A 54,458-nucleotide genomic window follows, 5' to 3' on the forward strand; every position below is an offset into this window, starting at 1 on the left:
CTCATCATCCCGGACGGGCTCCACTCACTCGACGCCATCGAGGACTCAGTCATCCTCCTGACCGTCGTTAAGAAGCACTGAAGCAGGTTGCGTACGGATCCTGGGAACTCCGCAGTACGGCCGATCGTCGACGAACACACCCGGGAGTGCATCGGCGGCCTCGTGGAGCGCTCGATTACCGCCGACCGACTCACCGCCCACCTCGAGGACCTCGTCGCCGCCCGGGGCGCCCCGGCGGTGCTCAGGTCGGACAACGGGCCGGAGTTCATCAGCGAGGCGATGGCCGACTGGGCCGGCACCCGCACCGGCCTGTCCTACATCCCTCCGGGCTCGCCGTGGCGCAACGGGTACGTCGAGTCGTTCAACAGCCGGATCCGCGACGAGTGCCTCAACATCAACAGCTTCTACTCGCTGCTGCACGCGCAGGTCATCATCGGCGACTGGAAGGACGAGTACAACCACCACCGCCGGCACTCCTCGCTCGGCTACCTACCCCAGCCGAGTACGCTCGACAGTGCACCCATCAATGGAAACCGACGACTCACAGAACGTCCGGACCGAATGAAGGGGGCGGCTCACGATCACAGGCGCCCGGGGCGCAGACGTCACCATGCCACTCCCGCTGCACCTCGACTGCATGGCGTCCTTGACGGCGACCGGCCCGCGGGGATCGCAAGCAGCTCGGAGCCTGGCGGCTGCCTCCGGAGCAACCGCGCTGCCAGTCCCATCGGACGGCGATGCCCGGCGACGCGCTACGGAAGGTGCCTGCGCCAGCTCAGAGCGACGATGCTGAAACTGATGAGCGCAAGAACCGCGCCGATGACGAACATGACCGTGTACGGGAGCCACGCACCCACTAGCGCAAGAACGGCCGGGATGAAGAATCCGATGTAGGTCAGCGAGTAGTACACGGCCGTGAGCCCCGCGAGATCGTCGGGGCCGGCGATACGCTGGATCTCGCGGAGACCACCAACGAGCAAGAGTCCATACGCAGCCCCGAGCGCGGCAGCGGCGACGACGACCCACGCCAACGAGTCGAGACCGACCGCGACGGCCGCCAGCACCATCCCCACGACGGTGACTGCGAGCGCCAAGCCGACACCGCGGGCCGAGCCGGGGTCATCGAAGCGGCCCGCAATCCGCTGCGCGCCGACGCCGCATCCTAGTGCGATCACACACAGGAGCCCGCTCATCGCGATCTCCAAGCCCGGAGCCTTCGACATCATCAGGCCAGGCAGTATCGCGTAGGCACTGGCCGCTGTGCCGAAGACCCAGGGCGCCATGGGCACGACGACGAAAAGGAAGCGACGATGCACAGCGGACGGAATCTTCAAGTCCTCGAGTAACGGCCGACCGTCATCACTTGTCCGCCTACTCTCCGGCACCCGCCACAGCAGCGAGAATGATGCGATGGCTAGCACGATGTGCACGAAGTATGGGCTCTGCTGCGGTGCGGGCCCGAATTGCGCGAGCGCCGCAGCAACCCCCGCGCCCAGGGCAAAGCCCGCTGTGAGGGCGAGCGCCGCGCGCCCTGCGCCGCTCCCTTCCCGGGCTCCGGTGTCGAACGGCGCCTGCGACAGCTCCTTCACCCAGGCAGTCCCCACCGCCATAACCAACCCCAGCGCCACACCCGAGAGAACTCGCCCGGCGAACAACACGGTCGGCGATGAAGCGCCCAGCGCGAGCAGAACGCTCCCAGCGACAGCGACGAGCGGAGCAGGAAGGAAGAACGGCCGGCGTCCGAATCGGTCGGAGAGAGGGCCTCCGAGGATCAGAGCGGGCACGATACCGAGAACGTACGCACCGAGCAGAACGTCGAGCACGAGAGGCGTCATCTCGTCCTCCTGTCGGTACATCACCAGCAGGGGGGTGAATTCGTTACCACCCCACGCGACCGCGAAGAGCGCCGCGCACACGGCCATCCAGGGGCGGATGCGGTGCCGAGGACCCGCATCCGGGATCGGGAGGGAGTCCGTGATACTCATGGCAACAGCTCCCGATGTGTACGCCGGATGTGAGATTCGAGCGCGATTCGGAATGCGTCGCTATGCGCACCATCGATCAGCCGCGCGAGCTCGGTGTGGTCGTCGAGGACCCCCTCGAGGCGGTCCGCGCGCTTCCACAGCGATCGCGCCGTCATCCGCCTCTGCCGATCGCTCAACGACGCGAAAAAGTCCGATAGCAGACGGTTTCCGCCGGCATCGACGACCGCAGCGTGAAAGTCCGCGTCCAGGACCGCGAAGCCGTGAAGGTCTTCCCGCGCAGCGGCATCACGCTGCCCCCCGAGGATCGTCTGCAGTCGCTCGACAAGTTCGGAACGCAGCCGGGCATCGCCCGAGACCCGGGAGACGGCATCCGACTCGAGGAGAACGCGCGCCCGCACGATCTCCTCGCGTTCGTGTGGCCTCACCTCAACGACGAACGCACCGCGCTTGGGGTACAAACGCAACCACCCCTCGCCCTGCAGTCGCAGGAACGCCTCACGCACCGGAGTGCGACTCATACCAAGCTCGTTGGCCACCATCCCCTCGCTGATCATGCTTCCCCCAAGTAACGCGCCATCCAAGATCTGGGCACGCAAATGGTGGTAGGCAACCTCGGACGCGGATGCATGGCTAGCGGCACCAGATTCGGTCACGCTTGCCCCCCCTTGTTTCTGAATACAACATAGATACTAGTCGCATACTCTACAAAAGACAACAAGAGAATGGCGGGGTGTTTTTACGGCGCGGCCTGAGCCAGCCTGGGCACAGGTTGTGGGAGTGGACCTGCCGAAAACGATCGTTTGCGGCTGGCCGCATCTTGACTGCTCGGTTTAGCCGCCGGTAACGCTCTCCGAAAGATGGTTCTGGCGGGGTGTTTCGGTGGGTGGTGGATCGAATCGGGCGCGGAAGCCCGAGCATCAGCGAGTTCGTGTCTTGCGCATGTGGGGTTCTTGAAGTGTGCTTCTTCTACCCGGTTTTTCGATTCGTCATAGACGGAGTGGTTGCACCGTCCCCCTCCTTGGTGCCCACTCCGAGCGGGGTGCCTCGACCTGTATGGCGGGCACCCCGTGCTTCACGCGATACCCGGCACATGCGGTCAGAGCTGCCGGGCACTCTCCGCAGCCGATTGTGATCGTGCTGGCGAGGCTGAGATCCTGTCGAAACGACCGTCCGATTCGTGCAGACCACGAGGCGTGTGTGGGGGATACTGGTGATGCACACACGGCAGGAAGGTCGATCATGGGTAAGTTCACGTACGAGGGCGGCCAGAAGGTCGAGATTGAGGACCGCGCTCTGACCCATGTGCAGCTCGTGATCACGGCGAAGTTGCGTCGCGGGGAGCCGTTCGCGTTCACCTGGCGCGAAGATGTCAGTATCGGCGGCGGTCGGACGACGGTGTGGATCCACCCGGGTAGCAACCTTGTGTTCAAGTACTACGGGAGCCGCACACCCCCGGTCAATCGCGCGTGGGTGGATGCTCTGGCTTTCGCGGCGAACTCCCCGGCGGGCCTCTTCGTGGTTTCGGAGCCGGCGGAGGGCACCAGGCTGGAACAGGATCTGGAGCCTGCCTCAACGTAACCCAATCGCGCAACCCCTTTCATCGACGAATGGGGGGCGTCGTACGGTGCTCTTTATGCATGAGCGGACGGTGGAGCAGACTCACGTCACAATTGACGGCTCTCGTTTCGTGCTGTCCCCGTCGCAGGACGTGGATGCGCTGTGCGAGCAGCTGGAAGCTGCTGTGGCGACGGCGGGACTGGTCGTGCGATTCACGACGATGGAGGGCCGGCAGGTGAGGGCGTTGATCACGCCGCGGAGCCGGGTGCTGATCACCGATGAGAGCGTCACGTACGAGTCGGACGACTCGGTACTGTCGCTGAGCGCGTCCGGGAACTGGGATCTGCTTTAGGCTTTGCTGGCCTCGAGCTCGGGCGTTTCCAGGACTTCGTCGACGAGCTGGATCCCGCCGCTGGAGTTCGCGGTGTGCATGAGCTGCTCCACCCACTTCACGTTGATCTGGGGCGCTTCGGGTTCATCGAAGACGAACCGCAGCGGGATCGAGGGGTGAACCCAGATCGTGGAGCGCCCGCCGGGCTCTCCCTCGGGGTGCTTCCAGGACAGAGTGAACGACTCGTTGCGGCGGAGCTTGGTTGCGATGACGATCTTCAGGTGCGCGAGAGCACGGTCATCGATGTGGATCGCGTCGTCGGATGCCCCGTAGTGAAGAGTCGCCATACGCTCACCATAGCCGCAGACGCAACCGGCGACACACGACATCGCGCCGCCGAACTCGGCATGCGTCGGGCGGCTCGACATCAGAGGGCGCCGCGTTCGGTGCGCCCGGACGGGGCGGGTGATCGGGCGGTTGCTGAAGACTCTGGGGGGAGGGAGAGCAACCGCCCGACCGCGTCGAAGATACCGGTCCCCAGAAAGGTGCCCCCACCCATCGATGTCGCAGACGCGAACCAACAGTCCCACCTTTCCCCCAGGTCGCACAAGACGAATCTTGCGCCAGGGGGCTGCGCGACGAGGGGGACAGAGTATTCAGGGGAGCTGGTCGAGGACGAGTTCACCCCGGGAGGCGACGTGCTCCATCATCCGTTCGATCCGTGCGGGGTCGCTGGGACGCAGCAGGGCATCGTCGAAGGTGAAGATGAGGGGGATGCTCGGATGCATCCAGATCGTCAGACGACTGGCCGGAACCTCATCGCGGGGGAGCCACGTCATCATGAAGCTCTCCTGACGGCGCAGCTTGGTCCCGATCACGATCTTCAGATGCGTCAGCGTCTCGTCGTCGATTTCAATCGGCGGCCGGGAGCTGTTGTATTCGAGTGTGCCCATGACGTGAACCTACTCGGTCCCCGCGCATATACGAACCGGCCACGAGATGTGGCACAGTGCTGGAATGTATCCCGATCACTCCCTTGCCGTCCCCCTCAGGATCGGGGTGGTGGGCGTGGGCCGCATGGGGGAACCAATCGCCCGGACGCTGACCCGCTCTCACTGGGTGCAGGTCTTCGATACGGATCCGGCCCGAAAGGTGGCGGCGCCGGACCTGGCGTGGGCGGACACTCTGCAGGAGCTCGCCGCCGCATCGGACGTCTTCGTCACGGTCCTTCCCGGGCCGGGCGAGCTGCGCCAGGTCATGGCCGAGGCGCTTCCGCTGCTGCCTTCCGGCGTGCTCTGGCTGGATCTCACCTTCGGTGACCCTGCCGTCACCCGGGATCTCGCAGCCCACGCCGCACAGCATGACGTGTCAGTGGTGTCCGCACCCATGGGCGGATCGGTCGACGAGGCCGCGCAGAACACACTCGTATTCTTCGTCAGCGGCGAGGAGTTCGCCGTCACCCGGGCGCTGCCGATCCTGGACACGCTCGCGACAGACGGTGGGATCCGGCGAGCCGGGGCACGCGCGGAGGACGGTCAGATCGTGAAGCTGCTCGCCAATGGACTCTGGTTCGCCCACGCCGTCGCGGCCGCGGAGGCGCTCCTCATCGGCCAAGGCCTTGGTTTCTCGCCCACGCAGCTCCACCATCTTCTCCGGGACAGTGCGGGAGGGAGCCGGTTCCTCGACGAGCATGCCGACCGGCTTCTCCAGGGCGACTACCTCACCACCTTCGGCGTTGACCGGGTCGTGGAAGAGCTTGACACCATCACCACCATGGCGCAGGTTCCCACGCCGGTGCTCGTTGCGTCCTCGAGCCTGCATCACGCAGCCCTCGACCACTTCGGGCCGGAGCTGGGTGAACTGCTGGCCGTGAAGCTGCTCGAGCACCGCACGGGGCGACAATTACGCGCCGACTGACGCGGAAGCGATTTTGTCGCCTGCAAGCAATCCCGCGGCGTATTACCCGATGCCTCGCGCTGGATCAACCCCTCTTCCGGAGATCCGGGAGCGCACTATCTTCGGCGTACCGGGGGTGTCCCCAGCATCCTCGGGCACTACCGGTGGCCCTGCACGGACCCCAGCCCTCGCGGAGGTCGCCGGTCCCTTCTAAAGGGTTTGCGGATAAAAGTCGATCCCCCTCATGCGCGGGGGCGTATGAGGGGGATCCGACATCTCACTCCGCGGAAGCGAAGGGCACGCGCTGACTGCTCCCGGTATCCCCAGATCCCGGTTCACCGACTCCCCAGAAGGTAGTGCGAGAAAGCGCAACCCACCGTCGGGAGACGTCACCATCCTGTCAGATCGGTTTCGCCGGGGCACGTCCTTAGGGCGCGGTCACAAGGACGCGCCCGACACGCCGATGTGGACTTGTAGCTAACCCACTATAGACAAACGTCTAGGTGCAGGCGCACCGCTGCCGGGGAGCTAATGCGCAGTGAAGGCCCGCCTGGGGGTGTTGCTCGGGAACCAGTAGTGGGACGCTAAGTATCTCCACATCGCAGCCAGTCCGGTTGCGATCACGGGCCGCCCGGGGAGGCAGAGCAAAGGCGCACCATGGGTACGTTCATCTACGAGGGACATCAGAAAGCGGAGATTGAGGACCGCGCTCTCATCCACCTCCAGCTCGTCATCACCGCGAAACTCCGCCGAGGCGAACCCTTCCCCTTCACCTGGCGAGAGGACATGAGTATCGGTGGCGGCCGCACGACGGTGTGGTTGCACGAGCACAGCTCGATCACCTTCAAGTACCGCGGCAGCCGGCAGCCTCCCATCAACCGGGCCTGGACCGACGCGCTCGCTTTCACCGCGAACGCACTCTCCGGTCTGTATCTGACACCCGAGCCCCGCGAAGGGACACATCTCGACCCCGGGACGAGCGCTCCGGCCTTCGCTTGAGCCGAGTGCAGGCTCGCGGTCGCGGGCGGTCGACGTCGCCGTGGGTCGCTGAGACGTGAGCACCGAGGTCCGAGCACAGAAGTATCCGGTGCCCGCGGGGGCGGGGGCACCGGATACGTGGGGAACGCGAGGCCTGCTAGTTGTCGGACAGGGCGTCCTTGACGTTCTCCCCGGCTTTCTTCGCGTTGGCCTTGGCCTGGTCGGCGTGACCGTCGGCTGTGGTCGACTTGTCGTTGGTTGCTTTGCCGACGGATTCCTTGGCTTTGCCTTTCAGATCCTCGGTGGTGTTCTTGATGTCATCTCCGATACCCATCGGTATCTCCTCTCAGTAAGCCGACAACGGGGAGTTGTCAGCGACCAGTGCGGGTGTCGCCCTCGAGCTCGATCTCTTCCTTGCGGACTTCTGCGCTGACCTGCTCGGTGTCGGTCTTGGTCTCGGTGCCAATGCGGACACGCTCGACCGGGACGGTCTCCTTCTCGACCACAGGACGCTCCTCCGTGAGGACGACTTCATGCTCCTCCTCGCTGATGTCCGGACCATCCAGCGCGTCTCCGACGTTCGCCTCCGTGATGGGCTCGCGCTCAACACGGACCTCCTCGTGGCTGACGGGGACCGTGACAGTCTCCTGCTCGGTGACGACATACTTGCGGAGGCGGGCTCGACCGGTCTCGACGCGTTCCGTGCCGACGTGCAGCTGCTCCTCGGAGCGCGTCATCGCGTCGTCAGTCGTCGGACCCGAGGTGTCGTACCCGTCGGTCGATGCCACGCCCCGGTCCGTGGGGGCATTGTCCGGGGCGGCGCCGGTTGCGTAGTAGGTGTACAGGTCGTCTTGTTCGGTGTCGGTGAGGTCGGTGCCAGCATCGATGCGAGGTGCGTCCTTGACGAAGTCTTTCGTGTACGGGACTCGGAGATCTCCGTCGACGGCGTCGGCCTGGTCGAGCGGGACGAACGATTCCGAGGTTCCGAACAAGCCCGTAGCGACGGTGGCCCAGTTCGGCCGGCCGCTGGTGGGGTCGACATAGATCTGGCCGACCTTTCCGATCTTGTTGCCGTCAGTGTCCGTGACGGTGGCTCCGATGAGGCTGGCGATGTTCTGTTCGCTGATCATGAGTGATGCCCTTCGTTTCTGTCGTGCGGTGGATGGTGGAGAAGATCTGGTGTGTTGGGGTTGTGGCTGCGACCGGGGTTAGCGGCCGAGTCCGACGCGGTCGACCCGGCGGTGGTACCGCATCCCCGCAAGGCCTCCGAGAATCGCTCCGATCAGGGCGACAACGGCGGCGCCGAGAGCGGTGAGGATGCCGGTGAGGGTGGCCGTTTCCGGGGTGACGGGGATCCGCGGGAAGCTTTGCAGGTTGGCGAGGATGTCCCACTGGGAACCGGCGATCGCGGTGACGATGGCGAGAATGATCGCGATCGCGATCGCCCAGAGCCACACCGCGATACCCTGCTTGGCTCCACTGAATCGAGCCATTCGTCCGGCGACGTAGCCTCCGGCGAAATAGGCGATGAGCAGGACGAGGCCGATCGCAATGGCGCTGATGATGCCGGTCGCGCCGACGTTCTCTGTCGCGGCGTCCGCGGCCTCTTCCGGGGTGGTTCCGTTGCCGAGCCCGATAGCGGCGCCGAGCGCAGCGACCAGCGCGGTCAAGAGCACGGTGGTGCCCATCGCGGTCAGCCACCCGAAGAACGCGGATCCGAATTTGAACCCGCCAAATTCTGCTTTTTCGCGTTCGTGGACGTCGGTGCGGAGAGTGTGATTCGCATCGACGGGAACCGCAGCGTGGGGGAGCTTCTGTCGTACACGGGTGCTCCGGGTTCCCGGGGCTCGGGGGAGTCGTTGCTGTTCATGCGGCGAAACTAAGCCGAAGCAACAGAGTGTAGGAGGTGGTTGTCTCGATGGCTTGAGGCGCGTACTGTATGCGAACTTACAAAGTAAGTCTGTGTCTGATCCCGGACTAGATACACCGTAAGTCTGCTCGGAACAAGGGTCCTGGCGAAGAAGGGGGAGTAGGTCTAGAACGGGTTCCACCGACTGTTCGGTCGGTCCGCGAGAGGAGCACTAATGTCGGACAACTATGAGACGACCAGCCCGAGCGGCTCGGGCGTGAACACCCCCGGTTCTTCGGGCAAGGTGGACGCTGCCAAGCAGGAAGCCGCCGACCTGAAAGACACGGCGGCGACGCAGGCGAAGGACGTTCTTGGCACGGCCAAGGATGAGGCTGCGACCGTCGTAGGGGAGGCGAAGACGCAGGCGAAGGATCTGTACGCGCAGACCCAGCGGGAGTTGTCGGAGCAGGCACACACCCAGCAGCAGCGTCTGGCCGGCGGCCTTCGCTCTGTGAGCAACGAGCTCGGCTCCATGGCCACCAACTCGGAAGGCAGTGGCGTCGCCAGCGATCTGGTCCAGCAGGTGTCGGGCCGTTTGTCTGCTGCCGCGACCTGGCTCGGCGACCGGGACCCTGGTTCCGTGCTCACGGAGGTCAAGCGCTACGCGCGTCGTAAGCCCGGCACCTTCATCCTCGCCGCAGCGATCGGCGGCATCGTTGTGGGACGCCTCACCCGCGCTCTCGCCGCGAACGCCTCCGACGAGAAGGACGCCGCCCCAACGCCCGCCCCAACGCCCGCTCCCGCGCCGGCACCTCGACAGGTCCACCCAGACCCGTCCGTGCCCGTCCCGGTGGGCAACGACACGGGCACCGGGACACCCCTCTACTCGCAGGCGGACGCAAGCCGTCCGGACATTCTGGGGGAGGACGGCTATGACCGACCCCACACCGTCTGAAGCGAAGGCCGCATCGACCTCGATCGGAGATCTGCTCGGAGAAGTGTCCCGCGACATTTCGACGCTGATGCGCCAGGAGGTCGCCCTCGCCAAAGCAGAGTTGAAGGACTCGGCCACGAAGTCCGCCAAGGGTGCGGGCCTGATGGGTGCCGCCGGCTACGGCGCACTGATGACGGTGTTCTTCCTGTCCGTCGCGCTGTGGTGGGCTCTGGGAACGCTGATGGGCGGCGGCTGGTCCGGCGTTGTCGTCGCGGTCCTGTGGGCAGTCATCGCCCTGATCCTGTTCCTGGTCGGGCGCAGCCAGATCAAGCAAGTGAAGGGCGTCCCGCAGACCGTGGACACCCTCAAAGAGATCCCCGAAACGCTGAAGAGAAATGAGGAGAACCGATGAGCGATTCACCCGACGAGATCCGTGCCGACATCGAGCGGACCCGCCAAGACCTCGGCATGGACGTTGACGCCCTGGCCGACAAGGTCTCCCCGTCGAAGATCGTGGACCGACAGCTCGGCAAGGTGCGCGGTGCGTTCACCTCCGTGCGCGAGCGCGTGATGGGCGCCGCGGACGACGCCGGCTCATCACTGTCGGATGCGGGCTCTCACGCGGGAGAGCTGAAGGACCGGGCGGTCGCGAAAGCGGAAGGGAACCCGCTCGCTGTCGGACTGATCGCCTTCGGCGCCGGCCTGCTCGCGGCGTCGCTCATCCCCGCATCATCGAAGGAAAAGGACCTCGCCGCTACCGTGAAGGAGCAGGCACAGCCTCTCGTTGACGAGGTCACCGATGCGGCGAAGGAAGTCGGCGAGCATCTGAAGGAGCCGTTGCAGGCGTCCGTCGAATCCGTGAAGGCGTCCGCCCAGGACTCCGTCGCCACAGTCAAGGACGAAGCCCAAGGCGCGGTCGGCGACGTGAAAGACCAGGCTCAGCACGCTCGCGAGAACATCTCCGACAGCTGACCCCGCACGAATCGGGCGGGCCCGTCACACGACGGGCCCGCCCCTTCACGAAGGAACCTGCAATGACCAGCACAGCCCCCTCCACCCCGCGCAACGCCCCAGACCCCGAAGCATCAGGCAAGCCCGATTCCCCAGACGATCTGCACAAGAGGTCCTGGAAGTACGTGTTGCGCAAGACGATCCGCGAGTTCTCCTCGGACCAGTGCACGGACATCGCTGCGTCGCTGACGTACTACGCGGTGCTGTCGCTCTTCCCTGGCCTGATTGCGATCTTCTCGCTGCTGGGTGTCTTTGGGCAGGGAAAAGCCGCCAGCGATGCGGTGCTGGGAATCATCGAGCAGGTCGCTCCCGGCGACACGGTTGACACGATCCGCGGGCCGATCGAGCAGATCGCGGAATCCCCCGGTGCCGGATTTGCCCTCGTCACCGGCATCCTGCTGGCCATCTGGTCAGCATCCGGGTACGTGGGAGCGTTCAGCCGTGCGATGAACCGGATCTACGAGATCGAAGAGGGCCGGCCGTTCTGGAAGCTGAAGCCCGCCCAGCTGCTGGTCACCGTCATCACCATAGTGCTGCTCGTGATCGCCGCGATCATTCTTGTCGTCTCCGGCTCGGTCACCAAGGCGATCGGCGACGCACTCGGCATCGGCGACGTACCCCAGACGATCTGGTCCATCGCCAAGTGGCCGTTGCTCATATTCATCGTGGTGTTGGTCGTCGCGATCCTCTACTACGCCACCCCAAACGCGAAGCAGCCGAAATTCCGGTGGATCAGCATGGGCGCTCTGCTGGCAATCATTGTGCTCGCCTTCGCCACCGCAGCCTTCGGGTTCTACGTCGGCAACTTCTCCAACTACGACCGCACCTACGGCTCCCTCGCGGGAATCATCATCTTCCTGCTCTGGCTGTGGATCGCCAACCTCGCCCTGCTGTTCGGGGCAGAGTTCGACGCTGAGCTCGAGCGCGGCCGCCAACTGCAGGCCGGCATCGCAGCGGAGGAGGACATCCAGCTCCCGCCACGCGACACGCGCAAGAGCGACAAGGCCGCCGCAAAGGAGCAGGAGGATGTCGAGAAGGGCCGAGAGATCCGACAGAACGTGGACCCGGACGATGACACAGCCGAGGACACCACCACTCGAGGAACGCCTCGGAAACGCTGACGTCTGCCCGGCCTTGGGCGCTCACGTCATGTCTATTGGGTCAGCTCTCGGGCGAGACGGTCGAGGAGTACTTCTAGCGATACCTCGAACTCTTCGTCGGAGCGATCCTCGCTCAGAAGAGCCCGTAGCCGCAGGACCTCCGGCGCGTCCTGCAAGCTGATGCTGCCGTCGCGCTCGGGAATATCCGCGCCTCCTTCGTCCAGCGGTTCTTCCACCGGGCCCGTCTCAGCCCCCCGGACCGCGGACTCCAGCAAGAGTTGACCCAGTAGGAAACTACTGAAGGCACGGTACGCATCCACCGCTTGAGCGTCGGTGAACTCATGCCCCAGCAGGGTGCTGAGGAACGTGTTCACGACCTCGACGCTACGAAGCGGCGGGCGCAGCCAAGGGGCCGCGGGATGCCGGGTCGCCACTAACGGAAATGCCTGAGGATGATCGATCGCGATCTGACGTACCTTATGGGCGACATCCTGCAGAAAGCCTTGCCAATGCTCGGCCAACTCCTCATCCAGGTTCGATGTCAACTGTCCGAGGAGCAGAGCGATCACACCCTCAAGCAGATCCTCACGCCCGTGCACGTACCGGTAAAGAGACATCGCTTCCACACCCAGTTCCTGAGCGAGCGAACGCATAGAGAGGCCCTGTGCCCCGGCCCGATCGATCTGGCCAAGAGCAGTCTCGATAATGAGTTCGCGGCTCAGGCGGCCGGCCGCTGACCCTCGGGGCTCCCGGCTAGATTCTCTCGACATGACGCGTCACCCCTCCCAACGGTCCGGAACGCACCGCCCCTGCGGGTGCAGATCGGACCGACCGATATATGCCACGGTAACCCTGCTTACAACGTAAGCAGGGTTACCTGCCCTCGGTGCGGTCCTGTACCCACCGAGCGATCCCGATCACGAGACGCGCAGAGCTTGCTTCGCGGATCGAAGAGTGTTTGGCCGGACGCGAGAGCCTGCAGGTCAGTTTTCTCCGTTGGCGGCTTCGTCTTCTTCTGGGTTGAAGTGCGAAGGCGAGTCGGACAGGCCTGCGGCTACCCCGTCGGGGTTCGCGGGGATGGTGTTGTCTTCGCCCAGACCCCCGGGCTTGACCGTTCCCTCGGAATCGTTGGTCGGAGCATCGGTATCGGATTTCTCGAAGCGTGACGCATTGCTGTCGTTGGTCATGGCCCTCTGCTTTCTCTTTTTTCTGTTTCGGAAGACGGCTAGAGTACCTCCTGCGAACACCCGGTCGCACACAGCGGGGAGTGACTTCTGCCCGGGCGTTCGGCGGCGATCAGACCCGCGGGAGCAGGTCATCGCCGTGGTGCCGATCGCGGAGCGATCGACAGCTCTCGCGTCAGGGACGATGTCCACAGAGCATGTGTCGAGCTCGCGCGCCGAATCTACGAGTTCTCTTTGGAGGTCCCCCGTTCCGCCGTCACAGCCCTCCTCGGGTGCCCGGAAGTGAGGTCCATACCAGCCTCGCCCTCTTCGATGAGGAGTGGATTATCGGGTCTCGGGTCCGGGGTGGAGTGGAGGGGGAGCAGTGGGAAGTGCCCCGCCTTTCGTCACGATGGCATCGGCGGTTCGAAATGCGGGATAGGCGCAGGGCGCTCACCGCGCTTCTCTCGGTGCTGCGCTCGCGCCTTGTCGGTGATCGGTACGGCGTAGGCGGGGGACATGATGGGCGCGAACTTCGGAAACCGGCGGCCTGTGACGACGCTCGGGGTGATCTTCAGCACGAACAGCTTCGGCGTAGCGGTCCATGACTGGAAATGCTGCGCGCCGACGCGGTGAAGCTCAGATTCGCTGGTCACCTGCTCGGCAATGCCACGAACCACGACGCTCCAGAAGTCGGCGTCGTCCGCTCCGTCAACCTCGACTGCGACACGAGACTGCGAGGTGACAGCCAGGAACTTCGAGTCCACCGCTGACCGGATATACATGCTCTCGTCGACAGCGAAGTGATTCACCGGTCGAATGTCGGGGAATCCATCCACACCGACAAAGCCGATTCGGCAGAGCTGCGAGGTTCGCAGCAGCTCCCAGCACTCGGCCTCGTCGAGCTCCTCTGGTTGAGAGCCGTGTTCACGGCTTTCAGTTTTTGCAGTCATCACGAACCTTCCTGAGGGGAGCGGCGCCGAGTCGGCGATGCTCTTATCGTGACGGTCCCACCGGCTAAGGTCCACTCAGGATTGCAAGGGGGTCACTGTAGTCCCGTGCTCCGACTGAGGATAAGACTTCGCCTGCAGAAGATTGGAGACAGGAAATGTCTAACGGGGACGTACAGACCTACGAGCGAGAGGACGCCTGGCATAACAGGCTCGTAGGGTTTGCCGAGGTCGAGGGCAGTCATCCAATGAAGGCGGACGCGGTCGCGGAAGGTCGCGCTCTTGCTCGAGCGTTGCAGGTCGGCCATCACATCGGCAGTCAAGAGGATGGACCGGCGAACTGAGATCGTGCAGATCTACCACAGGCAGGAATCAGGTATCGCTGCGTAGCGCCGCGTGGTACGTAAACGGCGGTCTTCTGTAAGCGGAGGACAGTTGACGGGAGGGGCTGCCCCAAAAGGTCGTCACAATCAGCAAACGGCAGGGGATTCCGGCGGGCCGCGCGACGGGTGTCTCGTGTCGTATGGGGTACGTGACGCCTGTTGCGATTCGGCTGGTGCTATGCACCAAGTGACGTCGATGAGACGTCTCGTGTGCCTAGAGGGCAGACATGACGCGGGAATCGACGGCGATACTTGACTCTGACACTGTGGAAGGCGAGAGAACTGAGACATGTTATCCATCGGAGCCTTCGCGCAGGTCGGCCAGGTGACCCACCGGATGCTGCGGCATTGGGACACCGCTGGCCTGCTCGTACCAGCTCACGTGGACGAGTACAGCGGCTACCGTTCCTACGATCCCTCGCAACTTGAACGCCTGCATCGGATCGTTGCACTGCGGCAACTCGGCTTCGGTCTCGACGACATCTCGTCGATTCTTGAGCGCGGAGTCGATGCGAACCGCATCGCCGCTCTGTTGCGTATCCGACGCGCTGAGGTCGAGCAGGAACACCGTATCGCTGCTGACCGACTCGTTGACGTGGAACGGCGGCTCCAACTCATCGAGAAAGAGAACCACATGTCCCGGATAGAGATCGTTGAGAAGTCACTGCCCGCCGTCCGCCTGGCCGCCCGCCGCGTGGTCGTCGCAGATCGACCCGAGGTCGCAAGCGTGGTGGGTCCCGCGTTCGATGCCGTTTCCGAGATCATCGGCGATGAGTGCGGGTCCCTGACGACGCCGATCGCACAGTACGAGACGATCGAAGACGGTCTGCAAGTCATCGCCGGCTACGCCTACAACGGACCCGTCCGCGACGGCTTCGAAGTTGTCGACCTGCCCGCCGCTGAAGTAGCCGTCTGTGGCATCCATCTCGGTTCCATGGACCACATCGCCGAGAGCTGGCAAGCGATCCACGCTGAGGTATTTGCTCGAGGGCTTGTTCACTCAGGGCCGTGTCGGGAACTCTATGTCCGGGCGGTCTCGGAGAACCAATCCGATTGGGTGACGGAGTTGCAGCAGCCTGTTCGTCGCAGCTGAAGCTGTCTATGACGAATCCGCATTCCCCCTGGCTGTTCTCAACAGCTTGATCCATGCTCGCCCCGCCGTAAACGATCGTTTTCGGCAGCTGCCTACGCTGCTTGGATGAGTGCGCGCACCTCGCGCTCCCAAGCCTGCGTCGCCATCTGCACGGCATCCCACGGCGAGCCCAACGGGGGCGTGTAGGACAGGTCGAGGTCGCTCATCCCAGCCACCGTCATACCGTGATGCAGAGCTGTCGCGTAGGTGTCGACGCGCTTGGCGATCTCCGCGCCTCGTGTGCCGACGAGCTGTGCGCCGAGCAGGCGGCCGTCGTGGGGGTCTCCGGTGATGCGGATGCTGACGGGGGTGGCTCCGGGGTAGTAGCGCTTGTGGTCGTCGGCAATGGCGGTGTGGCTATGGGCGGCGTAACTCGCGGCGGCGGCTTCATGGTCGCGGAGGCCGGTGCGGGCGGCTACGACATCGAAGACCTTCACGACCTGTGTGCCGAGGCTGCCAGCGAACCGAGCATTGCCTCCGATCGCGTTCTCTCCGGCGACGCGGCCCTGCTTGTGCGACGTGGTGCCGAGGGGCAGGTACGTGACGCCGAGGAGGCGATGATGGGTGACCACGCCGTCGCCGGCTGCCCAGACGTTCGGCAGGCCGGTGCGCATGTACTCGTCGACGACGACCGCGCCACCGGTTCCCGTGGTCGCGCCGGCCGCGGTGAGCAGGCTGGTGTTGGGGCGCACACCCACGACCACCAGCACGAGGTCGGCGCTGCGAGAGAAAGCGTCGCTGTCGCGGGTGCCGGTGACGGTGAGGCGGCCCGCGTCGAGGGTGACTGCTTCAATGCGGGTCCCTGTGAGGACTTCGACGCCGTGGCGGGTGAGCTCGTCGCGGACGAGGGAGCCCAGTTCGGGGTCGAGGGTGGAGAGTACTTCGGGGCCGCGTTGGAGCTGGGTGACTCGCAGACCGCGGACGGTGAGGGCTTCGGCCATTTCGAGGCCGACGTAGCCGGCGCCAACGATGATCGCGGTTTCGGGCTGGTGCTCCTCGAGGTAACGCTCCAGCGCGAAGGTGTCGCCCATCGAGTGCAGGAGGTGCACGCCGTCGTCAGGGCCCAGTTGGTCAAGGCCGACGATGCCAGCGGTGGACGGGGATGCTCCGATGCCGACCATGAGCTCGTCGTACGCAATCGTCGATTCGGTGCCACCAGCGTCGCGTACGGTGAGCGTGCGGCCGTCGACGTCAATGCCGGTGGCGAGCGTGTCCAGGCGCAAATTCATGCCGGTGGCTTCGAGGTCGGCGTGCGTGCGGTGCGCGAGCGATTGCCATGGCTGCACTTCCCGGGAGAAGTAGTAGGGGATCCCGCAGATGGAGAAGTTCGGGTAGGAGTCGGCGACCACGACGGTGACGTCGACGGAAGGGTCGAGTTCGCGGGCGCGCAGGGCGGTGGAGATGCCGGCGTCGCTTCCGCCGATCGCTACGAGGTGCATGGGGGTGCCTTTCAGGACGTGGTTTCGAGTTGCGTGGGCACCACGACGTCGCCCGCGGTGCGCGCGGCGGTCGGGTAAAAGACAAGCAGCAGTGCGAGCCCGAGGGCGGCGCCGATGAGTTGGGCGAGGATGAACGGGGCCACTGAGGCGGGGGCGATGCCGGCGAATGTGTCGGTGAACATGCGCGCGATGGTCACGGCGGGGTTGGCGAACGATGTGGAGCTGGTGAACCAGTACGCGGCTCCGATGTAGGAGCCGACCGCGGCCGCGGTCACCGAGGCTTTCCCTGTGCGGGCGAGCGCGAAGATCAGTAGCACGAGCCCGGCGGTGGCGACCACTTCTCCGACCAGGTGCCCGCCGGTCGCGCGGTCGGTCCCGGAGAGCGCCGGTGCGGTGTCGAACATTACCCCGGCCAGCAGTGTGCCGGCGATGCCTCCGAGGATCTGCGCGGCGAGGTACGGGGCGAGGTCGCGCAACGGCAGGCCGGTCCTCGCGCGGCGGCCAAGCAGCCAGTCCGCGAGTGACACCACGGGGTTGAAGTGGGCCCCCGATACCGGGCCGAGCATGAGGATCAGCACCGTCAGGCCGAGCGCCGTGGTCAGGCTGTTCTCGAGGAGCTGTAGCCCCACGTCATCCGGGGAGAGCCGTTGCGCGGCGATCCCCGACCCGATGACGACGGTGACGAGCAGGCCCGTGCCGACGAACTCTGCAGCGGCACGGCGCAGCGCATGAGGCCGAGCCTCTGACGGGTGGGATGAAGTGTGAGTGGTGATTTTCATGTCGGCTCATCTTGACTCGAACCAGGTAGATCAGTCAAGATTGAATCAATGAACATTGAACGAACTGGGTCCGTGGAAGCGCGCGCTGCTCGGCACGGGGCTTTGAGTGACCCGTCGCGCCTGCGGATCGTCGACCTCCTGACACTGGGCGACCTGTCGCCGTCGGAGATTCAAACGGTGCTGGGCATGCCGGGAAACCTCGTTGCTCACCACCTGAACGTGCTGGAGGCGACGGGCATGGTGGCCCGGTCCCGGTCCGAAGCGGACAAGCGACGCAGCTACATCCACCTGACCAACACCGCACTCCAGGGCCTCACTCCCGGTCGCGTCGAGCGAGCGAGCCGGGTGGTGTTCGTGTGCACGGCGAACTCGGCCAGATCTCAATTGGCCGCGGCGCTGTGGTCGACCCGCAGCAGCATCCCTGCCGCTTCCGGCGGCACCCACCCCGCAGAACGGATCGACCCCGGCACGATCGCCACGGCGGACCGTCACGCACTCAACCTTCCCGACGAATCGCCTCGGGCGTTGGAGACGGTGCTGACCGGTTCAGATTTCGTAGTCACCGTGTGCGACAACGCGCACGAAGAACTCGGTGTGACGGGACATCTGCACTGGTCGATCCCCGACCCGGTGCGCGTCGGCACCGCTGACGCCTTCGACACTGCTTACGACGAGCTGGAACGCCGGATCACGGAACTCGCGCCCCGGATCGCCGCCGCCTGACCCACCCAGAAAGAGAACCCGTGACTGACACCACTCCGACCGTCCTGTTCATTTGCCAGCACAACGCCGGCCGCTCCCAGCTCGGCGCCGCACTCCTGGAGCACCTGGCCGGCGACCGCTTCACCGCGACGTCGGCGGGACTGTCGCCCGCAGGCGAAGTGAACCCCGCGGTCGCCGCCACGGTCGCTGAGCTAGGCATGGACATCACCGACCGAGTACCCCGTGCCGTCACCTCGGAAGACCTGGATCAGGCGGACATCGTGGTCTTGATGAAGCCCGGCCTCGATCTGCCGTCCACACCCCGCGGCGAGGTCCTGGAGTGGTCCTTCCCCAACCCGGAAGCCTGGGATGCCGACGCCGTGAGGCCGCTGCGCGACGCCGTCTCCGACAAGATCAGGACGACGCTCCTCGCACGCTGATCTACGACAGGTCTCGGTGTGAGCCCCGTTTGGAGTGCCCCATCAGTGGCGTCTCATGCGTTAGCTCGCCAGCGCTTCCGATCGTTCAGCACGGAGCGACTTCCTGCGCTGGGCTGTCAAGTACAGGCGGTGCGCGGTAATGACGAGGGCGAGCCAGGCGGCTCCGAGGAAGCAGGCCGCGAGGACGTCTGTGAACCAGTGGTGCCCGAGGTACACCCGGGTCGCCCCGATTGCGACGGCAAAGGTCGCCGCGATGGTGATCGTGATGATCCTGGTGGTCAGCCGTTGTTGGCGAAGGATGAGCAGGTAGGCGATGATGCCTGCGATGACCACGGCGTTGAGCGCGTGCCCGCTGGGAAACGAGGGGGAATGCTCGTAGGGCGGGACGGCGTCGGTGAGATCGGGGCGTGCTCGGCCGATGAGGTTCTTTCCGGCGATCGTCATCAGCAGAGAGCCGATTCCGGCTGCTGTGATGAGTAGGGCGGGGGTCCATGAGCGTCGACGGATCGTGAGAATGATGATTGAGAGAACGGCGATGATCGGCATTCCGATCACTCCCGCGACGTCGGTGAGGGCGGTCGCGGCGGTGTCGAACCATGGCGTGCGAATGCTGATGGCTGCGGCGAGGAGTGGCTTGTCGAGCCCGGCGACACCGTCGGACTCTGTGACCGCTTCGTAGATCTCGGCGGCAATGGCGGTGAGCGCGACCACGGCGACCATGCCGATGACCAGCGTGGTGATCAAAGTGGCGTAGGGCCCCAACCACTGGGTCACGCGAGCAAGCTGACGCCCGAGCCGGGAGCGCCATGTCGTGAGATCTCTATCTCCGATGAATCGGTCCCGGCGCGTGTCATCGCCGTTCTTGTCCAAGGAGTCTGCGTCTTCGGGCGGTGGCTTCATGATGTCCTCTCGCGACGTCGATCGATTCAGCGCGGAGCCCCCGTTGTGGTTCACCCGACATTCATCTTCGTTATCGATTCCCGCTATCGTAATCCGCTATAACGGATTCATGGCAGTTGAAGTGTCAGCGGACGACCTCAATGAGTACCGCGATCTTCTCGGGGGGCTGGTGAGCATGCACGTGCTGCACCATGCATCGGAAGAGGAGATCTACGGGGCGTGGATGATCGAAGAGCTGGCCGGACACGGGTACCGCCTGTCCGCGGGCACCCTCTATCCCATGCTCCACAAGATGGTTCGCAACGGATACCTCACGGTGCGGACCGAGCGCGATGGTCGCACCGCCCGGAAGCTGTACGCCGCCACAGACAAAGGCCGTCGCGGGCTCGCCGTAGCGCGAGAACAGATGCGGATCTTCACAGGGAAAGGCCCGGAAGCGTGACCGTGAATACTGACGTCTCGCAGCCATCACGTCAGGGCTCGAGCGCGGAAGTGCTGCGAGTGTTCTCCAAGCTCGGCGTCACCTCGTTCGGCGGCCCGATCGCACACCTGGGATATTTCCGAGACGAGCTCGTCCAACGACGCCGATGGCTCAACGACACCGAATACGGGGATCTGGTCGCCCTCAGCCAGTTCCTTCCCGGCCCCGCCTCCAGCCAGGTCGGCTTCGGGCTCGGCTTGTTCCGAGCAGGCCCCATGGGTGCGATCGCCGCGTTCCTCGCCTTCACGCTCCCATCCGCCGCGCTCATGGTCGCTTTCGCCTATGGCGCCCCGTTGTTCGAAGGAGCCGTGGGGGCTGGCATCCTCACCGGACTCAAGGTCGTCGCGGTCGCCATCGTCGCGCAGGCCGTGTGGGGGATGGCACGCTCCCTCACCCCTGACGCCACCCGGGCATCGATCGCCGTCGTGGCCGCAGCCAGCGCCCTCCTCCTCACCGGGTCAGTGGGTCAGATCGGCGCGATCGTGGTCGGAGCCCTCGCAGGGCTGTTCCTCTGCCGCGGCTCCGCCACCGCAGCCGCCGCGATGGTTCGGTTCCCGGTCACTCGTCTCGCAGGGATCATCTCGCTGATCCTCTTCGTCGTGCTGCTCGTCGGCCTACCCGTGCTGGCAGCGACCACACAGTCGGGATCTCTCGCCCTCTTCGACACCTTCTACCGGGCCGGCGCATTCGTCTTCGGCGGCGGGCACGTCGTTCTCCCCCTGCTGCAAAGCGGCCTCGTCGACACCGGCTGGATCACCTCCGACCAGTTCCTCGCCGGATACGGCGCCGCCCAAGCCGTACCCGGACCACTGTTCACCTTCGCCGCGTACCTCGGCACCCTCTCAACCGTCGGACCGGGCGGTATCGCGGGAGCTGCGATCGCCCTTGCCGCCATATTCCTTCCCGGGTTCCTTCTCCTCACCGGCGTACTGCCCTTCTGGAACGACTTCCGGTCCCGACCCTGGGCGCAGGCCCTCATGCGCGGCGCGAACGCCGCCGTCGTAGGCATCCTGGCAGCTGCACTCTACGACCCCGTCTTCACGACCGCGATCACCGGAACCGGCCCATTCGTACTCGCACTGACCTGCTTCGTGCTCCTCACCGCCTGGAGAACGCCGGCCTGGGCCGTGGTCCTCGTCGGAGCCGGCGGCGGCATCCTCGTCTCCCTCGTCAGCTGACCGAAAAGCCGACTCAACCTCGCCGAGTACGTCTGCCGAAACGCAGATGCGGCTGGGGTTTTCGGACCCCAGCTTCACCGCTGCGAGGACACTCCGCCGTAAACGATGGTTTACGGCGGCGCCGCGCATCTGGGCCTCGTGGGCGTTCAAAAACGTCGACCACTACCTAGTTCCGGTGGACGTTTTGGTGTGGAGGTGCGCTGGCGTCCGGCAACGAACTCAGGCGCGTGACGTGGACTCGCGAGCGATGACGCGTACCGCGTCCATCTGTTCCGTCTGCGTCGCGTGCGTGTTCTCGTGATCAACAGCTTGGGCTACTCGGGTAGCGATCTGTTTCGCTTCGGACTGCAGGTTGAACGCAACGCTGGTGATGCTGGGGAGCGCCAACGCTGCAATGGGTGTGTCGTCGCCGCCGATGACGCCCAGCTGTGTAGGTACAGAGATCCCCGAAGCGGCGGCAGAGCTCACGATGCCGAGAGCTGTCAGGTCGTTCCAGGCAGCGATTCCTAGGGGCGTGGGCGACTGTCGGACCCACTCATTGGTGATTCGCGCGATCTCCGAACGGTCGCCGGCCACGGTGGCGGAAAGGCTGCCCTTGAGTCCGCGGTCGTCACATATCCGGTGAAAGGCGTTCACGCGGGCGTGCGTGAACGCTTGTCCGCGGGGCTCCTCAGTCGCAAGGTACGCGAGTCGTTCGTAGCCCTGAGCCAGCAGGTGGTCGACCTGCGCAGCGACGATGGTGTCTTGTCCGATTGCTGTGGTGTGCGGCAGGCCGGGGTAGTCAAGCAACCTCGCTGTGACCTCCGGGATGCCGGCGGACTCCAGGGCGTGCGCGTCTTCTGCAAGGAGTGGATCAAAGGTGACCACGCACGCGCAAGAAATGCGTGAAAGCAGTCGATGTAGAGAGCCGCGCCAGTGTTCTCCCTCGTGGCGGATGCAAACCAAGCCGTGCTCGGCAACGAGCCGTCCGATGCCTTCCAGGAGCAGCTCTAGTTGCCCGGAGACTTCCCAGTCGGGGACCAGCAGGAGGACCACGTCCCCCCGGCCGCTTCGGAGCGCACGGGCGGCGGGGGAGCCGACATACCCCAAGGTTCGGGCGATGCCCATGACGCGTTCACGGGTGGGCTCGCTGACCCGGACGTCGCGGCGATCGTTCAAGACGTAGCTGACGGTGGCGCGGGAGACGCCGGCTGCGCGAGCAATATCGCTGACCGTGAGGGGAGCAGAACTCATAACGTCACCATCCATACTTGACACGATTAACCGTAGCGCATATCGTGTCGTTCGACATCGTGGTTGACACGATTAATCAAGGAGGATTACATGGGATCTGTTGGCACGTCGGGGTCTGACACCACGACAATCGGATCGGCGCCCCGAGTCGGCGTGTACAAGCACCCGTGGCGAGTTGCCGTCATTGCGGGGCTCGCGTCGTTCGTCGATGGAGCTGCCCTCACGGTCAACGGAATTGCACTGGTGATTTACCAGCAGACGATCGGCCTCACCGCAAATGAAGTGGGTCTCCTCGCTGCCGTCGTCACCGCGGGCCTGGCTATCGGTGCGCTCGTGGGCGGTCGTCTAGGCGACATCTTCGGCCGTCGCACCGTCTTCATCGTCACTATGGTGATGATCGCTGTCGGCGCGCTCGCCCCGACTTTCTCCACCGACTTCCCCGTTCTGCTGGGGGGTCTGATCTTGCTGGGCCTGGGTGTAGGAGCTGACCTCCCGGTCTCGCTGGCGACGATCGCCGAGGCGGCAAAGGACAGCAACCGTGGCAAGATGCTCGTCTTCACGCAGGTCATGTGGATCGCGGCGTCGCTGGTCACCGTGCTTCTCACCGCCGCTACGGGCGGGCTGGGACGGCTCAGCGGTCAGATCCTCTACGGGATGATCGTGGTTGTTGCGGTGATCGGTCTTGCTCTTCGGTTCACCGTTCCGGAGTCGCCGTTGTGGCTGCAGTCCCGTGATGAGCGCCGCCGCGGCGTGCACACCGTCCCTGCCGACAAGGCCCGGGTTCGCGACATGCTGAAAGCTCCCTACCGGCGCCCGTTCATCGTGCTCGCCATCTTCTACGCGTTCACCCTGTCGGCGAGCACCATCCTGGGCGGGTTCACCACGTATGTCGCTGCGAACGTCGCAGGGCTCGACGTGGCAGAGGTGGTCCCGTACACGATCCTGCTGTTCCCGATCGCGTTCATCGCGCTGTTCCTGTTCATGAAGTACGTTGACACCGGCCTGCGGATGCCGCTGTTCGTCATCGGCGGGGTCGTATTTGTCATCGGGCTTCTGATCCCCGTGTTCTTCGGGTTCTCCCTTGTCACGCTCTTGGCTGCGCTTCTGATCGGCACGATCGGTCAGACCACCGCTGGCGAGCCCATCGCGCGCGTCTGGGGTAACGAGGCATTCCCGACCATGCTTCGCTCCACCGCGCAGGGATTCGTGTTCACGTTTGGACGCCTGGTCTCTGCGGCCGTCACCGCGGTCATCCCCGCGATAATCGCGTTCTCCCCGCCCCTGGTCTACATCCTCTCCGCGGTCGCCGCCGTTGTGGGTGTCCTGGTCGGATGGCTCGGATTCCGCGGAGGTCGCATCGCAAATGAGTTCCTGCACGAGCAGGAATCAGACGCGACACCGGTATCCACCACGCCCGCAAGCTGATCGACTCGATCGCCATGCGGCGCTGTCCGCCACGTCGTTCCCACGCTGGTGAACAGCGCAGCCGCCTTGATCACTACTGAACACCGGTACCGCGTTAGCCGCTCTAGCCACACCGCCGACATACGACCCTCAGAACTGAAAGGTTTACCCGTCATGCCAATCCACCCGCAGCTGCAGGCGTTGCTCGCAAACTTCCCCAAAGTCGACTACAACGACTTCACCCTCGAGCAGATCCGTGAGATCGCCGCGGCACCGCTGCCCGAGGGTACTCCGGCCCCGGAGATTGCTTCCTCCGTCGATCAGGACGTCGAGACCCCGAACGGTGTTCGACGCGTCCGCATCCAACGTCCACTGGGAAACGGACCGAAACCCACCCTGGTGTACATCCACGGTGGCGGATGGGTCGTGGGAAGCCCTGACGCGGTCGACCCGGAAACCCGCCGCCTGGCCGCCTACCTAGACGCGGTGGTGGTCAGCATCAGCTACCGCCTGGCCCCAGAAGACCAGTTCCCCGCAGGGTACGAGGATGCACTGTTCCTCACCCAGTGGGCGGCCGAGCATGTCGGAGAGCTTGGCGGCCGCGGTGACCAGTTTGCCATCGCTGGCGAAAGCGCGGGTGGCAACTTCGCCGCCGCCATTGCTGTCGCGCTCCGGGAGGACAACATTCTCGCCGGGCAGCTGCTGCTGAACCCCGCAACGGACCTCGGCCCCACAGCCCGGGACGCAGCCTCCTACCTCGCAGACCTAGACCCCGCGCTAACGAGCGTCAACACGGACTACTCGATCCGGCAATACCTCGGCGCCGAATCCAGCACCGACTGGCGGGCATCGCCGGTGTACGCCGAGGACTTCACCGGCGTAGCCCCCGCCGTCATCGGCATTTCCGGCAATGACCCGTTGCACGACCAGGGCCAGGAATACGGCGACAAGCTCGCCTCGGCAGGCGTCGCCGTGCGGGTGCTCGACTTCGACGACCTCGTACACGCATACGCCGCGCAGAGCTTCCTCCTCCCGGTATGCAACGACGCCCTGGTGCGCACATGCGAAGAGTTCCGCACCCTGCTGAGCTGGCCCACACCGCCCGGCTCGAAGTAGCCGAGAAGGGCGCCACCGTCATAGTGCCCTTCATTCGCCCTACCCCCACAACCTCGATCATGGAGAGAACCATGCCCCTCGACCCGATCCTCGTTCCGCTACTCGCTGCAGCACCGCCGCTGCCGACCTCGATCGACAACATCGACGCATACCGGGCGGAAGAAGCCGCCGGTGCAGCGGCATCTGTCGACGACCTGATGCAGCCTGCACCCGAGGGCGCCAGCCGCCGCGCGGTGCAGATCCCCGTGGACGGCGGCGAGGTCGAGTTGCATATCTTCACCCCCAGGACCTCCGGACCACATCCTGGGCACCTATACGTGCACGGCGGCGGCTGGATCGGCGGCACCATCCATGACAAAGGCATCGAAATTCTCTGCACGGAACGCGCCGTATACGCAGACTGTGTCGTGGTCACGGTCGAGTACCGCAAAGCCCCGGAATATCAGTTTCCGGTTGGTCTCAACGACGCGTATGCCGCGCTTGTCTGGATGGACAAGCACGCCGATGAGCTAGGGATCCGACGCGACATTCTTACCATCGGGGGCGGCTCAGCCGGCGCGAACCTTGCGGCAGGCATCGCGCTAAAAGCCCGCAACGAACGCGGCCCGCAGCTGGTTCTTCAGATCCTCGATGTGCCAGCACTGGACCTCACCATGCAGGCGGACTCGTTCGAGCGAAACGCCACCGGGTACGGCATCACCACCGCCTACGCTCAGGCCGTGCGCGGTCTGTACCTCGCCGACCTCGACGATGCCCGCCACCCTTACGCGTCTCCGCTGCTCGCAGATGACCTCACCGGACTTCCAGAGACGTACCTGTTACCCGCTGAATACGACCCGCTGTGTGACGACGCAATCGCTTATGCCGTCCGCCTGGAGGCCGCGGGTGTGCCGGTCACCCTGTCTCTACAGCAGGGGCAGTGGCACGGGTCGTCGATGATGACCAAAATCTTGCCCGCAGGCCGTGCCTGGCGAGACGAGCAGCTTTCCACCCTGCGCCGCGTACACGCAGCCCATAACGCGGTCCCGCAGACGAGCGTCGCAAGCCCCTGACCGGGGAGACTCCTCGACGACGACACCCGCCGGAGCACTCAGCGCAGCCCTGCGCTATCCGCTCTGCCCCTTGCCTGAACTTCAAGGAGACGCTCATGCTCAACCCCGACGACCGGTGGATCTGGGACTTCTGGCACGTTCAAGACCAGGACCTGCACCACCTGTTCTACTTGCAGGCGCCCAGGTCGCTTGGCGATCCCGAACTCCGACACCGTAACGCGACCATCGGCCACGCCACCTCCACCGACCTCAGCACCTGGACCGAGCACGGGACCGTCCTCGCCCCGGGCGACGGCAGCTCGATCGACGCAACAGCGACGTGGACCGGCTCTGTCGTGCGCGGCGATGACGGGCTGTGGCGGATGTTCTACACCGGCTCCCACTTTCTCACTGCCGACAGCCTCACCAACGTCGAGACGATCGGCGTTGCAACGTCCCCCGACCTCTACACGTGGACCAAGGACGACACCTTCGCCCTCCGAGCCGACGCGGCCCACTACGAACGCCTCGGTGACAGCAGTTGGCCCGAGGAGTGCTGGCGGGATCCGTGGGTATCTCGCGATGACGCCGGCAGGTGGCACATGCTAATCACCGCGCGCGCCAAGACCGGAGTGGACAGCGAACGCGGCGTGGTCGGACACGCCACTTCGGAGGATCTACAACGGTGGGTTGTTCAACCGCCGCTGTCCGACACGGAAAGCGGGTTTGGTCACCTCGAAGTTCTCCAACGCATCACCATCGACGGACAACCGATGGTGCTGTTCTCCGCGCACGCAGGCGTCGTCACTGCGGCTCGTTGCGACCCCGACCGCGCCACTGGCGTGTGGATTGCCCCCTGGGGCGAGCGCATCACGATCGACCAGGCTCGCCGCATCGCTGGTCCCGACCTTTACAGTGGGCGGGTCATCGACAGAGAAGGCCAGCTCGTCCTCCTCGGGTTTCGCCTCGACGGCACCGGCAACGAGTTCATCGGAGGCATAACCGACCCCATCGACTTCACGATGCTGCTGCAACACTCCGGCGTTCTCGCCTCTTCCGTAAAGAGCGCCGACTGATGCCGGTGACGCCTTCAGGGCTGTTCTGGGACAGTCGCGGTCCCAAAGATGCCCCGGCGGTACTCCTCATCGAAGGTCACACCGCCCAGATGATCGGGTGGCGCGAACCCTTCTGCGACGCGCTGGCGCGCCGAGGTCTTCGCGTTCTACGAATGGACAACCGCGATGCTGGCTTTTCTCGTCATGAGCTCGGGGGGTACGACCTTCGCGACATGGCTGACGACGTTCGCGACGTCATCAGCGACGCTGGCGTCACCCAGGCAACCCTTGTCGGGCAGTCCATGGGCGGGATGATCGCGCAACACACCGCGCTCCGCTACCCCGACGTGGTGGCGGGGTTGGTGCTCTTCTACACGACGCCCAACATCGTGGACATTCACCCCGATATCCTCACGTCGCAAGTCGCTCTCGTAGAGAATCGCGAGGACGCCGTGGAGGCATTCCTGGACGGCGACCGAGCCACAGCGTCACCCGCCTGGGGGTACGACGAAGCATTCAAGCGGGAACTAGCGAACCGTATGTACGACCGCGATCCCAGTCGCCGGGGCTATCAGAACCAGCGAGACGCGATCGCCCGGATGCCAGACCTCACCCAAGACCTGCAGCAGGTCGCCGTGCCGACGGCGATCATCCATGGGAGGGCAGACGCGATGATCTCCCCGCGCGGCTCGGAACGAATCGCACAGAGCATTGCTCATTCCGAACTGCACCTGTACCCCGGAATGGGGCACGAGGTTGCTCCGGCACTATGGGACGACTTTGAAATGATCATCAGCCGCATCGCTACGTCGGGACAAAAGCCCATACCCGGCGACCTTCATCTCCGACGGGAACACCGGGACCTTCCCTGATCAAGCCCGTGACCTTCACGACAAGCTGGACCGGCTCGGCGTGTCCGACGAGCTGAACCTGTACCCGAGGAGCGAAGCAATCCTCGGCCATGGCTTCATGGCTAACCCGAGCCCCCAAACTTCGGACTACCTGCAGAGGAAGTTCGCATTTCTAGACGAAGTCCTCGACTGACCGCACATTCTGATAACGGCGATCAGTCTCTGCTGCAGCAGGTGACACCCGCCCCGCTCAAATCCACTGGGTCAGTGACCCACATCTGACCGCCACCGCGATCCCGCTAGGACCGCGGTGGCGGTTCGTGCTTCGGCAAGAGTTAGTTCGAGCCAGCCCGCCGAAAACGATCGTTTCCGGCAGCCCCCTCCCAGGCCGCCGGCCGACCACACGACACGCCGGCCGTGCGCCGACCGAAACCCCCTGCCGGAACCTGCCGCGCCGAAACCGTCCGCTCGACGTTTTAGGCAGGAGGGGTTGAGACGCGATTACCGACAAGTTTCGTGAGACAACGGGCGCTTTCGGCGCCGCATCAGCCACCCGTCTTTCCGGGGCTGCTCTGTCTCACCAGCCGACAACTTTCGTGAGATCGGACACGAGCGCCTGTGTCCGATCTCACGAAAAGTGTCGGAATCTCAGATCGCGTGTCGTCGTGTCGCGTGAGGCCTGACTGGGGCGGTGGTCGTCAGAGGGGCGATGCGGTCAGTGCTCTGTGGCAAGCGCGTCGATGCCGTCGCGAAGGGCTGTCACCCGAAAGTCAGGGAATGCGGTGCGGAACTTCGCGTCGCTGAAGATGTTGTCCTGGTGGTAGCGGGGCAACAACTCACCCATCTCCCGGGCCGCGGGTGAGATGCGACCGGCGGCGCGAAGCGCCCAGCTGGGGAGGATGATGGCTTTTCTCGATGTTCCGAACGCCTGGTCGGCCGTGGCGATGATCTCGCGATATGTCGGGTGTGCGGCGTCCACCGGGAGATGCCAGGTCTGACCGTACGCATCGGGCGTCGAGCCGAGCGCGGCGAGCGCGCGGCTCGCGTCGGGCGTCCAGATGAGGGAACGTCGTGTGTCGGCCCGGACGGGGATAAGTGGGCGCTTACCCTGCTTCACTCTGTCGAACACGAGGGAATTCGTGAATCCCTGTGTGCGTTCGGGTCCATAGAACTCCGGGGCCCGGGCGATGAGCGTGGGCATCTCGCCGCGGTCGATCTCATCGAGCACCATCTGAGCCATGCGTGCGCGGACGACGCCTTTGCGTCCAACGGGGTCGAACGGGGTGTCCTCCGTTTGGACGCGGGCGTCCTGCGGGTACATGTATGTGTTGTCGAAGTAGACGAACTTCGCCCCCGCGGTCCGGGCGGCGTCGAGCGCGTTGCGCAGCATCGTCTCGAACTGCTTCTCCCACAGCTCTGTGTCAGCGGGCAGGCCTGCGGTGAAGTAGATCACGTCACTGCCGACCGTGGCGTCGGACGTCTGCGTGGCGTCCGTGAGATCGGCCGATGCCGTGGCGTCGTCGGCGTTCACGGCGTGGGGCTTGCGGCTCACGAGTCGCAGTTCGTCCGTGCCGTGGAGCGCGCGTGCCAGGCCGTTCGCGATCTGGCCACCCGCTCCGAGAATCGTCTGCATGATGTGTCCCCAATCGTGTGTCGACGTGTTATGTTAGCACCGTTCACATCGAGGAGTGCGGAATGACCACCTACCACCATGGCAATCTGCGTGAGGCTCTCGTCGAGGCGGCCATCGAGAGCATCGAAGAGGGCGAAGAGCTCTCGATGCGCGCTGTGGCTCGTCGCGCCGGGGTGTCGACAGCGGCGCCGTACAGACACTTCGCCGACCGGACGGCCCTCGACTCCGCGGTCGCCGTTGAAGGGTTCCATGACATGGGCGCTGAGCTGCGCGCCGTCGTCGAAGAGGACGGGCCCGACGTCGTGGCAGACCTCGCCGTGGCGTACGTGTTCTTCGCGCTGCGCCGTCCCGCCGTATTCCGCCTCATGTTCGGGAATGAGTGCGACCCCGAGAACGCCGACCGTGTCCAGGCGTCGACCGCGCTGCACGACCTGCTCGCCGGCGTCGCCGCGCGGCTGTATCCGTCCTCCAATGCCGACGCGCTCTCCACGGCGCTGTGGAGCATGGCGCACGGCCTCGCCTTCCTGCACCTTGACGGGAAGTTCCGTCCTCACCCTGAATCCGACGTGGAGAACCGCGTTCGGACCACCGTCGCCGTCGTCACGGCGGCTCTCTGAGATCCCTAGGGGGAATCATGACGAAGCGCATCCTTCACGTCGTCACCAACGTTTCGCACTACGACGACCCGACCGGGCACCAGACAGGCCTCTGGCTCAGCGAACTCGCCCACGCCTGGGAGGTGTTCGCCGAACGAGGGTATGAGCAGAAGATCGTCAGCCCGCACGGTGGCGCCGTGCCGCTCGAACCCCGCTCGCTGAAGTTCCCGAACTATGACAAGGTCGCCCGCGCCTGGCACAACGATCCGGCGAAGATGGCGCTGCTCGAGAACACCCTCAGCCCCGATGAGCTCGACGCGGCCGACTTCGACGCGATCTACTACACCGGCGGTCACGCCGTGATGTACGACTTCCCCGACAACGATGGCCTGCAACGCCTCACACGCGAGATCTGGGAGCGTGGCGGCGTGGTGTCGTCCGTCTGCCACGGCTACTGCGGCCTGCTCAACGTGAAGCTCACTGACGGCTCGCTGCTCGTCGACGGACGCCGCCTCACCGGCTTCGCCTGGCAGGAAGAGGTGCTCGCCCGCGTCGACAAGCTCGTGCCGTACAACGCCGAGGAGACGATGAAGGAACGCGGCGCTCTGTACGAGAAGGCCAAGCTGCCGTTCGTGTCGTACGCCGTGATCGACGGCAATCTCGTCACCGGTCAGAACCCGGGCTCGGCAAAAGAGACGGCGGAGAAGGTCGTGCAGACGCTCGGGGCGTGAGGGACGGCGGCGCTCGGACTGTGCAGATCGTCCGAGCCTCATGAACGCCCACCAGTATCGATCGTCTACGGCAGCACTCCCGGGCCGCCGGTCGACCACACGACACGCTGGCCGCGCGCCTACCGAAACCCTGCCGAAAACCCGCTGCACCGAAACTGAGCGACCGACGTATTAGGCAGGTTGAGGGTGAGGCGTGATCTTTCCGACGCGCTTCGTGAGACAACAGGCAGCCTCGGCGGCAGATCAGACGCCCGTCTTTCCAAGGGCGTTGCGTCTCACGGTCCGACATGTTTCGTGAGATCGGACAGCCTGCGAGTGAGCAATCGGAAGCTGACGTCCCAGATGTACTCGAGCGGTCCTTTCCGGAACCGGCGGGACCAGAGGTTCGCGAAGAGGACGACGATGCCGGCGATGCCGACGAACATCACGAGGGTTCCCACGAGTGGGTCGAGCGTCGTCGACAGCGGCGAGTGACCGATCAGCTGCTGCGCGACTCTCCCGAGGATGTTCTGCAGCACGTAGCAGCTCAACGCCATCCGTCCGACGAGGGAGAGTTGCCGCCCGACGAACCCGATGGGGTGTCTCTGATAGAACGCGGCCATCAGGGCGAGGATGCCGAAGGCGACGAAGGGAGCGGAGAGGAACCGGTCGAGCCCGAACTGGTCCTGCGCGAGGAAGAAGGTGAGCTCCAGCGGAAGACCGATGCCGAGTCCGATGATCATGACCCACCTGCGCAGGCGTGCCGCTCGCGGTTCGAACAGCCCGCGGCGATACAGGATCGCGCCCAGCGTGAAGAGCACGAGCCCGAGCGAAAGGATGGCCCCGGTGTCCGTGCCGATGGTGAGGTCGGAGAACACGGTCAGTGAGTTCGCCTGCACCGTCGCCCAGTACCCCGATTGGCCGCTCGAATCGCCCGCGTCTCCCGGGAACACGAGCCCAGGGAGCATGAAGGTGCCATCGGCGGTGAACAGCGGCATGAGCATGAGGGTGATGTGCGCGGTCAGTGCGACCCCGATGAAGATCCACTGGCGCTTCTCGGGCAGCAGGAGCACGAAGGCGACCACGAAACCGAGGATCGCATAGGCCCGGAGCACGTCGAACTGCACCACGAAGATGTAGTTCAGCACTCCGTAGAGGAGCAGGAGCCCGAGGGACTTGCCGTTCGAGGCGGCCGACAGCAGGTCATCCCACCAGATGTCGATGACCCGTTCGCCGAAGAACGCGCGGAACAGCCAGATGTTGCTCGTGAGGGTGCCGATGATGGCCACGCCGCGGATGACGTCGAGCGACGCGATACGGGCGGGATATCGGCTGTGGGTGGAGAGCGGTCAGTCGCCCCGGACCAGGCGTGGGACGAGCGCCACCATCGCGACCATGACGATCAGTTCCACCATCGTCTGCGTCACGACGATGAGCGGGGCGATCGCGAAAGCATTCGGAAGAGCCAGTGCCAACGGCAGCACCACGAGCGAGTTGCGGGTGACGGCGCTGAACACCACGGCACGCCGCCCCGGCGCATCGAGTCGTGCGACGCGTGCCGCCAGGGCTCCGAGCGGCCCGACGATCACGGCGAATCCCAGAAAGAGCGGAACCGTCACGAGCACGCCTGCCCATGCATCGCCGAGGTCCGCCACCTGCGAGGCGACGACGGTGGACAGGGTCAGCATCATGAGCGGCACCATTCCCCCTGCCGATCCCTGCTCGACGGCCCGAGCGAACGCGTGTCTCCTCGCCGTCAGCTGCGTCAGCGCGGCCAGCCCGAGAGGCAGCACGATCAGGAGGAGGAACGTGTCGACGAAAGGGCGGGCATCGAACGAACGCAGAACGCTCGGCCCCATGATGAGGGAGACGTAGACGGGGAGCAGGAGGATCTGCACCAGCATGAGCAGTGGAGTCGCCGCCAGCAGCCGGGCGCGGTCGCCACCGGCGAGGCCGGTGAACACGATCACGTAGTCCACGCAGGGAGTGAGCAGCACGAGCAGTACACCGAGGAGCACGGCTTCGTCGGTGGCGACGAACCTGGTCAGGCCGAACACCACGAGCGGCACGACGGCGAAGTTCACGATCAGCAGCGTGACGAGGAAGCGCCAGTCGGTGAAGGCCCGCCCGACGCGAGAGAAAGGCACGCTCAGGAACGTCGCGTAGAGCAGCAGGCCCAGGGCAGGGGTCATCGCAGACTCCCACCACGGAGCACTCGCAGGTGCCCATAGACCGATCGCGGCGCCGACGACGATGGACGTCAGGTACAACATCACCTGGTGCCGCTCGCCCCATGCCGTCAGCTCGCGCATCACCACCTCCAAGACCCTGTTTTTTCACGGCGATTACGCGGGATGCGATACATTGCAGTGTAGGTAGAACTTCAGGCTCTACTACATTTGCGTGCTCGAGCGGAGGACAAGGCAGTGGCACTCTCAGGCGGACCCCTCGAGCGCAGGTCGATGAGCGATGAGGCCTACAACCGGCTGCAGGACGCGATCATCAGCGGTGAGCTGCGCCCGGGAGAGCGGCTGCGTGACTACGAGCTCGCCGAGCGCCTCGGAACTTCGAAGACTCCGATCCGGCACGCTCTCGACCGACTGGCAGACCACGGCCTCGTCGAGATGCAGCGCAACCGCTACACCCGGGTAGCGCCGATCGACCTCGATCAGGTCCGCAACGCGGTCGACCTCTTCGGAGACATCTGGATCGGATCGGTGCGCCACATGATGCCGCTCATCCAGGATGACGATCTCGCGTACCTCGCCGAGCTCGCGGATGAGATGTCTGCCGCGATCAAGTCGCGCGACGTCGCCGGCTTCGGTGTCGCGCTGCGAGGCACGGCGACGGGCTTCGCGCGCATCGAGGGCAACGCCTCGCGGGCGGTCATCATCGAACGCCTCGGGCCGCAGATCCGCCGGTTCGGTCAGCACGCGAGGGATGCCTTCGACTGGGAGGGTGTCGGTGGATTCGTCGACTCCCTGCGCAGCGCGATCCTCGAGCGCGATGCCGTGGAGACCCGGGCTGTGCTCGTGACGTTCTTCGATGAAGTGCTCCCCGCGATCATCGATCGCGCCGAGGAGCAGGAGCTCACCCGGCCCGAGATCGGGGACTAGCAGCTCCCGCATCGATCGCCGACGCTCCTTCCTCGCTCGGAGCGGGACGTTCCCGGCAGATCCACAGGAAGCGCAAAGGGTGTTCTCCTAATCTGGGGGAACCCAAGGGGAGTACTCCGACACGGTGGGGTCGTCATTACGGATGCATGTCGCATCCCGGGCCACCGGTTCCATGTTCCATGGAATGGAGAAGACTTTGGCGGTACTGTCGTACCCCGAGTCTGGAGCCCGAATTTGGACGTCACCCCCCTGATCTGGATCATCACGATCGCCGTCACGATCGCGTTCTTCGTCTACGAGTTCTTCGCGCACGTGCGCACGCCGCACGAGCCGACGATCGGTGAATCGGCCCGCTGGTCGATCTTCTACATCAGCCTCGCGCTGCTGTTCGGTGTCGGCATCGGCGTCGTCTCCGGCTGGACGTATGGCGGCGAGTACTTCGCCGGCTACCTCACGGAGAAGGCGCTGTCGATCGACAACCTCTTCGTCTTCCTCATCGTGATGACCGGCTTCGCCGTGCCGAAGAAGTACCAGCAGAAGGTGCTGATGATCGGCATCGTGATCGCGCTGATCCTGCGCGGAATCTTCATCGCCATCGGCGCGACGCTCATCGAGAACTACTCCTGGATCTTCTACCTGTTCGGTGCTCTGCTGCTCGTGCTCGCCTACCGTCAGGCGTTCAGCGACCACGAGAGCAACCCGGCCAACGGGCGGTTCATGACCTTCGTGCGTCGTCACCTGCCGGTGAGCGAGGACTACAACGGCGACCGCCTCACCGTCGTGAAGAACGGCAAGCGCTTCGTCACTCCGATGCTGCTGACGATCATCGCGATCGGTTTCATCGACCTCGTGTTCGCGGTCGACTCGATCCCCGCGATCTACGGCCTCACCGACCAGGCGTACATCGTCTTCACGGCGAACGCCTTCGCGCTCATGGGTCTGCGTCAGCTGTACTTCCTGATCGGCGGGCTGCTCGAGCGGCTCGTCTACCTTGCTCAGGGCCTCGCCGTTATCCTCGCGTTCATCGGCGTCAAGCTGGTCCTGCACGCGCTGCACGTCAACGAGCTTCCGTTCATCAACGGCGGCCAGGGCGTCGAGTGGGCCCCCGAGATCCCGATCTGGTTCTCGCTGCTCTTCATCGGCGCGACGATCGCCGTGGCCACCGTGGCCAGCCTGATCAAGACCCGTCGCGTCCCGGCCTCGGGCCACGAGGTCTCATCCACCGAATCCACCACCCACACCAACAACACCACCGACAACAAGGAGCACTCTTGAGCGCGCAGCGCTGTTCTGACTCTTCGGACTCTGACAGTACGAGCGCCCGGTTCGTCCCGGGCGCTCACCCCACCACAGACGAGGCGGCCCGCTGATGGGCGACCTGCTCTGGAACATCGCCCTCGTCCTCGCGTTCGTGCTGATCGGCGGTGTCTTCGCTGCGACGGAGATGGCGCTGGTCACGCTGCGTGAGAGTCAGATCAACGCCATCGGGCAGCGCGGTCGTCGTGGAGCGAAGGTCGCCTCCCTCGCTCGCAATCCCAACACCTTCCTGTCCGCGGTGCAGATCGGTGTGACCGTCGCGGGCTTCGCCTCGGCGGCATACGGTGCGACGTCGATCGCGCCGTCCCTGGCACCGGTTCTCGAGTCGTGGGGGCTGACGCCCGCCCTCTCGCTGACCGTCGCGACGCTCGTGCTCACCCTCGTGATCGCGTACCTGTCGCTGGTGCTCGGCGAGCTCGTGCCGAAGCGTCTCGCGATCCAGCGCAACGCGCAGTTCGCCTACGCGGTCGCGCCAGCCCTCAACGGGTTCGCGACGATCATGCGTCCGGTGATCTGGCTGCTCTCGGTCTCGACCAACGCCCTCGTCCGGCTGCTCGGAGGGGATCCGCACAAGACCAGCGACGAGATGACCGACGAGGAGGTGCGCGACATCGTGGCCAGCCACCAGGGGCTCCCGGATGACGAACGACGTATCCTCGACGACGTGCTGTCCCTGCGCGGACGCCAGGTCAGCGAGGTCATGCGGCCGCGCCCCGAGGTCGTCGCCCTCGACGAGGCCGCGCGGGTCGGAGAGGTGATCGCGCAGGTGCGCGACCTGCCGTTCTCGCGCTACCCCGTGTCGGAGACCTCGATCGACGACATCACCGGGTTCGTGCACGTGCGCGACCTGTTCGAGGCTGCCGCCGACGATCCGACCCGTCCGCTGAGCGCGCTCATGCGCGACATCCCCTACATCCCCTCGACCGCGCGCGTGCTGCCGACCTTGACCCGCATGAGGGCCGAGGGGCATCACATCGCGGTGGTCGTCGACGAGTACGGCGGGACGGACGGTCTCGTCACCCTCGAAGACCTCGTGGAGGAGGTGGTCGGCGAGATCTTCGACGAGTACGACGCGGAGGTGTTCATCTCGGCGGACGACGGCATCGACGGGCGACTCAACCTGCAGGACTTCGAAGAGGCGACCGGGTTGGCGATGCCGCGCGGATCGTCCGACACCATCGCCGGCTTCGTGACCGAGCAGCTGGGACGCCTCGCCGTGGTCGGAGACACCGTGGAGGTTCCCGGTGCGACGATCCAGGTCGCCGAGATGGACCGCCGACGCATCGCGCGCGTGCGGGTCATGACCGATCCCATCGCGGAGTCGGACGCCTGATCCCGCGCCTCCGTCGTCAGGTGCGCGGTGTCAGGGTTCCCAGCTCGTGGAGTCCCTCCGAGAGGACATCGACCAGCAGGCGGGCGTAGCGCCCGTCGGGGTCGAGGTCGGGGTCGAAAACCGTCACGGAGGCGCCGACGGCGCGCGGCGCGAGCTCCCGCAGCAGTGCGGTGAGCTCCGCCGCGCCGATCCCTCCCGGGTCGGGACTGTCGACCGCGGGCATGACGGAGGGGTCGAGCACATCCACGTCGAGCTGCAGCCAGTAGGCCGGCCCTGCCACTGCGGCACACTCCGCGCCGACCCGCTGTGCTCCGCGGGATAGGACCTCCGCTGCCGGAGCAACCCTCCCCAGGACGGCGCGTGCCTCCTGCTGCTGCTCGTCGTCGTCGCGGTGGCCGATGTGCGCGGTGCGGGCGGCAGGGAAGTAAGGGCCGCTGCCGTCGATGTCGGCGATGGCCGGCCAGTGCAGTCCCACCGCCGCGGCGAGGTCTTCCCCGGCCACGCTCGCGCTGTCGGGGTCGTTGCCGGGGTGGCGGAAGTCGGTGTGGCCGTCGATGTGCACGAGTCCGATCCCGCCGCGATGGGCGCAGGCGATGCCTGCACCCAGGAGGATCGAGCAGTCGCCGCCGATCACCAGCGGCTCCTCATCCCTGTCGAACGCCTGACCGATGCGGGCGGCGAGGCGTCGCGCGTGATCGACGATCGCGACCTCGTTCCGCACGTGGCCGGGGGGCCTCGTCGCGGCGTCGTCGACATAACGTCCGGGGAGGACGACGCCCGAGTCGGTGGCGCCGACCGCGGCGAATCGGCTGAACAGCCCGGCCTCGCGCAGCGCTTCCGGGGCCTTCGCCGCACCCGGAACCGCGCCGGGCTGTGGCGGGCGGAGGCCGAGGTTGGACGGCGCGGAGAGCAGCGTGATCATGGCCTCATCCTGTCGCGGGGGTCGGACACCCGGCACCGTCACGTCGGGAAGGGCACCCCGGTGAGGCGCTCGGCCGCCGCCCACAGCGCCGCGCCCACCTCGGATGAGCGCACCTCCTCCGACGCCGCCACCCGCGCGGGGCTTCCGCGGAACTCGAGCACACCGCCGGGACCCCAGTACTCGCCGTTGAGGACTTCCGCCGATGTCGCAGCATGGACGATCGGCAGCGCCCCGCCATCCTTGCCCTGCACGAGCATCTTGGTCGGTGCCGCCAGCGCGCGGACGATTCCGGGCACCGCCGCCAGGCCGGGGCGCTGAGGGGTGAGCGGGTCGACCGCATAGCCCGGGTGCGCGCAGACCGCCGAGCGGGATGAGCCGCCCCAGCGCCGTGCCAGCTCGAACGCGAAAGCCATCAGAGACGCCTTCGACCGCCCGTACTGCTCCAGTGAGGAACCGGTCCACGGGTCGTCGAGCGTCGCCGGGTCGAGGCGTGCGAAACGGTGGGCGATCGAGCCGACCGCGACCACACGGGCATCCGGAGCGAGCCCCGCCTCGAGCTGTGCGACCAGGGCGAAGTGACCGAGGAAGTTCGTGCCGACCATGAGGTCGTGGCCGTCGCTCGTGCGCGCCGCCCGATCCGCCGCCTTCACGCCGGCGTTGCAGATGATCGCGTCGAGGCGTTCGTCCACTCCGGAGGCTGCGTCTGACACGCTTCCGAGCGAGCCGAGGTCGAGTGCCAGCACGCGCAGGTCGGCGTCCGGCACCCGGCTTCTGATCGAGGAGACCGCCGTGCGCGCGCGTTCGGGGGAGCGACAGCCGAGGACGACGCGTGCGCCACGTGCGGCGAGCTGCTCCGCACACCAGTAGCCGATGCCCGCGTTCGCGCCCGTGACGAGAACCGTCCGACCGAGCAGATCCCGAGCCGACGTCGGGGGAGCCGTTTCCATCCCCTCAGCCTAGGTGCCGCCCCTGGGGGCGGCTTCAGCGTGCGTCGTCGTTGTCGTTGTCGTGGTCGTGGTTGTGGTTGTGGTCGTGGTCGTGGTCGTCGTTCTCGAGCAGCATCCCGACCGACGTCGCGCAGGCGTCGCCCCGCCATGCCTCGAGGCCCTCGCGCACCGCGAAGGCGGCGATGACGAGACCGGCGACCGCATCGGCCCACCACCAGCCGAGCAGCGAGTTCGCGACCAGCCCGACCAGCACCGCGGCGGAGAGGTAGGTGCAGATGAGGGTCTGCTTCGAGTCTGCGACCGCCGTGGCCGAACCCAGTTCTCGCCCCGCGCGGCGTTCGGCGAGGGAGAGGAACGGCATGACCGCGACGCTGATCGCGGTCAGAGCGATGCCGATCGTGCTGTGCTCGGGGCGCTCGGCCGTGACCAGCGCGGTCGCGGACGTCGCCGTCACATAGATCGCCAGTGCGAAGAAGGCGATGGCGATCACGCGCAGAGTCGGCTTCTCCCAGCGTTCCGGATCGCGGCGGGTGAACTGCCAGGCGACCGCGGCCGCGGAGAGCACCTCGATCGTGGAGTCCAGTCCGAAGCCGACGAGCGCGGCTGACGAGGCGACGGATCCGGCGGCGATCGCGATGACCGCCTCGATCAGGTTGTAGCCGATGGTGATTCCGACGATCAGGCGGATGCGGCGGTGGAGGGTCTCGCGGCGCGTCGCGGCTGCCGTGGGGGTCATCAGCAGGTGCAGCCTTCACCCGAGCAGCAGTCCGGCTCGACGATGAGCGTGACCCGCATGAGCATGTCGAGGGCTGGAGCGAGGTGGCGATCCGCGAGTCGGTAGCTGCTTCGGCGTCCGTCCGGAACGCTCTCGACGAGCCCGCATCCGCGGAGGCAGGCGAGGTGGTTCGACATGGCCTGGCGTGAGACGCCGAGCGCATCGGCCAGGTCGGCGGGGTATCGGGGCGCTTCTCGCAGTGCCAGCAGCACACCGGCCCGGGTGGCGTCCGAGAGGGCGTGCCCCAGACGGGCGACTGCTGCCGTGTGGGTGAGGGAGGCGAGAGCGGTGGTCACAGCTCAACTGTACAGAAAAGACTGAATTCAAGATATTCTGAATCCAGTCTCCTCACGAAGATCAGCGGATCGCGTACACCGCGCTTCCGACGATGACGGCGACGACGGTGGTCCAGCCGATGATGGCCAGAGCCTGCCAGAAGAGGATGCGCGCCCTGCCGATGCCGGAAGCCGCAAGCATGGTCGCGGTGAACTGCGTCGGCAACAGGAGCGGTCCGAGCAGGCTCACCCCGGGAACGCCGTAGCGCTCGAACGCACGTTGGAACTTCTCGCGACGCGCGGTGCCGCGACCAGTGTCGGCCGCATCCGCGGCCGGCTCGTCGATCGTGCCGCCGCCGGCACCGGCGAGCGCCGCGGTCTTGGCTCGCGAACGGTTCACGACGGCCTGTCGGGCTCCGGAGCTGACGATCACTACCACCAGGACGCAGAGGAAGTTGCCCACGATCGCGGCGATCGCGGCTATCACCGGAGAGATGCCGCCGATGATGCCGATGCTCACCGCCCCTTCACCCTCGATGAAGGGGATCGCGCCGGCGAGGGCGACGATGAGCGGCTGCACGAGTTCGGGGACCTGGGCCACCAGGTTCTGGAAGGTCTCGATGAGGTTCATGGGATACTCCCGGTTGTCGGTGCGATCGGAGTCTCCGATGCGATGACTCCAGTCCAGCCGAATGCTCCCTTCGGCGGCAGTGTCGGCCCGTCATCGCTTCCCGGGCAGATCGCACGACGCGTCCGTGACAACTGTCACGGCCCTATCGTGGGGAGCGTGAGCAGTCGTATCGAGCCCCCTGCCCCCGTCGGGCCGAGTCCGGGAGCGAGGCAGTTGTCGCGGGGTGTGACCGCGACCTGGTGGTACACGGCGTCCGCAGTCATCATGTTCGAACTCGCGCTTGTCGCTGCGTGGACGGTCACCACGCTCGCGGTCGACCTCCGGGGTATCGGCGGTGTGATCGTCGGAGGCGGTGGAATCCTCTGGGTCGCCTCCACAGTCTCGCTGCTCCTCGACTATCGGCATCGTCTGGACGCGGAGCCGGGTGTGCGTTGGATGCGCCTCGGCGCACCGCTCCTCATCGCGGTCGCCTATGGTGCGGCTGCCGGCGGCTTGATCGGGAGCTGGCAGCTCGCCCTCATGCCCATCGTGTAGTCGATCGTGCTGCTGAACTGGCAGCCGGGTGTCCGATACAAGGTCGTCATCGCTGCGACGGTCGTCCTGGCCGCCCTCGCAGTGGTCGACTCGCATCTCGACGTCGCTTCCGAGGTGCCCTTCCTCTTCACCGCCGCCTACACCGTCTTCCTCCCCGTGATGACGGTCACCTCGCTGTGGTGGTGGGATGTCTTGATCACCCTCGATCGCGCCAGGGCCTCCGAGGCTCGGCTCGCCGCCACGCAGGAACGCCTCCGGGTGGCGACCGACGTGCACGACCTGCAGGGGCATCACCTCCAGGTCATCGCGCTGCAGCTGGAGCTCGCCGAGCGTCTGCTGCCGAGTGACGCCGATGCGGGGATCGAGCAACTCCGTGCGGCGCGGATCAGCGTCGACGAGGCGCGACAGGGGACCAGAGACCTCGCGACGCGCTTCCGCTCCGTGCCGCTGGGAGACGAACTCGCCAACGCCCGTGATCTCCTGACGGCGGCCGGCCTCGATGTGGGAGCCACGATCGATGCGGATGCGAACGCCGCACCGGCATCCGCCCTCGGTCCGGTCATCAGGGAGACGACGACGAACGTTCTCCGACACGGCGGCGGACGGTATGCACGCCTCCTGCTGGGTCGCGTCGGCGACGACTGGCGCTATGAGATCGCGAATGATGTCGCGGTCGACGCCGATATCGAGCACGACGGATCGGGCCTCGACGGTGTGCGGCGGCGGATCGAGGAAGCGCGCGGAACTCTCGATGTCCGGCGTGAGGCCACCGAATTCGTCGTCGTCGTCACTGTGCCGATGGGATCGGAGGAGGCTCGATGATCCGGGTGCTGCTCGCCGATGACGAGGCGATGATCCGATCCGCGCTCGCAGCCCTCCTCCGGTTGGAAGACGATATCGAGGTCATCGCCGAGTGCGAGGACGGCGAGCAGGCGGTCGTCGAGGCTCTGCGACTTCAGCCGGATGTGTGTCTGCTGGACCTCGAGATGCCGGGGCTCGACGGCGTGCAGGTGGCCGAGAAGCTGCACAGGGCGATCGCGACGCGGTGCGTGGTCGTCACCCGTCACGCGCGTCCAGGCGTGCTGCGCCGTGCCCTGGCCTCGGGTGTCTCCGGCTTCCTGCCGAAGTCCCGTGGGGCCGACGAGGTCGCCGCTGTCATCCGCCGGGTCGCGGCTGGCGCCCGCTATGTCGATCCGGAGATCGCCGCCGATGCGCTGAGCGACGAGCGCTCACCGCTCACGGACCGCGAGCTCGACGTGCTGCGTGCCGGTCGGCGTGGGGAGACGACCGGCCAGATCGCACGGGCGCTCTCACTCGCCCCGGGGACGGTGCGCAACCATATCTCCGTCATCCTCGGGAAGCTCTCGGTCGGAACCCGTCAGCAGGCCGTGCTGATGGCCGAGGAGCGCGGCTGGATCTGAGGGCGGATATGCTGGCAGGCATGGGAACAATATGCGCAGCGCCCGTGATGGGGCGCACTCTCGTGTTCCGCGACCGCCGCGCCTGACGGCGCGCTCGCTCTCCGCACGCATCTGCGCGCCGTCCACCGAGATGTCATCGCACCTCGGGACGGGCAGTCCTCACTGACGCCTCTTCGCGTCGTCTCCCTCCTCCGAGGTGCTCCGATTCTTCTTCTGGAGCGCACTCATGCCTCGTTCAATCCATGGCGGCCGTCACGAACTCGGCCAGAACTTCCTCACCCACCGCCCGACCCTGACCCGCATCGCCGCCCTCGTCGGTCGTACCTCGGGCTCGATCCTCGAACTCGGCTGCGGCGACGGAGCGCTCACTCGCGTGCTCGCGGATCTGGGCAGACCGCTCACCGCGATCGACGTCGACGAGCACCGCGTGCACCGATTGCGCAGGGCATTGCCCGGTGTGCGCATCGAGATCGCCGACGCCACACGGCACCCGCTCGATGCGGACACCGTGGTCGGCAACATCCCCTTCCACGTGACGACGCCCATCCTGCGGCGCCTGCTCTCGGGCGACCGCTGGAACGAGGCGGTGCTGCTCACGCAATGGGAGGTGGCGCGCAAGCGCGCCGGTGTGGGCGGCGCGACCATGATGACGGCGCAGTCCGCGCCGTGGTTCGAGTTCGCCCTGGAAGGGCGCGTCCCCGCGTGGGGTTTCTCACCGCAGCCGAGTGTCGACGGCGGTCTGCTCGCCATCACCCGTCGGGGGTCGCCTCTCGTCGCGGTATCGGATCGGCAGCGGTACGAGGCGTTCGTCCGCGAGATGTTCACGGGCCGAGGGGGGAGCCTCGCCGCGGTCGTGGCCGCCGCCGCACGCATCCCTATGGGCAAGGCCCGGCGGGCAGTGGCGGTAGCCGGGGCGAGGGAGTGTCGCCTTCCCCGTGAGCTGCGACCGGAGCACTGGGCAGCGCTCTGGCATCAGCTCTGCCGCGGTTGACGTGTCGAGGCCGTCGAGCTGGTCGTGCGCTCGATGGCCTCGATCGGCGGCGTTCCTCAGCGGTCGAGCACCTCACGAAGACGCGCGGCGAACTCCCCGGGGTGATCGACGAATCCGGTGTGGTCGCCGGGGAACCGGGTCGGCTCGACTCCGAGCCGTTCCCCGAGCGCAGTCGTCGTGCGTTCGCACAGCTGGCCGACCGACTCCCGGCCGATTCCGAGCACGAGGTCGACCGTGCGCGCTCGCAGTGCCTCCAGGTCGGGCTCCCAGCGCACGCTGGCCGGAAGCTCGTGACGGAACCAGAACTGTTCGTCGGCGTGATGCTGCGGATCGACCTCGCCGCCGAACCACTGGACGAGCGCCTCCTCGGGCATCGGGATGTTCGCCTGCGCGAAGAAGAGCCTCCAGGCGCCGACGCGGTCGCCGGAGAGCGCCGCCGACCGGAGTTCGTCGGTGAGGCGGCGCTGTTCGACGCGGTCGGGCAGCAGTTCCAGGAGTGGGGGTTCGTGGGCGATGACGACGGATACGAGGTCGCCGTGCGCCTGCAGGACCGCCAGGCTGGTCACGGCGCCGCCGCTGGAGCCGAAGACGCTCGCGGGTCCGCGATCGACGTGCTCGATGAGCGCCGCGAGATCATCGGCGCGCTGCTCGGGACTGGAGCCCTGCGAGCGGTCGTGCAGGATGCTCCGTTTGACCCCGCGCGGGTCGGTGGTGAGGACGGTGTGATCGGTGGCGAGCTCGTCGGCGAAGGGAGCGAAGGCGTCGGCATCCATCGGCGCGCCGATCAGGACGAGCAGCGGTCCCTCGCCGCGGAGCTCGTAGTGCAGACGGACATCGGCGAGGTCGAGCGCGGCCGTGGTGGTGTTCATGGGGTGCTCCTTGTCAGCGAGATGGTGATCGTGCCCGGTAAGGGATGCCACCATCCAGGGTTGCGCCGGAAGCGGCGGGGCGCCATACCCTCTCCCCGCGAGATCGCTCCTCCGCGCCGTGATCGTTCGGCCGGTCTGCGTGTCCGGAACGGGCGGTACTCTCGACGCATGTCGGCTTTCGGAACGCTCGCGACTCCGGTCGGCGTCGTCGGAGTCGTCAGCGACGGTGGGGCGATCACCCGCGTCACGTGGCGGTCGACTCCGCCCGACGGGAGTGTGGTGGTGTCCGAGCCGGGCGCCGATCCGCTGCTCACGGAAGCTCTCGCGCAACTCCGAGCCTATTTCGACGGCAGGCTGCGGTGCTTCGACGTGCCGGTCGACCTCGGCGTGCCGACCGCGGCGACCAGAGCTGTGCTCCTTGCCCTGCACGAGACCGTCGCGCAGGGTGAGACGATCACGTACGGCGGCTTGGCCGCACGCAGCGAAACCGCGGTGCCCGCCAGGGGGATCGGCTCGATCATGGGAGCCAACCCCGTGCCCTTGATCGTCCCCTGCCACCGGGTCGTCGCCGGCGACGGACTCGGCGGCTATTCGGGCGGCGACGTCGGTCGCGGGCTCGAGACCAAGCGTTGGCTGCTGGAGCACGAAGGGGCACTGCCCACCTCGCTGTTCTGAGTGCAGCGCCCGCCTCCGTCATCGCGTCAACTCGACGGGGAACACCCTGCGAGAATGGACGGGCCGAGTCCCGAGCCGAGGAGCCAACGTGCAGTTCATCTCCACCCGCGGCGGCATGCAGCCGCAGTCGTTCAGCGAGACGCTTCTGGAGGGCCTCGCGCCCGACGGCGGACTGGCGGTGCCCGAGGTCATGCCGACAGTCGATGGCGAGATGCTCGAGCGCTGGCGTGCGCTGACGTATCCGCAACTCGCGACCGAGGTGCTCGGGCTGTTCGCCACCGACATCCCCCGTGCAGACCTGGCCAGGATGACGGATGCCGCCTACGCCGACTTCCCCGACGGTGTGGTGCCGCTGCGCGCGATCGATGACGACCTGACGCTCGTCGGGCTCTCCGAAGGACCGACGCTCGCGTTCAAGGACATGGCCATGCAGTTCCTCGGCCAGGTGCTCGAGTACACGCTGGAGCGCAACGACGCGGTGCTCAACATCCTCGGCGCCACCTCGGGAGACACCGGCTCGGCGGCGGAGCACGCGCTGCGCGGCAAGGAGCGCGTCGCCGTGTTCATGCTGTCGCCGCAGGGCCGCATGAGCGCGTTCCAGCGGGCGCAGATGTTCTCGCTCGATGACGCGAATGTGCACAACATCGCGGTCGAAGGCGTCTTCGACGACTGCCAGAACCTGGTGAAGAAGCTCGCCGGTGACCTCGACTTCAAGCGCGCCCAGCACCTCGGCGCGGTGAACTCCATCAACCTGGCACGCATCACGGCGCAGACCGTCTACTACTTCTGGGCCTGGCTGCGGGCGACGGATGCCGGAGGCTGGACAGAGCTGTCGTTCACGGTGCCCTCCGGGAACTTCGGCAACATCCTGTCCGGTTTCTTCGCGAAGCAGATGGGACTCCCGATCCGTCGTCTCGTGCTCGCAGCTAACGAGAACAACGTGCTGGACGAGTTCTTCCGCACGGGCGTCTACCGACCGCGTAGCGCCGCTCAGACCCTCGCCACGTCGAGTCCCTCGATGGACATCTCGAAGGCGTCCAACCTGGAGCGCTTCATCTTCGAGCTCGTCGGCCGCGACCCCGCTCGCGTCGTCGGCGCCTGGGACGATCTGGAGGCGCAGGGCCACTTCGACTTCTCCGCCGACAAGGAGCGCTTCCTCGAAGAGTTCGGCATCGTCAGCGGCACGTCGACGCACGCGGATCGACTGGCGACCATCCGCGCGGTGTACGAGGCGACCGGCGAGGTCATCGACCCGCACACGGCCGACGGTGTCAAGGTCGCCCGCGAGTATGTCGAGCCCGGCGTGCCGATGCTCGTGCTCGAGACCGCGAAGCCCGAGAAGTTCGCAGAGACGATCCACGAGGCCATCGGTGTCGAGCTCGGCTACGCGCCGGAGCTGCAGGAGATGCTCGATGCGCCTCAGCACGTGACCGAGATGGGCGACGACGAGCAGGCCCTGCGCGCCTTCATCGAGACCAACGCGCTGCACTGACTCCGCGCGCCCCCGGCCGTCCTCGAGACCCACGCCTGGCGCCGAGACCCACTCCTGCCCGCGTCGGCAGGAGGGGGTCTCGGCGTTGAGCGTGGGTCTCGGCGTCGTTCTTGGACAAGAGACAGGCGAGGGAGAGGAACCTGAGGTGTGCGACCTGCACATCCTCGCGTGATTCTCGTGCGATATGCACATGTCGGGGCCGTGGGAAGCGTCGCTACTGTGGCGCACAACCCGTCCTCCTCCTCCCGAAGGATCCTCATGGCACGCACGGCGCACGCAGACGACTTCGCGCTCTCCCGAGTGACTCCGGAGGCCCGCAAACCCTGGTTCGGAATCGCCGTGCAGCGATTCGGACAGGTCTCGGCCCTCTCGCAGTTCCTCCTCGGCGCGACCCTCGGCTACAGCATGACCTTCGGCGAGGCCGTCCTCGCCTTCCTGTTCGGCTCGCTCATCCTCGAGGTGATCATGTGCGTGGTCGGCTTCATCGGCCAGCGCGAAGGCCTGAACACCGCACTCCTCGCCCGCTGGACCGGCTTCGGCGAGATCGGAGCCTCGCTGGTCGGCCTCGCGATCGGCATCAGCCTGATCGGCTGGTTCGGCATCCAGTCGGCCATCTCCGCCCAGTCTCTCGACGCGCTCATGCCCGGTGCCCTGCCGGTGTGGGCCTGGAGCCTCATCTTCGGTCTCGCCGTCACCGCGATCGTGGCCTTCGGGTTCGTGGGGATGCAGTGGCTCGCGAACATCACCGTGCCGCTGTTCCTCATCCTGGTCGGCTGGTCGGTCATCTCCGAGCTCACCCGCCACGACATCGGCGAACTGCTCACCGGTCCTGCCCCAGGCCCGACCATGAGCGTCTGGGCCGGGACCGGCATCGTCGCCGGCGGTCTCATCGTCGGTGCGATCATCACCGGTGACATGACCCGCTTCAACCGCTCCCGCGCCGACGTCGTCAAGCAGACCGTGGTCGGCGTCTCGCTCGGTGAGTTCGTGATCGGCCTCGCCGGCGTGCTGCTCGCCCACGCGGCCGCCAGCGGCGACATCGTCGCGATCGTGACCTCGTCGGTCGGCTTCATCGGTCTGTTCATCGTGCTCACCGGCACCCTGAAGATCAACGACTGGAACCTGTACTCCTCCACGCTGGGGCTCGTGAACTTCATCTCGACCGCGTTCGGCAAGAACCTGCACCGCGTCACGACGACCATCGTGCTGGGCATCGTCGGGTCCGTGCTCGCCGCAGTCGGCATCCTCGGCCAGTTCACCGAGTTCCTGATCGTGCTCAGCGTCGCATTCCCGCCGATCGCCGGGATCATGGTCGCCGAGTACTACATCGTGCGTCGCTGGCGCCCCGAGCTCGACGCCACCCGAGAAGCCGGCACATTGCCGGCGACGGCACCGCGCATCGTGCCCGCGACCATCGTCGTCTGGCTCGTCTCGGCACTCGTCGGATACTTCGTCACGTGGGGCATCCCGTCCCTGCTCAGTCTCTTCCTCTCCATGGTGCTGTACATCGTGGCGGGCAAGCTCGGCTGGGTGCGCGGGGTCGGAGTCGCCACGACGCGACAGGCGGCCCCGATCGAAGAAGCGGCAGCAGCGGCCTGACCGGCCCCGAGACAGACATCCCCTCACCGGAAAGCGAGAATCATGCACATCGGCATCGACGTCGGCGGCACCAACACCGATGCCGTCCTCATGGACGGCACCCGCACCCTGGCGGGGGTGAAGCACTCGACCACACCCGATGTGACGAGCGGCATCATCCAGGCGATCGAGGATCTGCGGGTCGGACACGCCTTCGCCGGTGCGGACATCGACGCCGTGATGATCGGCACGACGCACTTCATCAACGCCCTGGTGCAGGCCAGCCGTCTCGCGCCCGTCGCCGCCCTGCGCCTCGGACTTCCGGCGACGCGCGCACTGCCGCCGCTGGTCGACTGGCCGGAGGTGCTGGTCGAGGCGACCCAGGCCCGCAGCTACCTCGCGCACGGTGGCTACGAGTTCGACGGCAGGCCGATCTCGCCCCTCGACCCCGAGGAGATCCGCGCGCACGCCGAGGACATGAAGGCGCACGGCATCCGCTCGGTCGCCATCTCCTCGGTCTTCAGCCCGGTCAACCACGACCTCGAAGTGCAGGCCGCCGAGATCGTCGCGTCGGTGCTGGGGGACGATGCCGCCATCTCGTTGTCGCACGAGATCGGACGGATCGGGCTGCTGGAGCGCGAGAACGCGACGATCATCAACGCCGCGCTCCGTGAGCTCGCCTCCGAGATCGTCGACGGGCTCACCTCGGCGGTGCGTGCCCAGGGCATCGCGGCGCCGATCTTCCTCAGCCAGAACGACGGCACGCTCATGGACGAGGAGTACGTGCGCCGCTACCCGGTCGCCACCTTCGCCTCCGGACCGACGAACTCGATGCGCGGAGCAGCGGCCACCAGCGGTCTCGACGACTGTGCCGTGATCGATGTCGGCGGCACGACCGCCGACATCGGACTGCTGATCAACGGCTTCCCCCGGGAGACGGCGAACGAGGTGAAGGTCGCCGGCATCCGCACCAACTTCCGGATGCCGGACGTGCTCTCCCTCGGCATCGGCGGCGGCAGCATCGTCGATGAGGAGACCGCGGAGGTCGGACCGGCATCGGTGGGGTATCGGCTGACCACCGAGGCCCTGGTCTTCGGCGGTTCCACGCTCACCGCCACGGACATCGCGGTGGCCGCGGGTCGCGCCCAGGTGGGCGATGCGAGCAGGGTCGCACACCTCGACCCCGTGTTCGTGCAGCGAGTGCTCGCCCGCATCGCCGAGCGCGTTTCCGAAGCAGTCGACCGCATGCGCACCTCGCCGGAGCCCATCGCCGTGGTGGCCGTCGGCGGCGGATCCATCCTGCTCCCCGACGAGCTGCCCCTGTTCGGCACCGTGCACCGACCGGAGAACTACGCGGTCGCGAACGCCATCGGCGCATCGATCGCCCAGGTCGGCGGCGAGATCGACAAGGTCTATGCGATCGAGCCCGGTCGTCGCGATGAGACGATCGCCGAAGTCCGCGCGGAAGCCGTCGACAAGGCGATCGCGGCGGGTGCGAAACCCTCGACGGTATCGATCATCGACTTCGACGAGGTTCCGATCCCGTACCTCCCCGGCAACGCCACGCGCATCCGCGTGAAGGCCGTCGGCGACCTTGACATGGGGGCGTGACATGAGCTGGACCATCACGTCTGCGCACATCGACGGACTCGCCCGCGGTGCTGCCGTCCTCGGCACGGGTGGGGGAGGAGACCCCTACATCGGAGCACTCCTCGCCCGTCAGGCGCTGGCCGCCGGTGAGGTCACGGTCGTGGGCCTCGACGAGGTGCCGGACGACGCTCTCGTGCTGTTCGTCGCGATGATGGGCGCACCGACCGTCATGGTGGAGAAGCTGCCGAGTCTCGCCGAGGTCGTCGAGCCGGTCAAGGCGCTCAGCATCCATCTCGGCCGTCCGATCACCCACATCGCGTGCGCCGAGGTCGGCGGAGTCAACTCGACCATCCCGATCGCGGCCGCCGCAGCACTCGGTCTGCCGCTCGTCGACGCCGACGGGATGGGACGTGCCTTCCCCGAGCTGCAGATGGTGCTCCCGACCCTCTACGGGGTGACCGCCTCCCCTCTCGCGTTCAGCGACGAGAAGGGCAACACCGGCGTGCTGCAGACGGTCGACAACTCCTGGACGGAGCGCATCGCCCGCGTGGCCTGCGTGGAGATGGGCTGCTCGGTCATGATCTCCGGGTTCTCGATGTCGGGTTCCGCCGCACGTGAGTCGCTGGTGGCGGGCTCGCTCTCCCGATGCATCGAGATCGGCGAGCGCATCACGGCGGCGCGGGACGCGAAGACGGACCCGGTCGAGGGCGTCGTCGATCTGCTCGGCGGGCGTGAGCTGTTCGACGGCAAGGTGGTCGACGTGCACCGGGCCACCACGACCGGCTTCGCCCGGGGACGCGCGCGCATCGACGGCGACGGCGGGGCGACGCTGACCCTGCAGTTCCAGAACGAGCATCTGGTGGCGGAAGCCGACGGCGTCGTCCTCGCGACCACGCCCGACCTGATCATGGTGCTCGACGGCGAGTCGGGTGAGCCGATCACGACCGAGGCGCTGCGCTACGGACAGCGGGTGCGGGTGATCGCGGCTCCGGCCGACGAGCGCTGGCATTCGCAGGCGGCGCTCGCGATGGTCGGCCCCGGGTACTTCGGGTACGACATGGATGCGCACCGCTTCGACGGCAGCGTCTCCGTCGGAACCGCTGCGGCGGGAGCCGCCGTATGAGCTGGCAGCTCACGGCCGCCGACCTGCCCGACCTCGCCAGGGGCGCGACGCTGCTCGGTACCGGTGGGGGAGGCGATCCGTACATCGGCAAGATGCTCGTCGAGCGCGTTCTCGGCGAGGGCAGCATCACGATCCTCGACCCGGATGAGCTCCCCGACGATCTGTTCGTGATCCCGACCGCGCAGATGGGGGCGCCGACCGTGATGATCGAGAAGATCCCCGCGGGCACGGAGCCCACCCTGGCGCTGCGCACGCTCGAAGAGCACCTGGGGCGCAAGGCCGATGCGACGATGCCGATCGAATGCGGTGGCATCAACTCCATGATCCCGCTCATCGTCGCCGCGGAGACCGGGCTTCCCGTGGTCGACGCCGACGGCATGGGACGGGCGTTTCCCGAGCTGTCGATGGAGACCTTCGCCGTGTACGGCGTGCACGGATCGCCTCTCGCCCTCGCCGGCGAACGGGGCGAGAAGGTCGTGATCGACACGGGCGACGACGACCGGCAGATGGAGTGGCTCGCCCGCGGGATCACCATCCGTCTCGGCGGCGTCGGGCACATCGCCGAGTACGCGATGACCGGAGCCGACGTGCGGAGGACGGCCGTGCCACGCACGATCTCGATGGCGCTCGCGCTCGGTCGCGCGATCCGCCTCGCGCGCGAGGAGCATCGCTCGCCGTTCGAGGCGATCGCCCGCACGCTCTCGACCACCCTGTACCCGCACCTGCGCGAACTCTGCGTCGGCAAGGTCGTCGACGTCGAACGCCGCACGACCGAGGGATTCGCGAAGGGGCGAGCCGTCATCGCACCGCTGGGCGCGGACGAGGGCGACACGTTCGAGATCTCGTTCCAGAACGAGAACCTCATCGCGCACCGCGGCGATACGCTCGTCGCGATCGTCCCCGACCTGATCTGCGTGGTCGATCACGAGACGGCCGAGCCCATCACGACGGAAGGGCTCCGGTACGGTCAGCGCGTCCGGGTACTGGGTATCTCCACTCCGGAGATGATGCGCACGTCCGATGCCCTCGCCGCCTTCGGACCTTCGGCGTTCGGCCTCGCAGCGGAGTTCGCTCCGATCGAAGCGCTGGCCGCGGGTGAGGGCGTTTCTCCCTAGGCTGGAGCGCATGATGCTGCAGCGCGACGACCTCACGGCGCTCGCCCGCGGCTATGCGCTCCTCGGCTCCGGCGGCGGTGGCTCGACGACCATGCTCGAGCTGATGCTCGCCGGAGCCGAGGGCTGGCCGATCGAGGTCTCACCGGTCGCGGCGCTGGACCCGGCAACGCCATGCCTGGGTGTCGCCTTCGTCGGCTCCACGATGCTGCTCGGTGAGCGGCTCCCCGGGGCGAACCCGTTCGCCCGGCTGCTGGGCGCGGTCGAACGCTGGATCGGCCATCCGGTGCCGGCCGTCTGCTCTCTCGAGGGCGGGGGCATGAACGGCCTCGCTCCGCTGACGCTCGCAGGTTCACACGTGATCGTCGACGCGGACTGCACCGGTCGCGCAGTGCCCGGCCTCGACCAGATGTCGCTGTTCGTGGATCAGGTGCCCGGTCTCGTGTTCGCGTGCGACACGGGGTCCGACGGCGTCGCGCTCGTCGAGGCGCACCGCGCGATCGACGCCGAGAGGGTGGTGCGGTCGGCGATCGTGCAGGCGGGCGGGGTCGGATGTGCCGTGCTCGGCGGGTTCACGGTCGGCGATCTGACGGAGCACGCGATCGGTGGACACCTCGCCTACGCGCTCGAACTGGGCCGGGCCTACCTCGCAGCCTCGGCAGCACCCCTCCCTCTGCTCGCGGACGTCCTCGGGGCGGAACTGCTCGCCGAGGGTCGCATCATCTCGGTATCGCCCTGGGCGCACGATCCACACGTGAACGCGGTGGAGATCAGCGGTCTCACCGGCGCAGTCCATCGCGTGGTCAGCCGCTCCGAGACCCTCGCGGTGCTCACGGATGGCCGTCTCGTGGCGTCGGCGCCGGAGATCATCGTGGTCGTCGACGCGATATCGCGCGAGATCCTCGAGGTGACCGAGCTCCGGCTCGCGCGCACGGTGGCGGTGCTCGCGATCCCGGCGCCTCCCTGGTGGAACGCCAGAGCGGACCGACGCGCGAAGGTGCTGCCCTCGGCGTACGGCCTCGAGGGTGTGGACGCCGCGTGAACGAGAGACTGCAGCTGAGCGCGCTGCTCGCCCACTCCGAGAACGGCGCCCTCAGGCGTGTCGCCGGACCCGCGGATGCGCTGTGGGATGCCGTCGCGGTGGGGGCGAGTGAGGCAGAGCTGGTCGAAGCCGGCACCGGCCGACTCGCGATCATCACGGCGGCAGCGCCGACATCGACCTGGCAGCAGGATGCACTGCTGCGCCGCCTGCGTGATCGCGGGTACTCGGGGCTCGCCCTCCCTGGAGCCGCCTCGTTCGACGCGGGCGCGTTCCGCCTCGCAGACCGTATCGGCCTCTGCCTGCTCGATGTCGAGCGACCGATCCAGCTCGCGAGGGCCTGCTGGATGCTGATCGAGGCGCGGGATGCGTTGACGCTCAGTCAGGTGCGCAAGGTCGCCCAGTCCTTCGAGTACGCCGCCGATGACCTGGCCGACCTGCTTGGCCACATCGCTGCGAACCTCGGCGTCGGAGCTGCGCTGATCGACTCGTCCGGCGTGCTCCAGGAGGCGGGTGCTCACCTGGACGAGCGGCTGCACGCCGCGATCGGCTTCGAATCCTGGCTGGATCGGACGAGCATCGGGGATGCTGCGGCCGCATCGGTGCGCGTGGACAGCCCGGGGCGCAGCGGTCTGCGGCTCGTGCTGTTCGGCCGGGGGCTCGGTGAGGCGCAGGTGCAGTCGCTGTCCGTCGCGGCCGAGGTCGCGATGCCCGCCGTCGCCGCACGCATCCTGATCGACGAGGTGGCGGCCGTGAACGACGTCGCGGTGTCGTCCGGACTGCTGCGGGACTTCGTCGACCTGCACGGTGCGGCGGATGCCGACGTCGAACGACGGATGCTCGAGCGCGGGTGGCGCACCAGCGGACATCACCTCGGCTTCCGGATGGTGGCACGGGGCCGCCTCGACTCCTTCTCGCTGCTGCGTACGGTCAGCGCCGGCCTCAGCGCTATCGACGGCGAGGCGCATGCGACGACGGCCGGTCGTGGACTGAGCGGGTGGCTGACCTTCGCCGAGTCGCCGGATCCGGATCAGGTGGAGCGGGCCGTCGCCGCTCTGCGGGACCTGCATCTCGGGGTGCTGCGCGATTTCGCCGTCGCCACCGGGGTCGGCTCGCTCCAGGGCGGTTCGGAAGGCCTCGCAACGACGCTCGACGAGGCGGGCGACGCGGCGCGCATCGCGGCATCGCGGTCGGCGACGGGATGGTTCGTACGGGTGGACAGTCTCGGACTGGAGCAGCTCCTTCTCGCGTGGACCGGCAACGACACGTTCGTTCCCGCGGCGGAATCGCTGTTGGCTCCGCTGCGGGAGGGAGGCGGCGAACTGCTCGTCACGCTCTCGGCCTACCTCGACCACGAATCGGGCATCGCCGCGACCGCGGCTGCGCTGGGCCTGCACCGCAACACCGTGACCATGCGGATCAGACGCGTGCAGGAGCTTCTCGGGATCGATCTAACCGACCCGGAGGCGCGCCTCGCCCTGCACCTCGCGTGTCGCGCGGTGCAGCCGCGTTGAGCCGGGGAGTCTTCAGTCCTGCGGGTCGCCGTGCAGCATCCACGGGATGCCGAACCGGTCCACGAGCATCCCGAACAGTCCACCCCACGGGGGCACGTCGAGCGGCATGGTGATCGTCGCCCCGTCCGAGAGCCCGTCCCACACGGCGCGGGTGGTCTCCTGCGAGTTCCCGCTCAGCGAGACCCAGAATCCCTGCGGCTTCTCGTAGGGCATGCCGTCGGGGGTGTCCGAGGCCATCAGCACCAGACCGTCCGGAGTGTCCAGCTGCGCATGCATGATGAGGTCCCGCTGGCTCGGATCCTGCACCATGTCGGGGAACTCCCCGAACGTGTTCACCACGAGGTCGCCCCCGAGGACGCGTTGATAGAACTCCATCGCCGCGCGGGC

Annotated in this window: 59 protein-coding genes and 1 pseudogene (1 of these 60 running past the window's edge); 36 read left to right on the forward strand and 24 right to left on the reverse strand. The window is 66.5% G+C overall.

Annotated elements, in window-relative coordinates; all coding sequences use genetic code 11:
• Positions 1-123 precede the first annotated feature (123 nt).
• Positions 124-565, forward strand: a pseudogene (locus ILP86_RS13730) (integrase core domain-containing protein); the annotation flags it as partial.
• Between the two features lie 187 nt (positions 566-752).
• On the opposite strand, the gene ILP86_RS13735 reads toward ILP86_RS13730, so the two are convergent.
• Together ILP86_RS13735 and ILP86_RS13740 are read right to left on the reverse strand one after the other, a co-directional pair.
• The gene (locus ILP86_RS13735; RefSeq protein WP_036323377.1) at positions 753-1,985 is read right to left on the reverse strand and encodes an MFS transporter; all 1,233 of its coding nucleotides are present in this window, start codon (positions 1,983-1,985) and stop codon (positions 753-755) included.
• Positions 1,982-2,638 carry a GntR family transcriptional regulator gene (locus ILP86_RS13740; RefSeq protein ID WP_058631431.1) on the reverse strand — a complete coding sequence of 219 codons (657 nt, stop codon included), beginning with the start codon at positions 2,636-2,638 and terminating at the stop codon, positions 1,982-1,984. Before ILP86_RS13740 ends, ILP86_RS13735 begins: the two co-directional genes overlap by 4 nt.
• A gap of 586 nt (positions 2,639-3,224) precedes the next feature.
• On the opposite strand from ILP86_RS13740, the gene ILP86_RS13745 reads away from it, so the two are divergent.
• The gene (locus ILP86_RS13745) at positions 3,225-3,563 is read left to right on the forward strand and encodes a hypothetical protein (protein ID WP_058631430.1); all 339 of its coding nucleotides are present in this window, start codon (positions 3,225-3,227) and stop codon (positions 3,561-3,563) included.
• A gap of 70 nt (positions 3,564-3,633) precedes the next feature.
• Positions 3,634-3,894 (forward strand): hypothetical protein, encoded by a 261-nt coding sequence (locus ILP86_RS13750; protein WP_193762242.1) that lies wholly within the window; start codon positions 3,634-3,636, stop codon positions 3,892-3,894.
• Here the strand turns inward: ILP86_RS13750 and ILP86_RS13755 are convergent.
• Positions 3,891-4,220, reverse strand: coding sequence for a hypothetical protein (locus ILP86_RS13755; RefSeq protein WP_058631428.1), 330 nt, complete (start codon positions 4,218-4,220; stop codon positions 3,891-3,893). The two genes, ILP86_RS13750 and ILP86_RS13755, sit on opposite strands and share 4 nt — an antisense overlap.
• A gap of 309 nt (positions 4,221-4,529) precedes the next feature.
• A complete protein-coding gene (locus ILP86_RS13760; protein ID WP_058631427.1) occupies positions 4,530-4,826 on the reverse strand; it encodes a hypothetical protein in 297 nt (98 codons plus the stop codon).
• Positions 4,827-4,890: 64 nt separating this feature from the next.
• Between ILP86_RS13760 and ILP86_RS13765 the strand changes: the two genes are divergently transcribed.
• Positions 4,891-5,790 (forward strand): NAD(P)-dependent oxidoreductase, encoded by a 900-nt coding sequence (locus ILP86_RS13765; RefSeq protein WP_227751272.1) that lies wholly within the window; start codon positions 4,891-4,893, stop codon positions 5,788-5,790.
• 636 nt (positions 5,791-6,426) lie between these two features.
• Positions 6,427-6,768: a hypothetical protein gene (locus ILP86_RS13770; RefSeq protein WP_058631425.1), complete on the forward strand. Its 342-nt coding sequence runs from the start codon at positions 6,427-6,429 to the stop codon at positions 6,766-6,768.
• 136 nt (positions 6,769-6,904) lie between these two features.
• Here ILP86_RS13770 and ILP86_RS13775 read toward each other — a convergent pair whose 3' ends face one another.
• The 3 genes from ILP86_RS13775 to ILP86_RS13785 all read right to left on the reverse strand — a co-directional run bounded on the left by ILP86_RS13775 (position 6,905) and on the right by ILP86_RS13785 (position 8,435).
• Complete coding sequence (locus ILP86_RS13775) at positions 6,905-7,081, reverse strand: CsbD family protein (RefSeq protein WP_082682569.1); 177 nt, start codon at positions 7,079-7,081, stop codon at positions 6,905-6,907.
• Positions 7,082-7,118: 37 nt separating this feature from the next.
• Entirely contained in the window at positions 7,119-7,877 is a 759-nt protein-coding gene (locus ILP86_RS13780; RefSeq protein WP_058631424.1) for a DUF2382 domain-containing protein, read from the reverse strand.
• A gap of 78 nt (positions 7,878-7,955) precedes the next feature.
• Positions 7,956-8,435, reverse strand: coding sequence for a hypothetical protein (locus tag ILP86_RS13785; protein WP_193752182.1), 480 nt, complete (start codon positions 8,433-8,435; stop codon positions 7,956-7,958).
• A gap of 396 nt (positions 8,436-8,831) precedes the next feature.
• Here ILP86_RS13785 and ILP86_RS13790 point away from each other — a divergent pair, with 396 nt between their 5' ends.
• The 4 genes from ILP86_RS13790 to ILP86_RS13805 all read left to right on the forward strand — a co-directional run bounded on the left by ILP86_RS13790 (position 8,832) and on the right by ILP86_RS13805 (position 11,662).
• Entirely contained in the window at positions 8,832-9,551 is a 720-nt protein-coding gene (locus ILP86_RS13790; RefSeq protein ID WP_058631423.1) for a hypothetical protein, read from the forward strand.
• Positions 9,529-9,942, forward strand: coding sequence for a phage holin family protein (locus tag ILP86_RS13795; protein ID WP_058631422.1), 414 nt, complete (start codon positions 9,529-9,531; stop codon positions 9,940-9,942). The genes ILP86_RS13790 and ILP86_RS13795 overlap by 23 nt, the downstream gene beginning before the upstream one ends.
• Entirely contained in the window at positions 9,939-10,502 is a 564-nt protein-coding gene (locus ILP86_RS13800; protein WP_058631421.1) for a DUF3618 domain-containing protein, read from the forward strand. Before ILP86_RS13795 ends, ILP86_RS13800 begins: the two co-directional genes overlap by 4 nt.
• Before the next feature lie 62 nt (positions 10,503-10,564).
• Positions 10,565-11,662, forward strand: a complete 1,098-nt coding sequence (locus tag ILP86_RS13805; RefSeq protein WP_127481603.1) for a YihY/virulence factor BrkB family protein — start codon at positions 10,565-10,567, stop codon at positions 11,660-11,662.
• A gap of 32 nt (positions 11,663-11,694) precedes the next feature.
• Here the strand turns inward: ILP86_RS13805 and ILP86_RS13810 are convergent, their stop codons facing one another.
• The 3 genes from ILP86_RS13810 to ILP86_RS13820 all read right to left on the reverse strand — a co-directional run bounded on the left by ILP86_RS13810 (position 11,695) and on the right by ILP86_RS13820 (position 13,757).
• The gene (locus ILP86_RS13810; protein ID WP_058630392.1) at positions 11,695-12,411 is read right to left on the reverse strand and encodes a TetR/AcrR family transcriptional regulator C-terminal domain-containing protein; all 717 of its coding nucleotides are present in this window, start codon (positions 12,409-12,411) and stop codon (positions 11,695-11,697) included.
• 213 nt (positions 12,412-12,624) lie between these two features.
• The gene (locus tag ILP86_RS13815) at positions 12,625-12,828 is read right to left on the reverse strand and encodes a hypothetical protein (RefSeq protein WP_058630393.1); all 204 of its coding nucleotides are present in this window, start codon (positions 12,826-12,828) and stop codon (positions 12,625-12,627) included.
• A gap of 383 nt (positions 12,829-13,211) precedes the next feature.
• A complete protein-coding gene (locus ILP86_RS13820) occupies positions 13,212-13,757 on the reverse strand; it encodes a pyridoxamine 5'-phosphate oxidase family protein (RefSeq protein WP_082682477.1) in 546 nt (181 codons plus the stop codon).
• 669 nt (positions 13,758-14,426) lie between these two features.
• Between ILP86_RS13820 and ILP86_RS13825 the strand changes: the two genes are divergently transcribed.
• On the forward strand, positions 14,427-15,230 hold the full coding sequence (locus tag ILP86_RS13825; RefSeq protein WP_058630396.1) for a MerR family transcriptional regulator: 804 nt from the start codon (positions 14,427-14,429) through the stop codon (positions 15,228-15,230).
• A 92-nt stretch (positions 15,231-15,322) separates the two neighbouring features.
• Here the strand turns inward: ILP86_RS13825 and ILP86_RS13830 are convergent, their stop codons facing one another.
• Together ILP86_RS13830 and ILP86_RS13835 are read right to left on the reverse strand one after the other, a co-directional pair.
• Positions 15,323-16,708 (reverse strand): FAD-dependent oxidoreductase, encoded by a 1,386-nt coding sequence (locus tag ILP86_RS13830; RefSeq protein ID WP_058630397.1) that lies wholly within the window; start codon positions 16,706-16,708, stop codon positions 15,323-15,325.
• 11 nt (positions 16,709-16,719) lie between these two features.
• Positions 16,720-17,481 carry an MIP/aquaporin family protein gene (locus ILP86_RS13835; protein WP_058630492.1) on the reverse strand — a complete coding sequence of 254 codons (762 nt, stop codon included), beginning with the start codon at positions 17,479-17,481 and terminating at the stop codon, positions 16,720-16,722.
• Positions 17,482-17,535: 54 nt separating this feature from the next.
• On the opposite strand from ILP86_RS13835, the gene ILP86_RS13840 reads away from it, so the two are divergent.
• Together ILP86_RS13840 and ILP86_RS13845 are read left to right on the forward strand one after the other, a co-directional pair.
• The gene (locus ILP86_RS13840) at positions 17,536-18,210 is read left to right on the forward strand and encodes a helix-turn-helix domain-containing protein (RefSeq protein WP_058630398.1); all 675 of its coding nucleotides are present in this window, start codon (positions 17,536-17,538) and stop codon (positions 18,208-18,210) included.
• 20 nt (positions 18,211-18,230) lie between these two features.
• Complete coding sequence (locus ILP86_RS13845) at positions 18,231-18,629, forward strand: low molecular weight phosphatase family protein (RefSeq protein ID WP_058630399.1); 399 nt, start codon at positions 18,231-18,233, stop codon at positions 18,627-18,629.
• Positions 18,630-18,689: 60 nt separating this feature from the next.
• On the opposite strand, the gene ILP86_RS13850 is transcribed toward ILP86_RS13845, so the two are convergent.
• Entirely contained in the window at positions 18,690-19,403 is a 714-nt protein-coding gene (locus ILP86_RS13850; protein ID WP_308431942.1) for a phosphatase PAP2 family protein, read from the reverse strand.
• Between the two features lie 235 nt (positions 19,404-19,638).
• Between ILP86_RS13850 and ILP86_RS13855 the strand changes: the two genes are divergently transcribed.
• Positions 19,639-19,971, forward strand: coding sequence for a PadR family transcriptional regulator (locus ILP86_RS13855; RefSeq protein WP_058630400.1), 333 nt, complete (start codon positions 19,639-19,641; stop codon positions 19,969-19,971).
• 2 nt (positions 19,972-19,973) lie between these two features.
• On the forward strand, positions 19,974-21,188 hold the full coding sequence (gene chrA / locus ILP86_RS13860) for a chromate efflux transporter (protein WP_058630494.1): 1,215 nt from the start codon (positions 19,974-19,976) through the stop codon (positions 21,186-21,188).
• 219 nt (positions 21,189-21,407) lie between these two features.
• Here chrA and ILP86_RS13865 read toward each other — a convergent pair whose 3' ends face one another.
• Complete coding sequence (locus tag ILP86_RS13865; RefSeq protein ID WP_058630401.1) at positions 21,408-22,421, reverse strand: LacI family DNA-binding transcriptional regulator; 1,014 nt, start codon at positions 22,419-22,421, stop codon at positions 21,408-21,410.
• Between the two features lie 90 nt (positions 22,422-22,511).
• On the opposite strand from ILP86_RS13865, the gene ILP86_RS13870 reads away from it, so the two are divergent.
• From ILP86_RS13870 to ILP86_RS13890, 5 genes are all read left to right on the forward strand, one after another.
• A complete protein-coding gene (locus ILP86_RS13870) occupies positions 22,512-23,846 on the forward strand; it encodes an MFS transporter (RefSeq protein ID WP_082682479.1) in 1,335 nt (444 codons plus the stop codon).
• Between the two features lie 153 nt (positions 23,847-23,999).
• Positions 24,000-24,941 carry an alpha/beta hydrolase gene (locus ILP86_RS13875; RefSeq protein WP_058630403.1) on the forward strand — a complete coding sequence of 314 codons (942 nt, stop codon included), beginning with the start codon at positions 24,000-24,002 and terminating at the stop codon, positions 24,939-24,941.
• Positions 24,942-25,012: 71 nt separating this feature from the next.
• The gene (locus tag ILP86_RS13880; protein WP_058630404.1) at positions 25,013-25,993 is read left to right on the forward strand and encodes an alpha/beta hydrolase; all 981 of its coding nucleotides are present in this window, start codon (positions 25,013-25,015) and stop codon (positions 25,991-25,993) included.
• Positions 25,994-26,088: 95 nt separating this feature from the next.
• A complete protein-coding gene (locus ILP86_RS13885) occupies positions 26,089-27,048 on the forward strand; it encodes a glycoside hydrolase family 68 protein (protein ID WP_058630405.1) in 960 nt (319 codons plus the stop codon).
• Complete coding sequence (locus ILP86_RS13890) at positions 27,048-27,899, forward strand: alpha/beta fold hydrolase (RefSeq protein WP_058630406.1); 852 nt, start codon at positions 27,048-27,050, stop codon at positions 27,897-27,899. The genes ILP86_RS13885 and ILP86_RS13890 overlap by 1 nt, the downstream gene beginning before the upstream one ends.
• Positions 27,900-28,593: 694 nt before the next feature.
• Here ILP86_RS13890 and ILP86_RS13895 read toward each other — a convergent pair.
• Positions 28,594-29,511 carry an NAD-dependent epimerase/dehydratase family protein gene (locus tag ILP86_RS13895; RefSeq protein WP_193762243.1) on the reverse strand — a complete coding sequence of 306 codons (918 nt, stop codon included), beginning with the start codon at positions 29,509-29,511 and terminating at the stop codon, positions 28,594-28,596.
• Positions 29,512-29,573: 62 nt separating this feature from the next.
• Here ILP86_RS13895 and ILP86_RS13900 point away from each other — a divergent pair, with 62 nt between their 5' ends.
• Positions 29,574-30,128, forward strand: coding sequence for a TetR/AcrR family transcriptional regulator (locus tag ILP86_RS13900; RefSeq protein WP_193762244.1), 555 nt, complete (start codon positions 29,574-29,576; stop codon positions 30,126-30,128).
• Between the two features lie 17 nt (positions 30,129-30,145).
• Positions 30,146-30,838, forward strand: coding sequence for a type 1 glutamine amidotransferase domain-containing protein (locus tag ILP86_RS13905; RefSeq protein WP_193762245.1), 693 nt, complete (start codon positions 30,146-30,148; stop codon positions 30,836-30,838).
• Positions 30,839-31,113: 275 nt separating this feature from the next.
• Here the strand turns inward: ILP86_RS13905 and ILP86_RS13910 are convergent, their stop codons facing one another.
• The gene (locus ILP86_RS13910; RefSeq protein WP_193762246.1) at positions 31,114-32,106 is read right to left on the reverse strand and encodes a DUF418 domain-containing protein; all 993 of its coding nucleotides are present in this window, start codon (positions 32,104-32,106) and stop codon (positions 31,114-31,116) included.
• Between the two features lie 60 nt (positions 32,107-32,166).
• Positions 32,167-33,129 carry an arsenic resistance protein gene (locus tag ILP86_RS13915; RefSeq protein ID WP_193762247.1) on the reverse strand — a complete coding sequence of 321 codons (963 nt, stop codon included), beginning with the start codon at positions 33,127-33,129 and terminating at the stop codon, positions 32,167-32,169.
• Between the two features lie 114 nt (positions 33,130-33,243).
• Here ILP86_RS13915 and ILP86_RS13920 point away from each other — a divergent pair, with 114 nt between their 5' ends.
• The 3 genes from ILP86_RS13920 to ILP86_RS13930 all read left to right on the forward strand — a co-directional run bounded on the left by ILP86_RS13920 (position 33,244) and on the right by ILP86_RS13930 (position 36,583).
• Complete coding sequence (locus ILP86_RS13920) at positions 33,244-33,933, forward strand: GntR family transcriptional regulator (RefSeq protein ID WP_308431943.1); 690 nt, start codon at positions 33,244-33,246, stop codon at positions 33,931-33,933.
• A gap of 234 nt (positions 33,934-34,167) precedes the next feature.
• Complete coding sequence (locus tag ILP86_RS13925; RefSeq protein WP_061015555.1) at positions 34,168-35,208, forward strand: TerC family protein; 1,041 nt, start codon at positions 34,168-34,170, stop codon at positions 35,206-35,208.
• Positions 35,209-35,302: 94 nt separating this feature from the next.
• Entirely contained in the window at positions 35,303-36,583 is a 1,281-nt protein-coding gene (locus ILP86_RS13930; protein WP_113681772.1) for a hemolysin family protein, read from the forward strand.
• Between the two features lie 16 nt (positions 36,584-36,599).
• Here ILP86_RS13930 and ILP86_RS13935 read toward each other — a convergent pair whose 3' ends face one another.
• From ILP86_RS13935 to ILP86_RS13955, 5 genes are all read right to left on the reverse strand, one after another.
• Positions 36,600-37,505 (reverse strand): arginase family protein, encoded by a 906-nt coding sequence (locus ILP86_RS13935; protein ID WP_082738400.1) that lies wholly within the window; start codon positions 37,503-37,505, stop codon positions 36,600-36,602.
• 38 nt (positions 37,506-37,543) lie between these two features.
• Positions 37,544-38,452 carry an SDR family NAD(P)-dependent oxidoreductase gene (locus ILP86_RS13940; protein WP_193762248.1) on the reverse strand — a complete coding sequence of 303 codons (909 nt, stop codon included), beginning with the start codon at positions 38,450-38,452 and terminating at the stop codon, positions 37,544-37,546.
• Positions 38,453-38,486: 34 nt separating this feature from the next.
• Entirely contained in the window at positions 38,487-39,188 is a 702-nt protein-coding gene (locus ILP86_RS13945) for a cation transporter (protein WP_113681534.1), read from the reverse strand.
• Positions 39,188-39,523, reverse strand: coding sequence for a helix-turn-helix transcriptional regulator (locus ILP86_RS13950; RefSeq protein ID WP_058630426.1), 336 nt, complete (start codon positions 39,521-39,523; stop codon positions 39,188-39,190). Before ILP86_RS13950 ends, ILP86_RS13945 begins: the two co-directional genes overlap by 1 nt.
• Positions 39,524-39,584: 61 nt before the next feature.
• On the reverse strand, positions 39,585-40,133 hold the full coding sequence (locus tag ILP86_RS13955; RefSeq protein ID WP_058630427.1) for a hypothetical protein: 549 nt from the start codon (positions 40,131-40,133) through the stop codon (positions 39,585-39,587).
• 156 nt (positions 40,134-40,289) lie between these two features.
• On the opposite strand from ILP86_RS13955, the gene ILP86_RS19630 reads away from it, so the two are divergent.
• The 4 genes from ILP86_RS19630 (at position 40,290) to ILP86_RS13970 (ending at position 43,079) form a co-directional block, all read left to right on the forward strand.
• A complete protein-coding gene (locus tag ILP86_RS19630) occupies positions 40,290-40,667 on the forward strand; it encodes a hypothetical protein (RefSeq protein WP_227751273.1) in 378 nt (125 codons plus the stop codon).
• Between the two features lie 6 nt (positions 40,668-40,673).
• The gene (locus ILP86_RS19635) at positions 40,674-41,489 is read left to right on the forward strand and encodes a histidine kinase (RefSeq protein WP_308431944.1); all 816 of its coding nucleotides are present in this window, start codon (positions 40,674-40,676) and stop codon (positions 41,487-41,489) included.
• Positions 41,486-42,088 (forward strand): response regulator transcription factor, encoded by a 603-nt coding sequence (locus tag ILP86_RS13965; RefSeq protein ID WP_046747263.1) that lies wholly within the window; start codon positions 41,486-41,488, stop codon positions 42,086-42,088. Before ILP86_RS19635 ends, ILP86_RS13965 begins: the two co-directional genes overlap by 4 nt.
• 226 nt (positions 42,089-42,314) lie before the next feature.
• Positions 42,315-43,079 carry an rRNA adenine dimethyltransferase family protein gene (locus ILP86_RS13970; protein WP_193762249.1) on the forward strand — a complete coding sequence of 255 codons (765 nt, stop codon included), beginning with the start codon at positions 42,315-42,317 and terminating at the stop codon, positions 43,077-43,079.
• Positions 43,080-43,135: 56 nt separating this feature from the next.
• On the opposite strand, the gene ILP86_RS13975 is transcribed toward ILP86_RS13970, so the two are convergent.
• Positions 43,136-43,948: an alpha/beta fold hydrolase gene (locus tag ILP86_RS13975; RefSeq protein ID WP_193762250.1), complete on the reverse strand. Its 813-nt coding sequence runs from the start codon at positions 43,946-43,948 to the stop codon at positions 43,136-43,138.
• A gap of 168 nt (positions 43,949-44,116) precedes the next feature.
• Here ILP86_RS13975 and ILP86_RS13980 point away from each other — a divergent pair, with 168 nt between their 5' ends.
• The 8 genes from ILP86_RS13980 (at position 44,117) to ILP86_RS14015 (ending at position 54,071) form a co-directional block, all read left to right on the forward strand.
• Entirely contained in the window at positions 44,117-44,623 is a 507-nt protein-coding gene (locus tag ILP86_RS13980; protein WP_193762251.1) for a methylated-DNA--[protein]-cysteine S-methyltransferase, read from the forward strand.
• Positions 44,624-44,711: 88 nt separating this feature from the next.
• The gene (gene thrC, locus ILP86_RS13985) at positions 44,712-46,115 is read left to right on the forward strand and encodes a threonine synthase (RefSeq protein WP_193762252.1); all 1,404 of its coding nucleotides are present in this window, start codon (positions 44,712-44,714) and stop codon (positions 46,113-46,115) included.
• A gap of 258 nt (positions 46,116-46,373) precedes the next feature.
• Positions 46,374-47,714, forward strand: a complete 1,341-nt coding sequence (locus tag ILP86_RS13990) for a cytosine permease (RefSeq protein ID WP_113681528.1) — start codon at positions 46,374-46,376, stop codon at positions 47,712-47,714.
• Positions 47,715-47,756: 42 nt separating this feature from the next.
• The gene (locus ILP86_RS13995; RefSeq protein WP_193762253.1) at positions 47,757-49,304 is read left to right on the forward strand and encodes a hydantoinase/oxoprolinase N-terminal domain-containing protein; all 1,548 of its coding nucleotides are present in this window, start codon (positions 47,757-47,759) and stop codon (positions 49,302-49,304) included.
• Between the two features lies 1 nt (position 49,305).
• On the forward strand, positions 49,306-50,406 hold the full coding sequence (locus tag ILP86_RS14000; RefSeq protein WP_127011824.1) for a DUF917 domain-containing protein: 1,101 nt from the start codon (positions 49,306-49,308) through the stop codon (positions 50,404-50,406).
• Positions 50,403-51,521 (forward strand): DUF917 domain-containing protein, encoded by a 1,119-nt coding sequence (locus tag ILP86_RS14005; RefSeq protein ID WP_193762254.1) that lies wholly within the window; start codon positions 50,403-50,405, stop codon positions 51,519-51,521. The genes ILP86_RS14000 and ILP86_RS14005 overlap by 4 nt, the downstream gene beginning before the upstream one ends.
• 10 nt (positions 51,522-51,531) lie before the next feature.
• On the forward strand, positions 51,532-52,560 hold the full coding sequence (locus ILP86_RS14010) for a DUF917 family protein (protein WP_046747272.1): 1,029 nt from the start codon (positions 51,532-51,534) through the stop codon (positions 52,558-52,560).
• Positions 52,557-54,071, forward strand: coding sequence for a CdaR family transcriptional regulator (locus ILP86_RS14015; RefSeq protein WP_058630436.1), 1,515 nt, complete (start codon positions 52,557-52,559; stop codon positions 54,069-54,071). The genes ILP86_RS14010 and ILP86_RS14015 overlap by 4 nt, the downstream gene beginning before the upstream one ends.
• Before the next feature lie 12 nt (positions 54,072-54,083).
• Here ILP86_RS14015 and ILP86_RS14020 read toward each other — a convergent pair whose 3' ends face one another.
• Positions 54,084-54,458, reverse strand: partial view of a VOC family protein gene (locus ILP86_RS14020; RefSeq protein ID WP_193762255.1) — the 3' portion only. 39 nt of this gene lie beyond the right edge of the window; the window shows 375 of its 414 coding nt (coding positions 40-414); the start codon falls outside the window, past its right edge; the stop codon is at positions 54,084-54,086.

This window comes from Microbacterium sp. R1 (assembly GCF_015159725.1).
GTDB lineage: Bacteria > Actinomycetota > Actinomycetes > Actinomycetales > Microbacteriaceae > Microbacterium > Microbacterium oxydans.

Excerpts from the sequence above, each read along its gene's own strand:
- ILP86_RS13735 (WP_036323377.1), bottom strand. The coding sequence starts at position 1,985 with ATGAGTATCACGGACTCCCTCCCGATCCCGGATGCGGGTCCTCGGCAC.
- ILP86_RS13745 (WP_058631430.1), top strand. The coding sequence starts at position 3,225 with ATGGGTAAGTTCACGTACGAGGGCGGCCAGAAGGTCGAGATTGAGGAC.
- ILP86_RS13755 (WP_058631428.1), bottom strand. The coding sequence starts at position 4,220 with ATGGCGACTCTTCACTACGGGGCATCCGACGACGCGATCCACATCGAT.
- ILP86_RS13760 (WP_058631427.1), bottom strand. The coding sequence starts at position 4,826 with ATGGGCACACTCGAATACAACAGCTCCCGGCCGCCGATTGAAATCGAC.
- ILP86_RS13765 (WP_227751272.1), top strand. The coding sequence starts at position 4,891 with ATGTATCCCGATCACTCCCTTGCCGTCCCCCTCAGGATCGGGGTGGTG.
- ILP86_RS13770 (WP_058631425.1), top strand. The coding sequence starts at position 6,427 with ATGGGTACGTTCATCTACGAGGGACATCAGAAAGCGGAGATTGAGGAC.
- ILP86_RS13775 (WP_082682569.1), bottom strand. The coding sequence starts at position 7,081 with ATGGGTATCGGAGATGACATCAAGAACACCACCGAGGATCTGAAAGGC.
- ILP86_RS13780 (WP_058631424.1), bottom strand. The coding sequence starts at position 7,877 with ATGATCAGCGAACAGAACATCGCCAGCCTCATCGGAGCCACCGTCACG.
- ILP86_RS13785 (WP_193752182.1), bottom strand. The coding sequence starts at position 8,435 with ATGGGCACCACCGTGCTCTTGACCGCGCTGGTCGCTGCGCTCGGCGCC.
- ILP86_RS13790 (WP_058631423.1), top strand. The coding sequence starts at position 8,832 with ATGTCGGACAACTATGAGACGACCAGCCCGAGCGGCTCGGGCGTGAAC.
- ILP86_RS13795 (WP_058631422.1), top strand. The coding sequence starts at position 9,529 with ATGACCGACCCCACACCGTCTGAAGCGAAGGCCGCATCGACCTCGATC.
- ILP86_RS13800 (WP_058631421.1), top strand. The coding sequence starts at position 9,939 with ATGAGCGATTCACCCGACGAGATCCGTGCCGACATCGAGCGGACCCGC.
- ILP86_RS13805 (WP_127481603.1), top strand. The coding sequence starts at position 10,565 with ATGACCAGCACAGCCCCCTCCACCCCGCGCAACGCCCCAGACCCCGAA.
- ILP86_RS13810 (WP_058630392.1), bottom strand. The coding sequence starts at position 12,411 with ATGTCGAGAGAATCTAGCCGGGAGCCCCGAGGGTCAGCGGCCGGCCGC.
- ILP86_RS13815 (WP_058630393.1), bottom strand. The coding sequence starts at position 12,828 with ATGACCAACGACAGCAATGCGTCACGCTTCGAGAAATCCGATACCGAT.
- ILP86_RS13820 (WP_082682477.1), bottom strand. The coding sequence starts at position 13,757 with ATGACTGCAAAAACTGAAAGCCGTGAACACGGCTCTCAACCAGAGGAG.
- ILP86_RS13825 (WP_058630396.1), top strand. The coding sequence starts at position 14,427 with ATGTTATCCATCGGAGCCTTCGCGCAGGTCGGCCAGGTGACCCACCGG.
- ILP86_RS13830 (WP_058630397.1), bottom strand. The coding sequence starts at position 16,708 with ATGCACCTCGTAGCGATCGGCGGAAGCGACGCCGGCATCTCCACCGCC.
- ILP86_RS13840 (WP_058630398.1), top strand. The coding sequence starts at position 17,536 with ATGAACATTGAACGAACTGGGTCCGTGGAAGCGCGCGCTGCTCGGCAC.
- ILP86_RS13855 (WP_058630400.1), top strand. The coding sequence starts at position 19,639 with ATGGCAGTTGAAGTGTCAGCGGACGACCTCAATGAGTACCGCGATCTT.
- ILP86_RS13865 (WP_058630401.1), bottom strand. The coding sequence starts at position 22,421 with ATGAGTTCTGCTCCCCTCACGGTCAGCGATATTGCTCGCGCAGCCGGC.
- ILP86_RS13870 (WP_082682479.1), top strand. The coding sequence starts at position 22,512 with ATGGGATCTGTTGGCACGTCGGGGTCTGACACCACGACAATCGGATCG.
- ILP86_RS13875 (WP_058630403.1), top strand. The coding sequence starts at position 24,000 with ATGCCAATCCACCCGCAGCTGCAGGCGTTGCTCGCAAACTTCCCCAAA.
- ILP86_RS13880 (WP_058630404.1), top strand. The coding sequence starts at position 25,013 with ATGCCCCTCGACCCGATCCTCGTTCCGCTACTCGCTGCAGCACCGCCG.
- ILP86_RS13885 (WP_058630405.1), top strand. The coding sequence starts at position 26,089 with ATGCTCAACCCCGACGACCGGTGGATCTGGGACTTCTGGCACGTTCAA.
- ILP86_RS13890 (WP_058630406.1), top strand. The coding sequence starts at position 27,048 with ATGCCGGTGACGCCTTCAGGGCTGTTCTGGGACAGTCGCGGTCCCAAA.
- ILP86_RS13895 (WP_193762243.1), bottom strand. The coding sequence starts at position 29,511 with ATGCAGACGATTCTCGGAGCGGGTGGCCAGATCGCGAACGGCCTGGCA.
- ILP86_RS13900 (WP_193762244.1), top strand. The coding sequence starts at position 29,574 with ATGACCACCTACCACCATGGCAATCTGCGTGAGGCTCTCGTCGAGGCG.
- ILP86_RS13905 (WP_193762245.1), top strand. The coding sequence starts at position 30,146 with ATGACGAAGCGCATCCTTCACGTCGTCACCAACGTTTCGCACTACGAC.
- ILP86_RS13915 (WP_193762247.1), bottom strand. The coding sequence starts at position 33,129 with ATGCGCGAGCTGACGGCATGGGGCGAGCGGCACCAGGTGATGTTGTAC.
- ILP86_RS13930 (WP_113681772.1), top strand. The coding sequence starts at position 35,303 with ATGGGCGACCTGCTCTGGAACATCGCCCTCGTCCTCGCGTTCGTGCTG.
- ILP86_RS13935 (WP_082738400.1), bottom strand. The coding sequence starts at position 37,505 with ATGATCACGCTGCTCTCCGCGCCGTCCAACCTCGGCCTCCGCCCGCCA.
- ILP86_RS13940 (WP_193762248.1), bottom strand. The coding sequence starts at position 38,452 with ATGGAAACGGCTCCCCCGACGTCGGCTCGGGATCTGCTCGGTCGGACG.
- ILP86_RS13945 (WP_113681534.1), bottom strand. The coding sequence starts at position 39,188 with ATGACCCCCACGGCAGCCGCGACGCGCCGCGAGACCCTCCACCGCCGC.
- ILP86_RS13955 (WP_058630427.1), bottom strand. The coding sequence starts at position 40,133 with ATGAACCTCATCGAGACCTTCCAGAACCTGGTGGCCCAGGTCCCCGAA.
- ILP86_RS13965 (WP_046747263.1), top strand. The coding sequence starts at position 41,486 with ATGATCCGGGTGCTGCTCGCCGATGACGAGGCGATGATCCGATCCGCG.
- ILP86_RS13970 (WP_193762249.1), top strand. The coding sequence starts at position 42,315 with ATGCCTCGTTCAATCCATGGCGGCCGTCACGAACTCGGCCAGAACTTC.
- ILP86_RS13975 (WP_193762250.1), bottom strand. The coding sequence starts at position 43,948 with ATGAACACCACCACGGCCGCGCTCGACCTCGCCGATGTCCGTCTGCAC.
- ILP86_RS13980 (WP_193762251.1), top strand. The coding sequence starts at position 44,117 with ATGTCGGCTTTCGGAACGCTCGCGACTCCGGTCGGCGTCGTCGGAGTC.
- ILP86_RS13990 (WP_113681528.1), top strand. The coding sequence starts at position 46,374 with ATGGCACGCACGGCGCACGCAGACGACTTCGCGCTCTCCCGAGTGACT.
- ILP86_RS13995 (WP_193762253.1), top strand. The coding sequence starts at position 47,757 with ATGCACATCGGCATCGACGTCGGCGGCACCAACACCGATGCCGTCCTC.
- ILP86_RS14000 (WP_127011824.1), top strand. The coding sequence starts at position 49,306 with ATGAGCTGGACCATCACGTCTGCGCACATCGACGGACTCGCCCGCGGT.
- ILP86_RS14005 (WP_193762254.1), top strand. The coding sequence starts at position 50,403 with ATGAGCTGGCAGCTCACGGCCGCCGACCTGCCCGACCTCGCCAGGGGC.
- ILP86_RS14010 (WP_046747272.1), top strand. The coding sequence starts at position 51,532 with ATGATGCTGCAGCGCGACGACCTCACGGCGCTCGCCCGCGGCTATGCG.